Below are 57,671 nucleotides of genomic sequence, written 5' to 3' on the forward strand. Positions count from 1 at the left end.
GCTACTAATGATGTTAAATGCTCAGGAACGGCTCCTTTGACAAGGACATTTCCACCAGTTATCGCTGCAGCGACCATAAATGTACCTGCTTCAATGCGGTCAGGAATGATTGTGTGGTGTGCACCTGTTAATTTTTCCACACCTTCAATACGGATTGTTCCTGTACCAGCTCCACGGATTTTTCCACCCATGGCATTGATATAATTAGCCAGATCCACAATTTCAGGTTCTTTCGCTACATTTTCAAGGACAGTTGTTCCGTCAGCAAGAGCTGCTGCCATAATAATGTTTTCTGTTGCGCCAACGCTTGGGAAGTCTAAATATACTTTTGCTCCCTTTAGTCTTCCATTAACTTCTGCTTCAATAAAGCCGTTACCAACTTTAATAGAAGCTCCCATTGCTTCAAAACCTTTTAAGTGTTGGTCAATTGGACGTGAGCCAATTGCACAGCCACCTGGTAATGCAACACGTGCATGACCATTACGAGCTAATAAAGCTCCCATAACTAAAACAGATGCGCGCATTTTTCTTACATATTCAAATGGTGCTTCTGTTTTTAGCTCTTTTGATGCATCTACAATCACTTGATTATTTTCAAAATGTACATCCGCGCCTAGATGGCGAAGAACTTCATTAATTGTATACACATCGGAGAGCGTAGGTACATCACTGATTATACTTTTTTCTTCACTTGCTAATAAAGATGCAGCGATAACTGGTAGAACGGCATTTTTTGCTCCTTCAACTTTTACAGTGCCGTTTAACCTACGACCGCCGCGGACGATGATTTTTTCCAAATTATTCCCCTCCGCGTCCCAATTTCTCTATATTAATATTCAGACGTAATGATTGGTGTTCCTATAACGACCGTAGTTTTATCGCCCATTCCGTCAGATCTTAATGCAATTTGAATGTTCATCTTATCTTCTTTTGTTGGAATATAATCTTCCCAAAGTGAGGTCTTAGCTGATACCGAAAGAAAATCTTGTTCCGTGAGCTCTTCAATCGGTTTTGCGTTGAATACTGTTAGTAATTCAACCATTGTCTCATTCAAAACTTCTTCCATCTTATCACCTACTATGCCTTCGATACAAGCATATATTGTAGGATTTTCATGGAAAATGTCGAATGATCTTTGAGTAAAGAATTTATCCATATCATTCCAATTGCGATTAGTACCTACACCTAAGACCTCATAAAGGATATACGATTGTTCTTGATCATTTGTGTGGGTGGCGAGAAACTGGAGTTTTTCCGTTATATTTTTTTCTTTATTTTCATAAACACCGATCGCTTTAAACACGTCGTCTTCATGTTTATACGTCCAAGTATATTGACGATATTGCTTCGTCATTTGTTTCAATTCTTGTATAGATTTATTTTCGACAAACTTTTTTGAATATAAAGACCATTTTGAAATCTCTACATCTTCGTTTTCCATTCGTTCTGCAATTGTTGATAATTTTGACTGATTCTCTAGCGCTACTATATGATTGGCTACCAAACTGAAGATAATTGATAACGTTAGAACCATAATTCCTATCCCTTTATTTCTCATATACGGTCACTTCCTCTCCTTAGTAACATTGTTACCGGATTATCAGTGTCCATACGTGGAAAAACTCGTCAATATTAGACAAGATGGAAATCATTCTTTGTTATCCCAAACATACATGTACATCTACGCATATGTAACCATACATTCCCTATTTTAAAAAGTGGTAAACCCCTTGTTAGAATAGTGTTGGAAGTTGTTGTGACCATAATAAATAATCCAGGAAAAAATTACTTACAATAGATCCAATAGCGATAGTTAACAATATGAGAAGTACTCTTGCTTGAATCACTTTGCCCGCTTTTATCCATTTATCAATATTTAGTGCTTGTAAGGCCCACCACGTTACACTGATGAAGGCTAGGTGCACGATCATACTGATTAAGGCCAGTTGTCCATAATCGGGCATACTTCACCCCTCCACTTATCCTCATAATCCTCTGAGAATAATGCTTATTTTAAAGACACACAGCAATCTCAATCTTACCTGATTTAAGCCAAAAAACAACCTCATATTTTCCTATTTGAGAATGAAAATATTTCCGTGTCTTTTTGACTTAGTTTCTTCGGTATATACCCTTGACTATTATATAGGGAAATTCCTGTTACATGATTGATTTTTGTTTTTAACAAAAATTTAATGAATGGTGCCTTTGTTTTTTACAAAGGACACACAATATTTATTTTACTACGGGAAGATACCCACTATATTCCTCATTTATGAAATAATTGTTACAGATTTTCATTTGTGATTTGTGTGGTATACTTTCAAGGTGAAATTTGTTCGTTTTATTGCGCTCCATTCCACTATAGAGTCAAAATAGTATTCATGAGCAACAACTTTTACGAGAACAACCTATGAAAAAGGGGGAGTTAGATGCAACTTAATTTTGATCATCAATATGATGCAATATTGGAATATGCAAAACAATTACCTTCTTTTGATAATATTTACGCAGCGCAAGCATTTTATTATGAATTTCGTCAAGAACATCTTCACCTATTAATGGAAATTGCGAGTGAATACCAAGTCACACTAGATTATTCAAAGAACAGTCTTTTTGCATTGGAACATTTGTATTTTTCATTATTCCAGAATAATAGTTTCTTTGATTTACAGGTGACGATTGAAGAGTTCGAGACAAGCATGGGTATCTATATGTGTGATGTATTAGTTAAACAGCATCCTAACAAAGCAGAATGGCTTGTAGAGGCTTATGCTTATGGTGATGATAAATATGTTATGGGAATCCGTTACGGCCGTTATAATCAATATTTTCAGAACTTATTTCATCAGTTTTATTTAATGAATAAAGATGCAGGGAAGCAGGAATTATTAAGACGTTATGAGCGGATGAAAAAACGATGTATATAAAAAGGATGGTGCTAAGGGCACCATCCTTTTTTGTTATCTCGTTACATCTAAACGGTTGATTGCACGTTTAAGTGCTAATTCAGCTCGTTTGAAATCGATATCTTCTGTTTTTTGATTAAGACGCTCTTCAGCACGTTTCTTAGCTGCTTGTGCACGGTTTACATCAATTGACTCCACAGTTTCAGCTGCTTGAGCTAAAATTGTTACCTTATCAGGTCGGACTTCGATAAAACCGCCAGTTACTGCAACTAATTCAGTGCTGCTCCCTTTCTTGAGGCGAACTGCTCCAATTTGAAGTGGAGCAACCATTGGAATATGTCCTGGTAAAATACCAAGTTCACCACTTTGAGCTTTTACACTCACCATCTCTACGTCTGCATCGTAAACTGGGCCATCGGGAGTAACGACATTAACTAATACTGTCTTCATACTCATACCCTCCTAGGTCCCAAGATTAGGCTTCTACACCCATTTGTTTTGCACTTTCAATAACTTCTTCAATACGTCCAACTAGACGGAACGCATCCTCTGGTAGGTGGTCATACTTACCTTCAAGAATCTCTTTGAATCCACGAACTGTTTCTTTAACAGGAACATAAGAACCAGCTTGGCCAGTAAACTGTTCAGCAACGTGGAAGTTTTGAGATAAGAAGAATTGAACACGACGAGCACGTGCAACTGTTAATTTATCTTCTTCAGAAAGCTCATCCATACCTAGGATTGCAATGATATCTTGAAGCTCTTTATAACGTTGTAAAGTTTGTTGTACTTGACGAGCTACAGCGTAGTGCTCATCTCCAACGATTTCAGGTGACAATGCACGTGAAGTTGAAGCAAGAGGATCCACCGCAGGGTAAATACCCATTTCAGATAATTTACGCTCTAAGTTTGTTGTTGCATCTAAGTGAGCGAAAGTCGTTGCAGGAGCCGGATCCGTATAGTCATCGGCTGGAACGTAAATTGCTTGGATAGATGTAACAGAACCTACGTTAGTAGATGTGATACGCTCTTGTAATTGACCCATTTCAGTTGCAAGAGTTGGTTGGTAACCAACGGCAGATGGCATACGACCAAGTAGGGCGGAAACCTCTGAACCTGCTTGTGTGAAACGGAAGATGTTATCCATGAAGAAAAGAACGTCTTGTCCTTGATCATCACGGAAGAATTCAGCCATTGTAAGACCAGTTAGTGCAACACGCATACGCGCACCAGGCGGCTCATTCATCTGACCGAATACCATCGCAGTTTTCTTAATAACACCAGAGTCAGTCATCTCGTGGTAAAGGTCATTTCCTTCACGAGTACGCTCACCTACACCGGCGAATACTGAGATACCGCCGTGCTCTTGTGCGATGTTATTGATTAATTCCTGGATTAATACAGTTTTACCTACACCGGCACCACCGAATAGACCGATTTTACCACCCTTGATATAAGGAGCAAGTAAGTCTACTACTTTAATTCCAGTTTCAAGAATTTCAACCTCTGTTGATAGTTGATCAAATTTAGGAGCTGCTCTATGAATAGGATCACGACGAGCATCTGCTGCAATCGGTTGATCTAAGTCAATATTTTCACCTAATACGTTAAATACACGACCTAATGTTACATCACCAACAGGAACCGAAATAGGTGCACCTGTGTCAGTAACCTCTACTCCACGAACAAGTCCATCAGTTGTAGACATCGCAACTGTACGAACTGTATCATCACCTAAATGCAGGGCAACTTCTAAAGTAAGGTCGATCGCGACTTCATTTTCATTCGCTTCTGTTTTAATTGTAAGGGCATTATAAATGTCTGGAAGTTGACCGCTCTCGAACTTTACGTCAACAACCGGACCCAAAATTTGAGTAATGCGTCCTTTATTCATCGTTTTCCCTCCTATCATGAAATGCGTAAGGCGCCGCTAATCGGCGACAAGCATAAGGCGAATAGGAATAGAAGGTGTTCTTTACCTTCAATTCCTATTTGACTTATAGCTCGAGACAGTCAAAAACGCGACGTCCTGTCGCACTGACTGCACTCGCACATCCTGTGCTTCGCCGATGGCGCCTGGAGCTAGACACAGACACTATTTTTCAAGCATCTGATTATACGTTACTATTCCAATGCTGCCGCTCCACCAACGATCTCTGTGATTTCCTGAGTGATCGCAGCTTGACGCGCACGGTTGTATGTCAAAGTAAGTCCATTAATAAGTTCTTTTGCATTATCAGTTGCATTTTTCATTGCTGTCATACGAGCTGCGTGCTCAGAAGCCTTACTATCAAGTAGTGCTCCGTAGATGAGACTTTCAGCATATTGTGGTAACAGCACTTCAAGGATTTCTTCTTGGTTTGGTTCAAATTCATAAGAAGTTAAACCTTTGCTTGAAGAAATACCGGAAAGAGGAAGAAGCTTCTTCTCTGTAACATCTTGTTGAATCGCACTAACGAAGTGGTTGTAGTACAAATATAGCTCATCATAAGATCCGTCTGCAAACATGTTTACTGCACCACTTGCAATGTCCTTAATGCTAGCAAAAGATGTTTCGTCACCGATACCAGTAATTTCTGAAATCACGTTCATTCCACGCTTTTTAAAGAAATCACGGCCCATTTTACCGATTGCAATGATCACAAATTCATCATTCGACTTGTGACGTTTTTGAATTGTTTGGTATACAGCACGTAAAACACTACTGTTAAATGCTCCTGCTAATCCACGATCTGACGTGATGACCAAGTATCCCGTTTTCTTAACAGGTCTGCTCTCTAACATAGGATGACTTACGTCTGTGCTACCGTTCGCGATGCTTGCAACAACCTCCTGGATTTTTTCCATATAAGGTCCAAATGCTTTCGCATTATTTTCTGCACGGTTAAGCTTTGCAGCTGAAACCATCTCCATCGCTTTTGTAATCTGACTTGTCTTCTTAGTAGAAGTGATTCTTGATTTTATGTCGCGTAATGATGCCAAAGGTTCTCACCACCTTTATATATACTATCGCAAGGAATAAAATTTTCATGGATGATAGTATAAGAAAAACTAAGGCTTTCGCCATTAGCTTGGCGACAAGCCAAGTTTTTCTAAAAAATCATCTATAACATGCTGAGTGAAAGCTCAGAGAGCCTTCACTCATATAAATTATTGTTCAGAAGGAGCAAAAGTCTTTTTGAATCCTTCGATCGCTGCAATTATTGCTTCATCTTTCGGAAGTCCGCCAGTTGTACGGATTTCTTCTAAGACATCTTTATGATTTTGTTCTGTATAAGCATGGAACTCATCTTCAAAACGATTGATATCTTCTACAGGGATATCATCTAAGAATCCACGAGTTAATGCATAAAGAATCATAACTTGCTTTTCAACTTTTAATGGTTTGTTTAAACCTTGTTTAAGTACTTCAACAGTACGTGCACCACGGTTTAGTTTTGCTTGTGTTGCTTTATCAAGGTCAGAACCGAATTGAGCAAATGCTTCAAGCTCACGGTATGAAGCAAGGTCAAGACGTAATGTACCCGCAACCTTTTTCATTGCTTTGATTTGTGCTGAACCACCAACACGAGATACAGATAAACCTGCGTTGATCGCTGGACGTACACCAGAGAAGAAGAGGTCAGACTGAAGGAAGATTTGTCCATCAGTAATTGAGATAACGTTTGTCGGGATATAAGCCGAAACGTCACCTGCTTGTGTCTCGATAAATGGTAATGCAGTTAGAGAACCTGCACCTTTTGCATCACTTAATTTTGCAGCACGCTCAAGTAAGCGAGAATGCAAGTAGAAAACGTCACCAGGGTATGCTTCACGGCCTGGAGGACGACGAAGTAATAATGAAAGCTCACGGTATGCCGAAGCTTGTTTTGTTAAATCATCATATACGACAAGAACGTGCTTGCCATTGTACATGAACTCTTCACCCATTGTTACCCCAGCATAAGGAGCCAAGAATAACATTGGAGCTGGTTGTGATGCAGAAGCTGTTACAACGATTGTGTAATCTAATGCACCGTGTTTACGTAATGTTTCAACAACACCACGAACTGTTGATTCTTTTTGACCAATTGCCACATAGATACAAACCATATCTTGATCTTTTTGGTTCAAGATTGTATCAATTGCAACAGATGTTTTACCTGTTTGACGGTCACCGATGATTAACTCACGTTGACCACGTCCGATTGGTACAAGAGCGTCAATCGCTTTAATACCTGTTTGAAGTGGTTCATGAACTGATTTACGATCCATAACACCAGGTGCCTGAGCTTCAATTGGACGAGTTTTTGTTGTTTCAATTGGACCTAAACCATCAACTGGTTGTCCTAATGAGTTAACAACACGACCGATTAATGCTTCACCTACAGGAACCTCCATGATACGTCCTGTACGACGAACTTCATCACCTTCACGGATATCTGTGAAAGGTCCTAAAATAATAATACCAACGTTATTTTCCTCAAGGTTCTGAGCCATACCCATAACGCCGTTTGCGAATTCTACAAGCTCACCAGCCATGACATTGTCGAGGCCATGAGCACGAGCGATACCATCCCCAACTTGGATAACAGTACCAACATCGCTTACTTTTATATCAGACTGATAGTTTTCGATTTGCTTTTTTATAAGCGCACTAATTTCTTCAGCTTTGATGCTCATGAGTTTCACCCCTATCTACGATCTGTTTGCGACTAATTGTCGCTCTATACGTTCAAGCTTACCGCTAATACTACCATCATAAATGCGATTACCAATACGAAGTTTTACGCCTCCGATTAGCTTGGAATCAACAACGTTTTGCAAACGAAGTGAAGTCTTGCCAATCTTTTTCGCGAATGAAACGGAAATGGCAGATAATTCACTATCTGAAAGTGGGCGAACGGAATAAACAATCGCATCCTCTGTTCCACGGGCTTCATTTGCACTTTGTACAAAGTAATCAACGATTTCAGTTACAACATCCACGCGATGACGATCAACTAAAAGGTACAATGTATTCACTACCTGCTGTGACAGGCCTGAGAATGCTTCCTTGATTATTGATTTCTTTGCTTCATTTGTAACTTTTGGATGGTTAAATACATTTATAAGTTCTTGATTCGTTGTAAAAACTTCTTTTACAACAAGTAATTCATTTTCGATTTGATCGATTACATTTTGTTCCTTTGCAAGTTGAAAAAGAGCTACTGCATAACGTTTTGCAACGATTCCTTTGCTCATCGACCTTCGCCTACCTCATTAATGTAGTCATTGATCAATTTCTCTTGCTCTTGTTCATTCAACTCTTTTTCGATTACTTTAGAAGCAATTAATACGGATAATGATGCAACCTGCTCGCGTAATGCTGCAACAGCCTGATCTTTTTCCTGCTCGATTTCTTTTAATGCTGAATCTTTCAAGCGACCAGCTTCAGAACGAGCTGCCTGGATGATATCTTCTTTCTGTTGCTCACCAAGCTTTTTCGCATTTTCTACAAGAGCCTGAGCTTCTTGACGCGCTTGTTTTAATAATTCGCGCTGTTCTTCTACCAGCTTTTGTGCTTCTTTATTTCTTTCTTCAGAACTATTAATTTCATTAGCAATATGTTCCTCACGTTGCTTCATCATGTTCATAACTGGTCCAAATGCATACTTACCTAGCAATGCAAGAAGAATTAAGAACATGATAAGTTGGAATACGATATCACCTGTGTTAAGGCCGCCTGTTGCCGCACCTACAGCAAGATCAAAAGTTAACATAGCTCGGTTTCACTCCCTTCAAGAGTTCCATGATGGGTAAGTAGTTCACGGCTTCCGATGAACTTCGTATTTCTGCGTCAGCTCCTTCGTCAGCATCCTCACGTACACACAATAAGGTTCTTAGGCTGTGCGAAACGCCTAAGTCACCACATCCTGTGGTAGTCGGTGCTTCCTCAGTCGCTTCCTTGAACTACTCGTTCCTCGAAACCCTATTATTCTTTACATAGTAATAAAGCAAACCATTTTCATCAATTTGTGTAAATATCTTTGCATAAAGCAATGGCGAAGGTTCGGTTTGAATGATCTTCGCCATATGAAAACATGTTTATTTTATCGAATTATGATCCCATTACGATGAATGCGATAACTACCGCGATGATTGGAATCGCCTCAACTAATGCTACCCCGATGAACATAGTAGTTTGTAATTTACCTTGCGCTTCAGGTTGACGCGCAATTCCCTCTACTGTACGAGATACGATAAGACCGTTACCAATACCAGCACCTAGTGCCGCTAAACCAATTGCAATTGCAGCTGCTAATAAACCCATTGTTAAATTTCCTCCTTTAAATGTATGAAAAATAGTATTCCTTTTGTTTTAGTTCAAGTGAACTGAACATATATTGATTAATGGTCATGGCTCACTTTGTGTGCCATATACACCATCGTTAACATAGTGAAGATAAATGCTTGGATTGCACCAACAAAGATACTAAATCCTTGCCATGCCAACATTGGAATTGCTGCGACAATCGAACCGAGAATTCCGCTTCCAAAACTTTCAGCATAACCGCTTGTTCCAAGGCTAACAAGCAAGCCCAGAAGAATTTCACCTGCAAAAATATTCCCGTAAAGACGAAGACCAAGCGTTAATGTGTTCGCAAATTCTTCAATTATCTTAAGTGGAAACATGAATGGCATCGGCTTGAAAAAGTCCTTACCATATTCAGATGCACCCTTCATCTTGATTCCATAGTAGTGTGTTAACGCTACTACTAAAATAGCAAGTGTTAATGTAATTGCAGGATCTGCAGTTGGTGATTTCCACCATAAATCATGTCCAACAACGATGGCAAAAGGTAATCCCAGCATGTTTGACACAAACACATACATTAGGAGTGTTATACCCAGCGTTAAAAAACGTCCGCCTGTTTGCCAGTCCATTGTGCTGCCGATAATGTTTTTGACAAAATCAACAACCCATTCAATGAAATTCTGCATACCTGTCGGCTTCATCGCTAATTTACGTGTTGCAGCAAAGGCGATGATAAAAACGATTAAACTAGCAATCGTAATCATTAATACATTTGATAAATTAAAAGTAAGACCTAAAAATTCCCTCACAGGAGCTCCGTGACCCAATAGATTCACCTCTCTTCCTAAACTAAGCGCGTGAATGTTGAATAACAAAATCTATCATAATAACGATGTACATCGTCATTAATCCAATAATGACACTAATTAAATCAAAATACTCTGGAAACTTTAGTGCGAAAAATACTGCTACACCGGCGGCTGCCATTCTGGACGTTGTTCCCAATGAGCCCGCCTTCCGCCCTTCATCTAATGCGCGTCCAAATTGTTTGTGCTTTCTTACCATGATCCACAGGTTGTACAAAGTTATGCATGTCCCAAGAAGTAAACCTAGAAATACTGACTGATACTTCGTGAACCCCCACCCTAAAACATAAAGGGCAAGTAGAAAAAATATGTATTTACGGTATCTTTGAAACATCAGTTGCATATCAGACATGAAATAGTTAATCTCCTGAGAAATAGTGGTGGACTAATTTCAGCATGGCGTAAACTCCAGCAGCTAGTCCTAGCAGAAGGCCTAAGATCAAAAACAGAGGCTCTGTTTTTAAATAATTGTCAATCCATTTCCCAGTAAATACACCTATTAAAATAGAGCCAACTAATTGGGAAAGGATAGCTGACATGAGGCCCATCGCATGAAGTGGATGGCGTTTTTTTTGTCGCATTTTATAAATCCTCTATCTTGATTTATTAACGGATTTAGGGGGTAAAACATGGGATTTGAATGATATTGTAAACCTTATCATTATACCCTCGTATAGCATACAATAGGGAAAATATGATGTCAATTGGTTTAAAGTTAAAATGTTCACAATCCAATCAAATCCTCACAATTCGTTCACATTTAAACGCTTACTGGTACTTGACTTGTTTTATTGGATTAATTATTCACCTAGTAAAATATCTGTTTCCAAGTAATTTTCCTGTCCATTTTTCTTCGCAAATATAATGGCTTTATAATCTCCTTTAGGCACCTTCATTTCTTCTGCATTTATCTCTCCTCCGATCAACCCTCTAGGCGCCTTTTGCAACCAATCTAAATACCCGACAAACGTCAGTGAATCCGGATCATACAACGCAATCCCGGCTTCATCTGCCCCACCTGGTAAGTACATTTGATATTTAAACACATTAGGTTTATCACCGTAAGTGAACTCAAACCCCATAATTCTAGGATAGTTGGGCTCATCAATGACATACGCATATGGAATTCCGACTGTTTTTCCATCTTGTTGGATTGATAACCACCCTTCATAAATTCCCTGTTTCATTTGACTCGGTGTAAGATCAACGCCCACTTCTACCTGTTTCTTTTCTCCCGGCTCCATCTCAATTTTTCCAGGAAGTATCCATCTGATGCCAGGCTTATTTTTTGGCGTTTGAAATGTGATTGTTTTCTTCATGTTTGATTGATTATCGATGGTTACTTTTTCTGTTTTTTTCGTTCTTGGATGGTTTGTATCAAACTGTCCGAATGATAGAGCACCCGGATAGATGAGCACTTCTGCTTCAATTGCTTGTTTTACATTAATTCTCCCTGCACCTTGCTGATTTGGGGCTAATTTTTTCCCCTTTTCATCTAATAGGGTAACGGCATTGTTCATAAGTGAAGCTTTTATTTGTTCAGGTGTCCACTTTGGATGTGCTTGTTTTATAAGTGCGCATGCTCCTGCAACATGTGGTGCCGCCATGCTCGTTCCATGTAAGGATAAATAACCGTCAGGCACTGTGCTATCAATCGCCACCCCTGGTGCAACAATATCAGGCTTTATCGCCCATGTCGTTGTGACGGGACCTCTTGAACTAAAATCCGCCAGCTTATCTTCTTCTTTTTTATAAATAGTTCGGATAGACGGATTTTGTTCAATTTGCTTTTTTATTACCAAACCATCTTTCTTGGAAATGGAAGCAGCTGCTATATCTAAAGGAACTTCAAGTGAGCCCGCAAAGTTTCCTTTTACATTATTAAAAATAATAACTGCTTTTGCACCGCGTTTTTTGGCGTTTAACACTTTTTCGATAAATGGAATCTTGCCTCGTTCAATAAGGGCTATTTTTCCTTTAATTGAGTCTTTCAAGTCAACTTCACGGCCAAGACCGACATACTCGATTCCATCTAATGATTTTAGATCCCATGGCTTTGCCCCCTGTAATGTATGGATCGGAATTTCTTTCTCCACTCCAGCCACAGATAGGTATGGCAGATATATCGGCGGAGATGATGCTCCTACTGTGATAGCCTTGGAGGATGTACCCGGAGATCCGACTGTCCAAAGATCAGGACCTGAATTTCCACTAGAGGTAACAGCCACAATCCCAGCTTCAACTGCTCGGTCAAGCGCCAGGCTTGTTGGCCAATCCGGACCGTTCACATTATTTCCTAGTGATAAATTAATAATGTCCACTTTATCTTTAATCGCCCGGTCAATTGCTGCGATTACTTGATCTGACGTGCCCATACCACCTGGACCTAATGCCCGGTACGCAATAATTTCCGCTTCTGGAGCCATTCCTCTTAGCTTGCCGTTTGCCGCAATTATGCCTGCCACATGTGTTCCATGGATGGTACCTTCCCCTTTTACATTTGAGGTTTCCATTGGATCTCCATCACCGTCAATCACATCGTAGCCTCCGGCATAATTCCGGTGTAAATCCGGATGCTCATAATCAATGCCCGTGTCAATGACAGCCACCTTTACTCCTTTGCCTGTTAAGCGATGATCACCCGTGTCAAATAAACCCCTTACTTCTTCACCTCCAATGAACGGAACACTTTCATTAATTTGTGATGCATAGGAAATGATCGGACTCGCATGCAGCACAGCTTTATTTTCTTTTATTTTGTTTAGTTCATTTACTGGGCCTTCTATTGAAAAACCGTAAAACACATGTTGATAGGTTTGATGAATGACAACTTTCGGTTCCTTAGATAATAATTCATTTATCTTTTCCAACTCTTGTTTTTTAACAATCACCATGTATTTTTGATTTTGTTGTTCATCCACTTCCGGAAGTGGCGGTCGATTCGGAAACGTAATAGCTAATACAGGCTGACTAAAAATGAAACTAAAAAATAGAAGAATACAGACAGAGATTTTATTTCCCATCATGTTCCACCTCCATTTTTAGTTTGTTCCTTCTTAGCTGCAAACATGCAAAAAGAGGATCGCTCCATAAATGAGCGATCCTCTTTTACTATTATTTTGTTCCGTACAATCTGTCACCAGCGTCACCTAATCCAGGGACAATATAGCCGTGATCATTTAGTTTTTCATCAAGTGCTGCGATGTAAATATCCACATCCGGATGTGCTTCTTTAACTACATCAACACCTTCTGGAGCGGCAATTAAACACATAAATTTAATATTTTTTGCTCCGCGTTTTTTCAAGCTGTTAATCGCCTCAACTGCTGATCCCCCAGTTGCTAACATTGGATCTACTACAATTAATTCACGCTCTTCTATATCAGAAGGAAGTTTTACATAGTACTCAACCGGTTGTAATGTTTCCGGATCACGATACAACCCAACATGTCCAACTTTAGCAGCTGGGATTAATTTTAAAATTCCATCTACCATTCCAAGTCCTGCACGAAGAATCGGGATGATCCCCAGTTTTTTACCAGAAAGAACTTTCGATTTTGCTGTTGTAACCGGAGTTTCAACATCTACTTCTGTTAATGGTAAATCTCTTGTAATTTCAAACGCCATTAAACTTGCTACTTCATCAACAAGTTCACGAAATTCTTTTGTTCCTGTTTTGCTATCACGAATATATGTAAGTTTATGCTGAATTAATGGATGATCAAACACGTATACTTTCCCCATCAAATCATCTCCTTTTCTTTGACACTTCAATAGATTTTACAGAAAAACAAACACAGTTTCAAGTTTACGGTGAGGTATTTCGCAGGAAATTATATAAAAAAAGATCAGACCTATCATTTTAGATTGGCCTGATCTTCTTACTTTTTATAAATTGCGGTATAAAGGGAATTTGCTTGTTAAGTCCTCAACGCGTTGTTTTGCTTCAGCAAGTTTTGCTTCGTCTTCATGGTTTTTAAGAGCGAAGGCAATGATGCTTCCGATTTCGTCCATTTCACCAAGACCGAAGCCGCGGCTAGTTACAGCTGCTGTTCCGATACGGATACCACTTGTTACGAATGGGCTTTCTGTTTCAAATGGGATTGTATTTTTATTTACTGTAATACCGATCTCATCTAATACGTGCTCAGCTACTTTACCAGTTAACTGAAGAGAACGAACATCTACTAATAATAAGTGGTTGTCTGTTCCACCGGAAACAAGTGTTAAGCCTTCAGATTGAAGCTTTTCAGCTAGACGTCTTGCATTATCAATGATGTTTTGTGCATATGTTTTGAAGTTGTCTTGTAATGCTTCACCAAAAGATACAGCTTTTGCTGCGATTACGTGCATAAGTGGTCCACCTTGGATACCAGGGAAGATCGACTTGTCGATTTTCTTACCGAATTCTTCTTTACAAAGAATCATCCCGCCACGTGGACCGCGAAGTGTTTTGTGAGTTGTTGTTGTCACGAAATCTGCATATGGTACTGGATTTTCATGAAGTCCCGCTGCAACTAAGCCTGCGATGTGAGCCATATCAACCATGAAATAAGCTCCTACTTCATCAGCGATTTCACGGAATTTTTTGAAGTCGATTGCTCTTGGATATGCACTTGCGCCTGCTACGATTAATTTCGGTTTGTGTGCTAATGCTTTTTCACGTACATCTTCATAATTAATGCGGTGAGTTTCTTCGTCAACACCGTATTCTACGAAGTTGTATTGCACACCACTGAAGTTAACAGGGCTACCGTGTGTTAAGTGACCACCATGAGATAAGTTCATTCCAAGAACTGTGTCACCTTGCTCAAGGATTGTGAAGTAAACTCCCATGTTCGCCTGTGCACCTGAGTGAGGCTGAACGTTCACATACTCAGCACCGAAAATTTCTTTTGCACGGTCTCTTGCAATGTCTTCTACAACATCAACATGCTCACAACCACCATAGTAGCGACGACCAGGATAACCTTCAGCATATTTGTTTGTTAATACAGAACCTTGAGCTTCCATAACTGCTTCACTAACAAAGTTTTCTGAAGCAATAAGCTCAATTTTTGATTCTTGACGAGTACGTTCTAACTGAATGGCTTCAAATACTTTCACATCTTGTTCTGGTAAATGTTTCATCGTTCGTATCTCCCTTCATATTAACCACATTTTATCTTCGTTTATTTCCATCTTTATTTTACACGCTAAACAGATAGAATGTAAAAGATTTTCTGAAATAATTATGTTTTTTTTAACGTTTTGTGTCGTTTGTCTATTAAAAACCGAATGATGGTGTGAGTTTTAGTTGTTAATATTCGTTTTGGTATGTTGTTCCTTTTTAAATATATACAACCTATTGTCGTTACTTTTTCTAACAATGTCAACTGTAAAGATAGAATATTTTGAGAGTTTTTTAGTTGAGGTCCAAAATTAATATCCCAAGTTAAGAAATTCTTATTCAAGCTGCTCGTGGGAGAGCACTTATTTGCTATTTCCGGGATTTATTCGCGATTTTGGAGTTATATTTGCTATTTGTCATTTTTCGACAAATTCCACAAATTACTTTCCCTTCTCAATAAAAAAAGAGCCAACCTAAGTTGACCCCACTCACTTTACCGACATGATTGATTTTCTTTCGTTTGCTCATATACAGCTCTTACGCCGCCGATTAATTTCGGGCGGGTTTTCGCCATGGTTACATGGGCAGAGCCAATTTGTTTTACTTTGCTTCTTAATGGAACAGCGACATGCTTTAAGTGCATGCCTATAAATGTATCGCCAATGTCAATGCCTGCGTCAGCTTTGATAAACTCAACGACGGTTGGGTTATTCATATGCTGGTAGGCATAGGTTGCCATGGCTCCTCCGGCTTTTCTAACCGGAATAACGGAGACCTCTTCAAAACCTTTTGCTTTGGCTACTTTTCTTTCAATGACAAGAGCGCGATTCAGGTGCTCGCAGCATTGAAAAGCTAGTTCCACTCCTGTTTGCTTCTGAAATTGATTCAATGTTTCAAAAATCATTTCTGCTACTTCTTCTGTTCCAGCTGTACCGATCTTTTCACCGATGACCTCGCTTGTACTACAGCCAACTACGAGAATGTCCCCTTCTTGAAGATCGCTTTGAGCCTTAAGATCTGATAAAAGACAAGAGAGATCCTGCATCCAGTCTTGAAGTTTTGTCATGATTTTAACATCCTTTTAGTTGTGTTCTTCTTCATACTTCGAAATTTTTCCAACACGTGTTGCGTGACGGCCGCCTTGGTATTCTGTTGTTAACCAGATTTTTGCAATATCTCTTGCAAGTCCGGGACCGATAACACGTTCACCCATTGATAAAATATTTGTATCATTGTGTTCACGTGTTGCTTGGGCACTAAATGTATCATGGACAAGTGCACAGCGTATGCCTTTTACTTTGTTGGCAGCAATGCTCATGCCGATGCCTGTTCCGCAAATTAAAATTCCTCGATCAAATTCGCCATTTGCTACCTTTTCCGCTACAGGTAGGGCATAGTCCGGATAATCGACAGATGTTTCACATTCACAGCCCATATCAACGTACTCAATGTTTAACTCTTCTAATAAATGAATGATTTCTTTTCTTATATTAACTCCACCGTGGTCTGATGCGATCGCTACTTTCATAATATCCTCCTAAAGGTTTTACCTTTATTCTATCGCTTAAATGACAAAACGATCAATTGTTTTCCTTAATTCTTCTGAACTTTCAGCCAGCTTCTTGCCTAATTCGTTCATACTTTGGATATGATCTGATTGTTCTGTGATCGCTGAAGCAACTTCATGTGCTCCTGCTGATGTTTGTTCAGCAATAGCCGCCACTTCTTCTGATTGTGCTCCAGTTTTTTGAAGTGAATTCATTTGCTGGTGAATGAGGTCGCTAATTTGTTTAACCGCTTCAGCAACATCTAGAATCGATTGACCTGATTGATCAAGTAATTCGGCAGATACTTGTCCGTTTTTCGCTTGATTTTTTGCTGTTTCTACTTGATCAGCTATTTGAGTAACCACATTTTGAACTTCTTGTTGAATATTTCCGATAAGCCCTGTGATGCCTTGTACAGCTTTTGCACTTTCATCAGCAAGCTTCCTAACCTCATCTGCAACGACCGCAAAGCCCTTACCATGTTCCCCAGCCCGCGCTGCTTCAATCGAAGCATTTAAGGCAAGAAGATTTGTTTGGTTGGCAATATCTCCTACCAGAGAAACGATACTTGAAACCTCATTGGCATGCTGCTCTAGGCGACGTACAGCTGTCATGGATTTTTCGTTTTCAATCGCTAATGTTTGGATTCCCTCAATCAATCCTTCATAAACTTCTTTACTTTCATTTAATGATGTCACCATTTCTTTTGACATTTGTTCAGATGAAGCTGCTTTTCCTTCTACTTGTGAAGCGAATTCAATGATGTCTTCAACTGAAGTAGCAGTTTCTTGAATGGCTACTGCGGATTGATCTGCTCCACGCGAGATTTCCTGGACGGTGATTAAAATTTCATCCGCCTGCTTTGATGCGTTGCTTGATGAATTGGTTATTTGACTAACTTGATCATTTGTTGTTTGAAAATTAGCCTCGATACTGTGCACCATATTACGCATATTATGAAGCATTTCGTTAAACGCAATGCTTAATCCTCTAATTTCATCATCACTATTTGTAACAGGAACATCTTCTTTAATATCGCCTTTTGCTGCTTTATATGCGGCTGTTTCAAGTTTTTTTAGAGCTCTTGTAATAAATCCTGATCCAAAATAGGCCAAAACCCCTGACCAAAAGATCCCCATCAACAGTGTAATAAGAGTAAAGATAGCGGGTGATACGATATGATCAACAAATCCCACTATAAAAGATAAGAATATAGCACTTGTTGAGTACGTAATCACAGCAAGTATTGTGACTAATAAAACAAGCTTCATGCGCAAGCTAAACTTGTACTTTTTGTCTTCCATGACGATTTCTCCTCCAAAGGGTTGAGTCATTTCTCTAGTTTTAAAATAAGCTTTTCAATTAATTTTTCTAAATCGGTTAAGGTTTGGCGATACATTGGCAGCGGACCACCGAATGGATCTGAGATATCTTGTGTGACTCCTTCTTCATGATCTGAAACATATTCTGTAAGTGTATAGGTTTTTCGACCTACATGAGGATAAAGGTCAATGACCGATTGCTTGTGCTGATTTGTCATCGTTAAAATAATCGTTGCCCAATCAGCGAGCTCCGCTGTTAAACCAGAGGACTGATGATTACTTGAAATTCCTTTTTCCCTCAAGGCTTCAACAGCATTCGAAGAGGCCTGATACCCATCAACAGCAAAAACCCCCGCCGACTTCACCTGAATATGATCAGAGCTTTTCCCATGCTTCAATAACGCCTCCGCCATCGGACTTCTACACGTATTTCCCGTACAAACAAATAGTACGTTCGTCATATAAAAACACTCCTTTTTTCTATTATAATCAAAAATTGTGTCAGAAAGTAGTTTTATGAAATGTGAAAATGACAAATATGTGTGAAGGGTCTAAAGAAGCGTTGTTGTAAAGGTTTTGTGAACATTTCTGTTATTTGTTGATGAATGTCTATGAATCACATATGATGATAGTTAATAAATCGTAACGTTTCTTATTTAAAGCGAGGGATAAAGATGAACAAGCCTATAAAAGTCTATCTATTAAGCGGATTTTTAGGAAGTGGAAAAACAACCGTCTTAAAAAGAATGATAAAGGAATTCAAAAACAGGAATATGAAGCTGGGAATTATTCTTAACGAACTTGGTGATACGAATGTGGAGCAGTACTTATTTGAAGATGAAAGAGCCTATGAATTGTTAAATGGATGTATTTGCTGTTCCATTCAGGATGATCTAAAGACAACACTTAATCAGTTTGTCCAAAGTCCTGTTGATGTGCTTTTAATTGAAGGAACCGGTGTTGCCAATCCACAGGAAATTATTGATGCCCTTTCAAGCCCCGATTATATCGATCACTTTTCCCTTACGTCTTTGATTAGCCTTGTGGATGCCAGTCATTTTCTTGATTATCATAGTATTTTTTCAAGCTCGAAGGAAATTCGTCAGTTACTTAAAGAGCAAATTTCCCATGCTTCATTACTTATTGTTAATAAAACAGATCTTGTTTCATCTAAAAAGCTGGAAAAAGTAATGAAAAAGATAAACGAAATGGCTAGTGATCAGGCAAAAATTACTTTGTCGGAGTATGGGGAGGTTTCGTTCGACGAATTGCTGGAAGCCAGAGTCAAAACGATCGATTTATTCAGTTCGAACAGTTCGAATCATCTGCCACACCACACGATAAAAGCAATTAAAATAGAGGACATTCCTTCTATTGATAGAAAGGCGTTTGTCTCTTGGTTAAAAGAATTACCTAATGACGTTATTCGCGGAAAAGGTTTTGTGCGTTTTCATGATGACCCTTTCCTTTATTCATTTCAATTCGCATCTAAGAAGGTTTATTTTGAGAAAGTGGATGGCTCAACAACAGAAACGCCCATTATTATTTTAATTGGAAACCACCTGGATCCGAGTACAATTCGTTCTTCTTTTGACTATGCATTTTACGTATAAATGAAAGAAGAGACTGCCCCCAAACAGTCTCTTCTAAATCTATTAAAATGGCAAAAGGAGTTTAATTCCGAATGCCAGTAGAATACTGCCACCTAATGCTTCACTATAAGACCCTAGCCAATTTTGAACCCGCTTTCCAACTAACAGTCCCAGCCATGTCAGCACCATACTAACTAGTCCAAAGATCGCAACAGTCAGGAATGTTTTCGCTCCATAGATTCCTAAGCTTAATCCGACTGAAAAACTATCTAAACTGACACTTAATGCAAACACAATGAGACCGAAGCCTACCGGTGTAATAAATGGATCTTCATCTTTTTTAAAAGAGGCTACTACCATTTGAATGCCTAATAAAATGAGAAGTGTTCCACCTAATAGTGTTGCAATTGTTCCAAAGGTGTCACTTAACAACCTACCGATTAACATTCCCACTAATGGCATCCAGATGTGGAAAACGCCAATTGTGATTCCTATGTAAAAAATCTGTCTAATTCTTAACCTAATTAAGCCCATTCCAAGGCCAACCGAAAATGCGTCCATTCCTAGAGCTAGTGCCATAATTAGTAATGTTAGCAGTTCTCCCACCATTGATTCTATACTCATGTTCCCCCTCCTCGGACACGCCTAATTCACTTTATGCGTGTCCGAAGACGAATAGAACATTGATTATTTTTCTACGATCACCTGGTTACCCGCCGCCTTTAAAAGCCTATTCATAATTGCTGTGCCAACTCCAACCTGGGAAAAACTTTCACTTACGATAAGATCTACATCTTCCTGATCAAACTGTCTAAGCACGTCATACAACTTAGCTGCAACCGTTTGAAGGTTCGAACGATTTCCACATGAAACTACTTTTGTTGCACGATAATCATTTAAGGCTTCTTCTGTTGTAAGAACGCCAACCTTTTTGCCCTCTTTTTCATACTGATCAATCTGTTGTTGAATAAAGCGTTGACTACCTTCCACAATGATGACAGGCGCATTCGGCGCATAATGGGTATACTTCATTCCCGGTGATTTAGGTGCATGACCTTCCTCAACTAATGCCCGATCTACATGAACCTCTCCAACAATCCCCTCCATTTGTTCCTTTGTCACTCCACCCGGACGAAGAATCGTTGGGATCTTTGTTGTACAATCGATAACGGTTGATTCCACCCCGACTCCTGTTGAGCCTCCATCGATAATGCCACTGATACGCCCATGAAGGTCATGGTACACATGTGAAGCCTGTGTTGGACTTGGTTTTCCAGAGCGATTTGCACTAGGTGCCGCTACTGGTACATTCGCTTCTTTTAAAAGGGCGAGGGCAATCGGATGATCCGGCATTCGAACACCAACAGTATCAAGCCCAGCTGTCACTAAGTCTGATAGCTGTTCACCTTTTTTCTTTAAAACAAGTGTTAAAGGACCCGGCCAAAAATGATTGATTAATGCTATTGCATACTCTGGGATATCTTCAACAAATTCATCAAGCTGCTCTTGTGAAGCAATGTGGACAATCAGTGGATTATCACTTGGGCGTCCCTTTGCCTCAAAGATTTTACGTACAGCTTCATCTGAAAAAGCATTTGCTCCCAGGCCATAAACCGTTTCTGTTGGAAACGCGACAACTTCATTATCTTTTAGTTTAGCCGCTGCCTGTGTAATATGTGGATAACTGGTGGATAAGTTGGTAAGATCATCCACAGTCCAAAGTGTTGTTTTCATACCTTCAAAACTCCTTATATTCCGTTCAATTCAACTAATATACTAGATGGTTAACTCTTGAAAGTATAAAAGAAGAAGCTACAGAAAACAAGCCTTATCCACATTTTGTGGATAAGGCTTTTATTTTTGTGGATAACTTTGTTAATAAGTGAAACTTCTAACAATGGTGATTTACGGAAGCTTTGCGGGGAGGTTGCCACTTAAGTTTGGGATATGTGAATTTTATGATGATTTAATCATTACTTTTGCATTCGGATCCTCTAGTGAATCTTTCATGTGGTCAATTGTCAGCATTTCAGCAGGTACTAAATCCGAGTTTAGCTTTTGAAAACCCATCAAAGATAAAAACTGTACAGACGCTTCTTTATTCGTAACTAAAAATAAATTTGTAATTCCCCGTTTGTCAGCCAACGTTTGAATGCTTTGAAATAGTGTCACGATATGTGCCTGTTTAAGCTTGTCCGACACCACAAGGGAACGCAACAGCCCTGTGTTTTTCACAGGTTCCACTCCAATGCATGCAACAATTTCTTTCTCTCCATTCTCCATTAACACGAAATAATCTATTAAATCAGCAATTCCTTCTGAACTGATCCCCGCTTTTTCCACAAACAATGTTAATCGTTCAATATCTTGATTTTCTGCTATTTTTAATTGATAAAACATGTTTTCACCTCATTTTGTTTTTCCTATTTCAACTCTATGAGGTGAATGGTAGATTTATGCTCTAAATTTCTCGAAAATCCGGTGCGAACTAGTTTAATGGTATTTGTGATGAGGGTTTATTCACGATTTTTCTGCTTTATTGATGGTTTTTGGGAATTTATTTACTATTCTTCTAATATATTTTCGATTCTCAAGATTTATTTCCTATTTGTCAATTTCCGACAAACATCGACTTGATGAGATTCCTCAAAACAATAAAAGGCGAGGGCATCCCCTCACCTTTTTAAGAAAACAATCCTTCAAACCATTCAACTAAGAAGAATTTCACTTCTACTTCTTCCTTCTCTTCTTCTTCGTCCACTACTAGAGATGTTAGTTTTTCATTTGTTTTTTCTTGATCATTTGTTGTTTTTGTTTCTTCTGCTTGGACAGCTTCCCCGTTTGAAAAGTCTAAGAAGCAAAGCGGCGGGAATAGGACACACCACCAGTTGGCACCTTTTGCTTCGCCAAGACTGATTAAGATCGCATTATATTCACCAGCAGGATAGATATAGCTGCCATAAAGCTTTGTTGGAAAGTTAACATTTTGATCAAATTCAACAGAATAGGATTGTTGTATGTCTTCTTGTTCTAGCACATCTTCAACAATGGCTTCAATTTCTGGTAGTCTTGATTGAATCAGTTCTTCCGCTGCTTCAACTGACGTTAATTTTTCTACCCATGTTGTGATTTCTTTATTAACTTCATCACGTACTTTTCGTTTTAATGCTTGGTCTTCATCAGAATCACTGTTTGCTAGAATTCGTAAGCGGATGGCTTCATCTGGTATAACAACCGGTTCCTGTGAGCTTGCTGTTGTTGTGACAGGCTCCTTGTAAACACTAGTGATTGCTCCTACGAATAAGATAAATATATATATGAGTACTAATTGATTTTGTTTTTTCATGTCTCTCACGCTCCCTTGGTAGACAGTATGGACAGCGTGAGAGATTCTTAAACTATATTTTTTAAAAAATAGTTTGGTAGATTAGAAAGTTTCCTCAATTTAGTATGGTGCTCGTTGACTTCCGCTCCAGGTAAAGACCTAGTTATTAATCTAAATAATACAAAAAAGAGCAGGAAATCCCCACTCTTATTTTGCAGCAAAAACCATTCGATCCTTACCATTTATATCATAAACAACTTCTACCTTCGCATCAGGTAAAGCTTGTTCTAAGAGAACTTTCACATCTTCCCCTTGACCTGCACCGATTTCAAAAGCGATGAGTGCTTTTTCATTAAGTAAATCCTTCATATCACGGATCAGTCTCCGATAAAAATCCAGACCATCTTCTCCACCTGCGAGTGCCCGCATTGGTTCATGATCTTTTACCACTGGTGAAAGTGTTTCGATTTCCCAGTCTGGAATATATGGTGGATTTGACACTAAGATATCGATTTTCTGTGTAACAGGTTCAAGGAGATCACCATGCAGCCATTGTACGCTTGCCCCTAAGTTCTCAGCATTCTCTTTTGCCACTGCGATTGATTCCGCGGCAATATCAACAGCCGACACTTTAAACCTGGAGTTTTCTAACGCCAATGTAATCGCGATTGCCCCGCTTCCTGTTCCAATATCGACCACATGCAATGTATTAGCACCTGGAAAATGGAAAGATGCTCTGTCTAAAATTCCTTCCACAAGCTCCTCTGTTTCCGGCCTTGGAATGAGCACTTCCTTATTCACATTAAACCGTCTTCCATAAAACTCTTCGTATCCAATCAAATATTGGACAGGCTGACCTTCTGCATGTTTTTTCACATCGGATGAAAATGCCTCGATTTGCTCATCTGAGAGGACCAATCTCAAATTAGACAACATTATTGCTCTCTCCATCTGTAAATGATGGCGCAGCAACAATTCTCCAGCATTTTCATCTCTGCCTGCTTCCTTTAAAAAAGAAGAAGCCCAGTTGAGGGCTTCGTATACAAATTTCATTTGGTTTTAGTCTTCCGCTGCTTGAAGGCGGCTTGATTGGTCCTCAACAATTAGTGCATCCACTACTTCATCAAGCTTACCTTCTAAAATTTGATCAAGCTTTTGAATCGTTAACCCGATTCGGTGATCTGTAACACGGTTTTGCGGGAAGTTATATGTTCTGATACGCTCTGAACGGTCACCTGTACCAACCGCAAGCTTACGGTTTTGATCGTATTCAGCTTGTGCTTCTTGTTGGAATTTATCATAGACACGTGCGCGAAGAACCTTCATCGCTTTTTCTTTGTTTTTGATTTGGGACTTTTCATCCTGACACGATACTACTGTATTAGTCGGTAAATGTGTTAAACGAACAGCTGACATGGTTGTATTAACACTTTGTCCCCCCGGACCGCTTGAAGCAAATGTATCAACACGAATATCTTTTTCATGGATTTCTACTTCTACTTCTTCTGCTTCAGGTAAAACAGCTACTGTTGCGGTTGATGTATGGATACGGCCGCCGGATTCTGTTTCCGGAACACGTTGTACGCGGTGGGCGCCATTTTCAAACTTTAATTTTGAGTATGCACCTTTCCCGTTGATCATAAAGATGATTTCTTTATAACCGCCAGTACCTGTTGCGTTTGCTTCCATAACTTCTGTTTTCCAGCCTTGCATTTCAGCAAAACGGCTGTACATACGATATAAATCAGACGCAAACAACGCAGCTTCATCTCCGCCTGCTGCACCGCGAATCTCCATAATAACGTTTTTGTCATCGTTCGGGTCTTTTGGTACGAGTAAAATCTTAAGACGAGCTATTAATTCTTCTTCACGTTCTTCTAACTCGGAAAGCTCTTCCTTTGCCATTTCACGCATTTCAGCATCAAGCTTCTCTTCAAGCATTGATTTTGTATCTGAAATTTGTTCGCGGACTTCTTTATATTCACGGTAAGCTTCCACGGTTTCTTGAAGGTCTGATTGTTCTTTTGAATATTCACGCAGCTTTTTTGAATCGCTAATGATATCCGGATCCATTAAAAGCTGATTTAACTTTTCATAACGGTCTTCTACCGATTGTAAACGATCTAACATACATGTTCACCTCAATTTTCATGCATAACGTTATAATTATAGTATAGGTCAGATGAAGCGTCAAAAGCAAATTGATCAAACATTGTTGCTATGTAATTAGTATCAGCTGGTTGATTGCCGCTCCAGGATGCTCGCTTTCCGTGGGGCGGGCGGTGAGCCTCCTCGGCGTAAACGCCTGCGGGATCTCACCTACCCACAGTTCCCGCAGGAGTCTCGCACCTTTCGCACCAATCAGCCTAAATAGTTTTCTTTAAAGAACAACAATCTTATTAAAAAAATCATATAATATATTTTAAAGAAAAAAACTCCATTATTACCGAAAGAGGGATCTCACTTATGAAACTCAACAAAATCCATCATGTCGCTATCATAAGCTCTAACTATGAAATGTCCAAAAAATTTTATACTGAGGTACTTGGTCTTAAGATTCTTTCTGAGGTTTATCGAGAGAAGCGTCAGTCGTACAAGCTTGATTTAATGGTCAATGATCTTTACCAAATTGAACTTTTTTCATTTCCTAATCCTCCCGGCCGTCCAACACAGCCTGAAGCTGCCGGATTGCGACATCTTGCTTTTGAGGTAGACAATATTTATGAAGCTGTTCAAGAGCTGACTGAAAAAGGAATAGTTGTCGAAGAAATTCGAGTTGATCCGATTACAGATAAAAAGTTTACTTTTTTTCAAGATCCGGACGGCTTGCCATTGGAATTGTATGAAGCCTGATTCGTCGACAAACTTATTACATAATATGTAAAACTCCCACTTTCTTTGCCGAATTCGTTCTTGTTTTGTCTAACGTGAAGGGAACTGGCACAAAACGTAGAAATTCTAGTTTTGTACGTAAAATCAAGGGAGGAATGCAAATGAGTACAGCTGCTGTTGCTAAGTCACTTGGTGTTTCCAGAAGAACGTTAATGAGATGGGTCGATCAGTTAGATTTACAACTCACAAAAAATGAACTTGGACACTATCAATTTTCGGATGAAGATATAGAGAAAATAAAGCAAATGCAGGAAAATCCAGAATCAGCTTCACCACAACCGAAAGAGCAAACTCGAAAAGGGATTGTCATGTCTGTATCAGTCGATGAGGATAAAACAGTAGAGCTAACAAATCGAATTGAGGAATTAGAGCGAAAACTTCAAACAAAAGCAGATGATGTTGTCTCCTATCAACTTCTTCAACATCGAAAAGAAATGGAAGAGTTAATCGGAACGATCAACAAGCTTGAACATAGAATTGAAGAGCTAGAAAGTGCACAAAATAGACCAGAATTCTCTAAGGATCCTGCACTTGTTTTTGATCATGGACAAGCATCCAAAAAACCTCGCAGAAAAGGTCTCATCAGCTCCATTTTAGGCTTTTAGGGGCATCTTAACGCCCCTCACTGTTTTTTTCCTTTATATTTACATCAATTCGATATCTCGGTAATGCCGTAATCATATTATCATGAACTTCTTTTTCTTTTTTCTTCATTTCGTCTGCATTAAGCTTTTCTGTTGTAAAGACATTTACATGGATGGTATCACCATTAATTATCACTCGTCCTAATGATAATGTCTTATCATTCCGAATTGCTTCTTCTAATTTATTCTGATCATTCCCTTGGTCTGGTCTTGATTCTGTTAAATCTAAAAAATTAGGTCCCGGATTTTCCGTAAATTGTTCATCCTCATCAGACCCAATTTCATCATAATCACCATACCCTGTTTTCATTAATCTCGTGCCGTTTTTATCCTCTTCCTGTGGCTCATACCCGTCACGAGCTTGAAGTTGGCAACCTGATAAACATAGGGAAACAACCATTAAAATAAGTACTTTTTTCATATTCAAACACCTCCTATATGTAGGTTGTCCGAATTGATTTTTTTCATGATTTTTTATTAATGTTAAAAGAAACCCTACTCAATATTAGAGTAGGGTTGTTCAGGTTGGATTATCCTTTAAGAGCTGATTTATTTTTTCTAAGGATGAATAATAGTACACCGCCTAGAGCAATAACCAGTGCTCCAATGATTAAAAGATTAAACATATTTGTCGCTGTGTCAGGTAATGGCAACAGACTATTTTGTGACTGGTCTTTTCTGTCTGGTGATTCTTTATTTTCTCCATTATCCGGTTTTTGATCTATATTACCTGGGTCTTGGTCTCCAGTATCTGGATCTTGATCTCCACCATCTGGTTTTTGATCTCCATCTCCTGGGTCTTGATCTCCGTCACCTGGATCTTGATCTCCATCTCCTGGGTCTTGGTCTCCATCACCTGGATCTTGGTCTCCGTCACCTGGATCTTGATCTCCGTCACCTGGATCTTGATCTCCATCTCCTGGGTCTTGGTCTCCATCACCTGGATCTTGGTCTCCGTCACCTGGATCTTGATCTCCGTCACCTGGATCTTGATCTCCGTCACCTGGATCTTGGTCTCCATCACCAGGCTCTGGGCCGTCACCTGGCTCTGTTGCTTTTCCTTTCGTGAATGTCCATATGTCAGAAGCTGTTTTCCCTGTAAACTTATCCTCTGCTACTGCATACCAGGAGTAAGTGTTGTTTTCAGTTAATCCAGTCCATTCTACTTGTGCTGTTTCACCGCTTGAGATATTTTCTTTTTCTCCAATTTCTTTGTCTGTTTTAACGGTAACACTAAAGTAATCTGTTGCTACGCGTTTTTCCTTAACTTCTAGGTCAAGATCCATGATTAACTCATCTTTACCTGGATACTCTTCAGGCTCATAGAAGTTATAATCATCTAAGTAAGGAGAATACGTGTTAACAAACACACGGTTGTTATCCTGATCAAAGTGAAGCAATTTCATATATCCTTGCCCGCCTTCAGGACCACCTTGATAATCTCCAAGCATTTGATAGACTTCACGGTCCGGCTGGCCATCACCATCGTCATCGATTTCACTGATAAGTGTTTCAGAGTCATGATAGTGACCACTCAACACAGCAATCACATTTTCATTTGGTTCAACTACTGCTTTGTAAATTTTGTCTCCAATCGGACTTCTATTTCCGGAAACTAATAGGTATTCGTGGAAACTGAGGATGGCTGTTCGATCTGGATATTGTGCTAATACATCATTGATCCAAATTAAATCCTCGTCTTGTACACCCCAACCCATGTAAACCATGATGAAATCATTACCGTTTGCTGAAATCAGATCATAATGTCCCCGGTTATTTTTATAGCTGCCGCCATAATAATCTTTGTCTTTAAAACGATCTTCACCAAATCGCTTATAATATTCTGTGTAATCATTTGATAACTGGTCTACATCGTGATTTCCGGCTAATACACCGTATGGAACATTATTCTGATCTAGTACACCCATATATTCATCAGCATAGATCCATTCTTGTTCTTGACCAAAGTTATCAACTAAATCGCCTGTGTGGAAGACATATTCGATTTTTAGTTCTTCCTGTTTTTCGGCTATCCAATTTGTTTGTCTTTCGAAAATATAAGGATAGCTTTCTGAATAATATTGTGTGTCAGACATCCAAACAAATGTGTAGTCGTATTCTTCAGGATTGCTTGGGATTTCGTCCTGTATCAACACATTGATCTTGGAGTCTTTCACATATGTTGCGACTTCAACTGTGCTCTTTAATTCAAAATCCTCTACACCGGCAATTTTATACGTAAGTAATGTCCAATCATTTTCTTCATGGTTCCAAGCGTACATAGACACTTTTCTACCTTCTAGTGATTGACCGTTCCATGAAAGCTCAACTGTATCCGTCTCACTAACTGATGAATCAAGCTCGACATCAAAGCGATGATATGGGAATTGTTCACTTGAATCAGTGATTAAATATTCGCCATCTTTTTCAGATACTAAAGTGAGATCCTCCTGAGTAAGAGCTTCTTCACCTTCCGGATTCATCGTTTGAGGCGGCTCTGTATCTGTTGCGTTTTTGAATGCCTTTACGCTTTCTGTGTTGGCCGCATCATACTTATAGCCTTCATAGAAGGTTACATCAAGATCATCACCTGTTGGATCTGTTACTTTCACCTTAAGTGTTGGATCTCCATTAACAGGCTCTGAACTGTTATCAGCAGGTGAAATCAATTCAGGCTTATTAGGATTTTCATTTGTTACTGAGAATTGAACAACCTTTTCAGCCTTATTTCCAACTTTGTCTTCTGCCACTATCGTGACAGTGTGTGCACCTGGTTCAAGTTGTGAAGAAGCTGTTTGATAAGGAACTTCAATTTGCTTTCCATCCAGCATCACCTTCACTGATTGAACTCCTGCAATTTCATCAGTAACTGTTGGATCAATTGTAAATTCACCTTTATATTCTTTTCCTTCTACTACTTTTGTTTCAACTGTTGGTGCCGTATTATCGACTAATACAGAAGTTGAAACTGTATCATTCGAGTCTTTAGCTTCAATTGTGTGCTCACCATCATCAACAGTCGTTGTGTCCCAATTATAGGTTTGTGCTGTTGCATGTTCTTCTGTAATCGTAAAGGTAAAGTCTTCGAACGGACGGAATGTACCGTCATCACCCATGTCATATACCTTTGAAGGATCATTTTTATTTGGATCTGTAATCACAGTACCATCTGCTAAAATGAGACGAACATTTCGCAGGCTGTAATCATCGCGATTTTCTTCATCCTCTTCTAATTGGAATGGTGATGCTTTATTTCCTGCACGAACGGTTAAGACATTTTCTCCCACTTGCAAACGGTCTGGATCAACTGGAATCGTAAATGTTTTCCAATGTGATAACCAATCCTTGTCCATTAGGAAAAGAATATCTTCACCCATTGTGACAGCATTTTGGAAATACGTATTAAGACCATTTACCTCCAGAGCAAGATAAGCCTCATTCTCTAAAGAATGGTACGTATTTTCTTTAAGCTCTTCACCATCAACCGTGATGGCAACATTCGTTGCTGCTTCATCTTTTGAAGTTGCCTTGATAATTTCCTTACCGGACACCACATCATTGTCTTTCATATTTAATCGCAGATCAGAGTTATCAACATCACTATTTATTGTAATTTTAAACGTATCACTGCGAACCTCGTTTACTCCATCAGATACTGCAAAGAAATATTCAACATATTCTTTTCCAATTAAATCTGAAGCATAAATCATATTTGTATATAAATGAGACTCTGAATCAAGCGCTAATAGCGTTTCATTAAACACATCTTGATCGTTTGTACGATAGAATAGACGAACTGATTTTACTTCCTTATTATCAGAAGCTGAAGCAGCAATCTGAATATCTTCCGTTTGCTCTACTTCTGTCACAGCTGTTTTATTTTCAATCGTTGGAGCAATTGTATCTTTTTCAATATGAACCGGCTGTTTTGGTACTTGGAAGCCTTCTACTGAACCAGGAGTTGCATTTTCTACTCCAGCACTTACTTTAATTGCTTGTTTTGATCCGTCTTCTGGATACTTATAAAGAATACCTTTATCCGGAACCGTATCATCAACATTCGCTACATCATTATAGTAAGAAACTGTTATTTCCTCTTTTGTATTTGTCGCTACGACAAGTCCTCTTGCACTTCCATTTGCCATTCCATCACTATGAATTTTTACAATGTTTTTGTTTTCAACAAGGTTTGTACCAAAGTGTGCGTTAAAATCCGCAATAGTTTGCTCTCCATTTTGACCATTAATAATCCAGAAAACGAGTGTTTCTTGAGCAGGAATGACAACATCATCTGGAATGGATGGCCATACAACATCACTTGCCGGATCTGTACCGTAGCGATATTGAAGCTTATAATCTTTAAAGCTAAGATCTTGATCTGTATTGTTGTAAACCTCAATAAATTCGTATCCATCTGCAGATCCAACATTTGCAGTGTCAGGAACAATTTCTGTTACAAGAAAGGCAGGAATTTTTGTGTAATCTACATCTTCTTTATTTACTTTAATTTCGTATTCTTCCGTTTTAACCGTATTTATTCCATCAGAAGCTTCAATATAATAGGTAATGTTTGTGTCCACGTTTGTACCAATGATTTCAGCTGTGTAGCTTGCAGAATCACTGCTAGCATTCATTGCTAAAGAAGTGAAGTTTTGTTCACCTTCTTTTTTATAGTACAAAGTAGCAAAAGGAACAGCCATATTGTCAATTACATCAGCTTGAACCGTAATCGGTGAAAAAGCATCACTTTCTGTAATTGGTGTATGTGTAATTACCGGTGCTTCAGAATCCTCCGGAACTTCTTCTAACTCGACTGGTTTTGTTGGGACTTGAGTTTGTTCTACCGTTCCTGGGGTTGGAGTAGCAAGTGTTTCAAGCTTTGCCATTTCCGAGCCTGAACTTGGGAATAGATACTGAATAACAGCACCTGTATTATCATTTTCTGTTCCTAAATAGCTTGCAGATATGATCTCTGTATTTGTATTGTCTTTGATCACGATGGCACGATTTCCACCATTTGCAAAGCCCGGGAATACATCTTTAAATTCAATAATATTTTCGCTGGATAGATTTAATCCAAAGTTTTGATTAAATTCTTCCAAAGCACGATCTCCATTATTGAACCAGAATACAAGGGATTGCTGTGGTTCAATCGTTGTAGCAGGAACTTGGAAAGCCACTTCTTTTCCACTATCTGTGTATTTATAAACAAAAGAATAGTTTGTGAGAGAAAGTGATTGGTTCGTATTATTATAGAGTTCAAAATACTCGTAATAATCTGTTCCGCCACCTGCTGAGTTCGGTGAAAGTTCTGTAATAAGTAATGGACGATCACTATATGTTTCTTCAGGCACTTCTATCTTTACTTGATATTCTTCTGTTTTAGAAGAATTGATTCCATCTGTTGCTTCAATATAATACATTAAGTCAGACTGTACACTTGCTGCTGGAATTTCCGCTGAAAAACTTGTGCCATCTTCACTATCAGCATTCATTTTTATGATTTGAAAATCCGCTTCATCTTTAAGTTTATAATAAAGAGTTGCAGAAGATACGGATTCATTATCTGTTATCGCAGCATTTACTTTTACAGTGTTAAGCGCTTGCGCCTCTGTTACAGCTGTATGAGTAATGACCGGGGCTTCAGAGTCTAAAGGAACCTCTTCTATTTCAACCGGCTGTGCTGGTACTTGAACTTCCTCGATCGTTCCAGGTGTTGGCTCTGCTAACACCTGGAGCTTGTCCATAATAGGTTGACCAGGTGCATACTTGTACTGCACAACTTTTCCTTCATTATCTGTTTCATCTGGTAAATATGCCGCAGCTACAATGCCATTTCCTTCTTTATCCTTGATGACAGCAGCACGGTTGCCACCATTTGCAAATCCGGGAAACACGTCTTTATATTCAACAACCTGATCTTTTGTTAATTCCAATCCATAATGATTGTTGAAATCCTCAAGAGTTAGTCCGTTGTTATTAAACCAAAAAACAAGTGTTTTCTGCGGTTCAATTGTTGTAGCAGGCACTTTGAATTCTACTTCTTTTCCACTATCGGTATAATGATAAATAAAAGCATAGTCTGCTAATGGTAATGTTTGATTTGTGTTATTATACACTTCAAAATACTCAAAGTTGTCTGTTCCCTTTGAATTTGGTGAGATTTCTGTGATGAGTAAAGGAGAGTTCAGGTTAAAATCTTCTTCAACAATTTCAGTCTTGTCGGCTTCTTGTTCCTCTGTTTCTGCAGGTTGTAGATCTTCTTTTTGTTCTGTAGATGTTTCTTCTTGTGGAGTTGTCTCTTGTTGGTTAGTAGTGGCAGGATCTTCTTGAAGTTCTTCTTCATTTTGAGAAGCGGGTTCTTCAGTAGATTCCTCTGTTTTTGGCTGTTGTTCTGCTTCTTGGACAGCCTTCTCTTCTTCTTCGTTTCCTTCTTTACTTACAGTTGTCTCTTCTTGTTGGGACTCGTTGGTTTCTTTATCAGTTTCTTGTTCTGCTGTTGTTTCAGCTTGTTCCGATACATTTGTATTCGTATCCTCAACAGGCTTCTCAGCTTGAATGGCTTTTACAGGAATGACTGAAACAAAATTGGATAGCACGATGGCTGCCATACAAATAAATAAAAATAATTTCTTCAGCCTTTTCCTAACGATTCGTTTCCCCATGGCTTCCTCCCTCTAATATGTAGTCGTCATTGTCAATACTAATCGAAATTTGTAAAACTAATTTTAACGTAATGTAAAGGTTTCTAAATATTTCGATAAAGTACAGTTAATTTTGTAAACGCTTATTTACAATTTTATTAAAGAGAGGAAAATAAACTTTAAGGATATGTATAAATACCAAGGTATTATTCAATTTTTAAGGATTCTCTATTCGACTTTATCTATTTACACTATTTTTACATAACTCTTACAAATTTACAGAAGATGCGACATTTTTTGAAAAACAAAAAAACCTATGCCTTCTCATTTAAGGCATAGGTTTTTTCACGAATTAGCTGCACTATTCTCTTTTTTAAAAGTTTTTACAGGTGCACCAGGCACTTCATGGTGATGTCTGCATCTAGGCTCGTACGATTCAGATGCACCAACTAAAATAATAGGATCATCATATGATGCCGGCTGTCCATTGATTAATCTTTGGGTACGGCTTGCCGGTGATCCGCATACAGAGCATACAGCCTGAAGCTTTGTTACAAGCTCTGCAAGTGACATAAGCTTTGGAACAATACTAAATGGCTCACCGCGGAAATCCTGATCTAAACCTGCCGCAATAACACGGTATCCTTGATTCGCTAATAACGTTAACACATCAGCAATGTTATCATCAAAAAACTGTACTTCATCAACAGCAATGACATCAGTCTTTTCCGTAATAAAGTCAAAAATATCCTCAGATTTAGAGATCGGTTTACAAATGATCGCCGTTCCATTATGAGATACGACACTTTCTTCACTATACCGATTATCGATAACAGGCTTAAAAACTTTTACCTCCTGCTTGGCAAATGTTGCTCGTCTTACTCTTCGAATGAGCTCTTCAGATTTACCTGAAAACATGCTTCCGCAGATGATTTCAAGCCAACCACTTTGCTTCATAACATACATGAAACGGCCTCTCCCTTCTTAGAAAAGCGCAAGGCGCCCGCTATCGGCGACAAGCATAAGGCGAATAGGAATAGAAGGCGTTCTTTGCCTTCAATTCCTATTTGACTTATGACCTCGAGGCAGTCTCAAGAACGCGACGTCCTGTCGCATTGACTGCACTTGCACGTCCTGTGCTTCGCAGATGGCGCCTGGAGCTAGACACTAAAACTAAGTACAAATTTTTATCCTTTGAATCAATTGATCAAATCCAAGTATCAATATTTATCTATATTACATGCCCAAAGACATGATTATTCCGCTTAAAAATCCCTACCAATATATGTAGGATAACCAAGCTCCCACCCGAAAAATGCAAAAGTAGGCGTGAAAAAACAGGCAAGAGCCAGTTGTCTTGCCTGTTGAGAAAATCCTTATTGTTGTTTAAGGCCGTATTTTTTGTTGAATTTATCTACACGTCCACCTGCATCTGCAAATTTTTGACGTCCAGTGTAGAATGGATGGCACTCAGAACAAACCTCAACTTTGATTTCGTTTAAAACAGAACCAGTTTCGAATTCGTTACCACAAGCGCATTTCACCATAACCTTATTAAAGTTTGGATGAATTCCTGTTTTCATTCTTTTCATCTCCTTCCGCCCTGAATCATTTCGAGACAGAGTTATATATCTAGGTTGGTCAACTCGTCCAATTGACGAACTAATATCCTAGAAAAGCACATGATGAAATTATAACAAGTGCCAGATCTAAAATCAAGCTGAAGTTAAATATTACTAGAAAAGCGGAAGTGCCTTGATCAGCCCCGACAGGCATAAGACGCTCAGGAATAGAAGACGTTCTTTGTCTTCAATTCCTGAGTGGCTTATGACCCCGAGGCAGTCTAAAACCGCGACATCCTGTCGCAAAGACTGCACTTGCACGTCCTATGCTTCGGGGTTAGGCACTGGAGCTAGACACCAACACTAAGTTAGATATGATATCATTTTCCCACTATTTAACAACACAAAAGTGTCCTATCGATTCCGTAAACTTTTCATTTCCGCATCTAAGTTGCTAAAGAATTCTTCGTTTGATTTCGTTTGGCGAAGCTTACGAAGGAATTTTTCAACGAAATCCGGTGAGTCTGTCATAGACTTACGAATTGCCCACAGTTTTTCCAGATGGTCTTTTGGAATAAGAAGCTCTTCTTTACGTGTTCCAGAACGGCGAATGTCAATGGCAGGGAAAATTCGCTTCTCTGCTAGTGAGCGGTCAAGATGCAGTTCCATGTTACCTGTACCTTTAAACTCTTCGTAAATGACATCATCCATACGTGAACCTGTATCAACTAATGCTGTTGCAAGAATCGTTAAGCTTCCACCTTCTTCAATATTACGCGCCGCACCGAAGAAGCGCTTAGGACGATGGAATGCAGCTGGGTCAATACCACCTGATAGTGTACGACCACTCGGTGGTATAACAAGGTTATAGGCACGAGCTAAACGTGTGATGCTATCCATTAAGATGATAACATCTTTCTTATGTTCAACTAATCTCATGGCTCTTTCAAGGACAAGCTCTGCAACCTTAATGTGGTTCTCAGGAACTTCATCGAATGTTGAGCTGACAACGTCCCCGGCAACAGAACGTTCAATATCTGTTACTTCCTCAGGTCTTTCATCAATCAATAAGACGATGAGCTCTGCTTCTGGGTTGTTTGTCGTAATGCTGTTGGCAATTTCCTTTAACAGCATGGTTTTACCTGCCTTAGGAGGTGCCACAATAAGACCACGTTGTCCAAAGCCGACAGGGGCAATGAGGTCCATAATTCTTGTAGATAAATAGTTTGGTTTTGTTTCTAGAAAAATTTGTCTATCTGGATATAGAGGTGTTAGTGCTGGGAAGTGAACACGTTCCTTAGCTGTTTCGGGATCTTCCCCATTTACAGCTTCTACATGTAATAAACCGTAATAACGTTCGTTTTCTTTTGGAGGACGAACCTTACCTGAAACTTTATCACCATTACGTAGATCGAAACGTCTAATTTGGGAAGCTGAAATATAAATATCCTCTGAGCTAGGTGAATAATTAATTGGTCTTAAGAAACCAAATCCTTCAGATTGGATAATTTCTAAGACACCTTCCATAAATAATAAATCCTCTTGCTCTGCATTTGCTTTTAAGATTGCAAAAATTAGTTCCTTTTTCGTTAGCTTGCTATAGTAGGAAACCTTGTATTGGCGGGCAAGCTCATATAATTCTTTCAGTTTCATATGTTCTAATGAAGAAATTGAAACCTGACTCATAAAAACACCACTCTTTTTCAATTTTCAATATTTTCTTTAACTTTCACCTATCAATGTTCAAACTCAATTCAAATTGAGAACTTGTCTAATAGTAAATACTATTTATTGCACTAATGAAGAGAAAAACTAGTTACGTTTTGGATAGAGAAGGAAATGAAGGTGAGCTTGAAGTAGTTTTTGTAGTATTCATTCAATGCAGCACTCTTTATTTTAACCCTATTTCAAAGATTTAATCAATGATTTTTGGAAAATATGCTTATCGTTAGAGGCAAAAATTGAAGAAACCATAAGAGAAATCAAGGATAATCCTTGATTTCTCTTGTTTTAAGAATTTTGCAGCTGTTCAATCTCTTTTTCCGTCATTTTTTCACGCCAGATGGTTGCACCCAGTCCTGTTAGTTTTTCTTCTAGTTGACTATATCCGCGATCAATGTGTTCTAAACCTGTGATCTCTGTGATTCCATCTGCCATTAAACCTGCACATACTAACGCTGCACCGGCACGTAAGTCACTTGCCTTCACTTTAGCTCCTTGAAGCTTCGTTGGCCCGGATACGATAGCTGAGCGTCCTTCTACCTTTATTGTTGCGCCCATTCTTCTTAGCTCATCGATATGTTTAAAGCGGGCAGAATAAATCGTATCTGTCACAACACTTGTTCCTGTTGCTTTTGTTAAAAACGATGTGAATGGCTGCTGAAGGTCCGTTGGAAAGCCCGGATAGACAAGTGTTTTGATATCAACGGCTTTTAATTCCTTTTGACCGCCAACAATGAGGATCTGGTCATTGCTTGTTTCGATATGCATACCCATTTCTCTAAGTTTGGCGATCAATGATTCGAGGTGCAATGGAATAACATTATCGATCATCACTTCTCTTCCCATCGCAGCACCGATAATCATATATGTCCCCGCTTCAATTCGATCAGGGATGATTGAATGACGACAACCGTGCAGCTTCTCGACACCATCAATGCGAATCACATCCGTACCCGCACCTTTTATTTTTGCTCCCATGCTTGAAAGCAGAGTAGCTACATCGATAATCTCAGGTTCCTTTGCTGCGTTCTCAATGATCGTTCTTCCCTTTGCCAAAACAGCAGCAAGCATAATATTAATCGTTGCTCCCACACTTACTACATCTAAATATATACGTGCTCCTTTAAGCTCATCTGCCCGTAGGTAGATAGCTCCTTGCTCATTTGTAATTTGTGCACCAAGTGCTTCAAACCCTTTAATATGTTGATCAATCGGACGTGGGCCTAAATGACAGCCGCCAGGAAGGCCAATGACAGCCTTTTTGAATCGGCCAAGCATAGCTCCCATTAAATAATAGGAAGCCCTAAGCTTTTTCACTTTTCCATTTGGTAAAGGCATTGAAATCATGGACGAAGGATCCACAATCATTTCATTGTTTTTCAGTTCGACCTTACCGCCAATTTCTTCTAACAAGTCCCCTAAAATATTGACATCAGATATGTTTGGCAGTCCCTCAATTGTCACAGGAGATTCAGCGAGTATTGTCGCTGGAATGAGTGCCACTGCACTATTTTTTGCTCCACTAATTGAAACTGTACCGTTAAGTAAATCGCCGCCGGCAACTTTTAATTTTTCCATGTTAGTCTCCCTTCTAGGAAGTTGACTTTCCGGAAAGAACATCAAGGGCGAAGTTATTGCAAGCAAATCACTTATGTATACGTTCACACGTCACGTCCATCATGTTTTCCGAATGAAACATTTTGTCAACATTAGTTCCGAATTTAGGATCAAGCTGTTTATTTATTTTATTGCCTTTAATTCATCTGTAAATACATAAGATTTATACTTATGTGTTAATTTCAGTAAAATGAATCATACCATCCTCCTATTATTAAACCATCTATTAGGCTGGACAACAATGTTTTAGGATAGATAATCTTTTAAAAAAAGAGTTAAATTACATGCTATGAGTTTTAGAAGATTCAAAAAGCCATTATTTGCGGATTTATATATGAAGATTCAGCAGGACTAAAATTGAAAACGGACAAGCACAGGCGAGTCCGTTCAACTATTATTCTATCAAGATTAGTCATCCAGGTAAAGGATTAGAAGGATTTAACGACAGATGTTAGCGCTTTCTTAATTTTCAGAATATAACCGCCTTTCTATTAAAGGCGGCTATATCATTAATTTCTTTTAGGATTAAGCTTTATTAGAAGAACCAAATTCACGCATTTTTCCGATAACAGTTTCTTTAATCGCGTCACGAGCTGGTCCTAAGTATTTACGTGGATCATACTCATCTGGTTTAGCAGCTAACACTTCACGAACTGTTTTTGCAGAAGCAATTTGGTTCTCAGTGTTAACATTGATTTTAGCTGTTCCGAAAGAAATAGCTTTTTGGATATCAGTTGTCGGGATACCAGTACCACCGTGAAGTACTAATGGCATGTTTGTAAGACCAGCAATTTCTTCCATTTCTTTGTATCCTAAGTTAGGCTCACCTTTGTATGGTCCGTGAACAGAACCAAGAGCTGGTGCTAGGCAATCAATACCAGTGCGTTTAACAAGTTCAGCACATTCTTGTGGATCAGCGTAGATTACGCCTTCTGCAACAACGTCATCTTCTTGTCCGCCAACAGTTCCAAGTTCAGCTTCAACTGATACACCTTTTGAATGAGCATATTCTACAACTTTAGAAGTTGTTGCAACATTCTCTTCAAATGGGTCATGTGAAGCATCAATCATAACAGATGTAAATCCAGCATCGATTGCTTCTTTACATTTGTCATAGCTTGAACCATGATCAAGGTGAATTGCTACTGGTACAGTGATGTTGTAGTCTTCAAGAAGACCTTCCACCATTTTTACAACTGTTTTGAATCCACCGATGTAACGTCCAGCACCTTCTGATACACCAAGAATAACTGGTGAATTCTCTTCTTGAGCTGCTTGAAGAATTGCTTGAGTGAACTCAAGGTTGTTGATGTTAAATTGACCTACCGCATATCCTTCGTCTTTTGCTTTGTTAAGCATTTCTGTCATTGAAACTAAAGGCATGTCGAAAATCCTCCTAATAGACCTTATTTTCTTATAGAGGTTGTTCAAAAATCCACCAAATGATAAGCTGCGTATCTCTGCGTTGCTCGTATTCTCCGGTCCTCACGCATAAAAAACATACGCTCCGGTCCTCGAATCCTTCGCGCCTTGACCTTCTTGCTTCTAATTTGTCGTATTTTTGAACAAACATTTAAACAGAAAAGTATATCATACCTAGCATGACCAAATAATTCCTTTATATGTAAACTTCGCATGATCACTTTTCACATCTTATAGCATACCAATATCTTCACAAAACGGCAACAATTCGACATATATTTGGGTAATATAATGTTACAGGGTTTGACAAAAGCAGACCCCTTTCACTTACAATAAACCTTTTATCTATATGGGTTCCCGAGTGTTTTCTTTTATTAGTTTGCTTTAAGTGGTAAATATTTCTTCACCGCATCTCGGATCTCGTCGATATCAAACGGCTTGGCAAAATGCGTAAGTGCGCCCAGATCCTTTGCTTCCTGAATCATATCAAGCTCACCATAAGCTGTCATGATAATCACACGGATATCCTGATCCACTACCTTCATTCGTTTTAAAATTTCAATACCGTCCATTCCAGGTATTTTCATATCAAGCAACACTAAATCCGGAGAGTGGTTTTCTACGATCTCCAGCGCTTGAAACCCATTAGCAGCTTGAAATGTTTGATACCCTTCTTTATGAAAAACCTCATTTAATAAAATACGAATTCCATACTGATCATCAACGATTAATATTTTTTCTTTTAGCATCCTGCATACACCTCTTATATTTTATAGTCAATCTATCCTTATTAAAAAGGAAAACTTTCCGCTCATGTATCACTTCATCAATCTTAACGAAGGGTCAATTACTCACCCACCTGCGCTAATCTACATAATTAATTCGTCTCAAACATTTATTTCCCTTCATGATTTCCTGTTCTTTTATCGACAATTTCTGACCGTTTTGTCATATTATACACTTTTTACCCGTATTTAAGTTACTATAAAAGCTATATTTCGATAACGCCTGACTTTCTTCTCTATCTTTTTATCGATATAATATACGATACTGGAGAAAGGAGTTTGTCTCTTATGATGAAAATATTTACAACTCAATTAACAGGACATTTCAACCGGATCTTAGACCAAGAGGAATTTTCTATAGAGGATAGTGCAAGGCTATTGGCACAGGCGTTGATGGGGGAAGGAACATTATATATTTATGGACACAATGAGTTACAAGCAATAGTGTCAGAAGCAAAGAACAGCAGTGAGCCCCTGCTTCGAACTGAGGCGCTTATTGATGAAAATGGCAAATTGAAAGAACTGTCTCAGGCAGATCGAGTCCTCCTCTTTTCATACCTTTCAACAGATTCTGATACCATTGCACTTGCAAAACAGTTAGCAGAAATGGGAATTCCAACTGTCGGAGTATCAGCCATTGCAAAAGGAGAAGCGGCAGGCTTAGAGGCTGTAACAGATTTTCATATTGATACGAAATTACGTCAACCTTTAATCCCTGGTGATGATGGTCAAAGATACGGCTATCCAGCACTGATGACAGCTTTATATGTGTATTACTCTCTAAAGTTTACAATCAATGAGATTTTAAGTGAATATAACGAGGAGTAAATAAGAAAACCCTGTTCTAAATTTAGGACAGGGTTTTTCTTATTTACTCCTGTATTTACTTGGATGATAAGTATTTTACATAAATTGCTTGGGAAGTATTGACTGTTTTGCAGCCTTCTAAATCTTCTTCATGCAGCAATCCTAGTTGGATTGCTGATCTTATTTTCTCTTCATCCGGCTTTTTTTCAATAAGATCGAGTAAATTTAACTCTTCAAGTTTTTTTACAGTCTGTTGTTGTTTAAATTTCACTGAATTTCTTATTTGTCTTTGCAGTTTGTATTCCCGCAGGACCATTTCTCCTTTAGCGTTTTTCCCCACGGACAAATCAAAATATTCATTAAAAGCTCTCTTCAATTCATCAATTTCTGTTTCTACTTCTTTTTTCTTATGTTGAAGTTCAAGAAAATGAGCAAGCATTTCTCTTGTGATGACCGTTTCAATTGCCAACCATATCCCCTCATTTCACAGATGATAGTTCATCATATTGTGCAATGAGGGAATATATTCATAAAAGGAACAAATGTTTCTATTTTGTTCTTTTCAGCAAATAGTTCTGAGATCTATTTTTTCCAGATGATCAAAAGCCCAAGCGCTGATCAGCCTCGGGCAAATAAGACGCAAATGAATAGAAGACTTCCTTTGTCTTTAATTCATTTTTGGCTAGGCGCTGACAGTCGAGAACGCGACGTCAATCTCCACGACTGCACTTGCACGTCTGTGCTTTGGAGTTAGATGTCGCGTACTTTTCCACTGTTCAAAGAACTTTATATTTTCCTAAGCAACAAAAAAAGCTTGAAGAGACTCACATTCTCTACAAGCTTTTTTACTATTACTCTTGTTCTAGGTTATGTTTTCTTCTTACATAAAAGTAAGCTCCGGCACCCAAAAGTAAAACGATTCCTCCAAATAATAGTATATTAAAAGAATTCGTTGCCGTATTTGGTAGCTTTTCACCTGCTTTATCGCTATTTTTCACCGGCTTTGCTTCAAGATCTTCTCTCGATCCTTCACCATTTAATAGATCATTTGATGTATTGTCATCACCTGCACCAGGTTTTATCGGTGTATCTTCTTCACCTTCACCTGGTTGAGCTGGTAAGTCACCTTCATCTTCACCTGTGCCTGGTTGGGCTGGTGTTTCTTCATCTTCTTCACCTGTGTCAGGATCAGAAGCTTTATTAAATCTTACATTATCAACAAACATTCTTCCTGCAAAGTCACTGTTATCATCTGCGAAAATAAGTAACATGTTACGTAATGCTGTATCAGCCTTCACGTTTTCAAGATTTGTTACGTCTATTTTCACTTCATAATGATAAAGGCCATCTGCTGTTTTTTCTGTTGAATCTAATGCTGTTAAATCAATATCAAATGTTTCTGCAGATTGTTGCCAGAAACCTAGTGATTCTGGTTGGAAAACTAAGTTAATTGAAATACCACCTTCTGTTGCACGTGTAGGATCAAGATATAAATCAAATGCAACATACTCATTATCACCGCGTTTTAAATCTTCTAACCAGAAGTCTATACGTGGTGCTGATGCCCAGTTGTCAGTTGGTTTTACATCAGGATAACCAAATTCCCATGATAATGCTTTTGAACCATTTGCTTCTTCAATCGTTAATGCTGTTTTTACTCCTGAGTCTCCACTCCATTTCCAGCCTTGACGCGTGTCATCTTCAAAAGTAGATGGAAGTGTTGCTGCTCCTTCTGGATCATTGATTACTTCAATCTCAACTTCTTTTCCTGTTACTGTTATATTATCTAAAGAGATAATATCTGTATTTTCCGCTCCAACAAATAATATCAAATTCTCTAATTTATTATTGTCTGGACTTTCTGCAATCGTTGCTAATGATGGAGCATCTTCTTTTGTTATCGTTAATACCGCTTTATATTGATCTCCAAATTTCACAAAATCCTCTTCATTTACTTGGATCGCACGCGTAGGATTTGCCCACCCAGCTGAAGGCCCTTGTGGAATGGCAGCAACAGAAACAGTTGTTGGTTTGTCAACAATCACTTCCATTGATAATTCCTGCGCACCTAAAACATCAACTGATTCACTCCAATTGTCTGCAGACAGACGTACATTTGCCCAATAGTTGTCTGCAGTAACATCACTACTTTCACTTAGTCCTGAAATTTGCAGAGTTCCATCAACATTCTTTAACGTCACATCCTTTACGGGACTGTCTCCATTTACGCCAAAGCCTTGCGTGGATTCATTAAAATCAAATAGAACTTTAGAATATTTTGTACGATCGATTGGCTCATATGAGACCCCTTTGATACGTGCACGAACATATTCACCTGATAAGCTTAATTCTTTTGGTGCCCAAACCTGATCAGCACCTGGATCTAGATCAGTCGCCTCTGTTTTCCCTAATTGAAACGGAGTAAAGGCTGCAGATGTTTCATTTTTATTTGTTAAGGACCAGTTAGCCCAGCTAATATTATTTTCATTTAAGAAGTTGATCCATTGGTTTGCTTCTTCTAAATACGGACCATTGTTTCCATTTGCTTCACTTGTTCCCCATTCTGTTGCAAAAACAGCTTGTCCTTTTTCTAGCGCATATCTTGCATTACTCATCACATTTTCACGATTTGAGCTGTCTGATGCAGCTGGATGTGATCCCGTGTAGAAGTGAACCGTGTACATTGTATTAGGATCGTCAATTGGATTATCAGCAGCTAAATCTGCACGCTGGCTCCAGTTCGGGCTCCCAACAATGACAATGTTTTGATTTCTATTATCACGAAGCATTTTAATAATTGGTTCAGCATATGACTTTACCTTTGCCCAGCCTTCTGCATTATTTGTTAATCCCGGTCCATCATTACTATTGCTGCTTGGCTCGTTAGCTAATTCATAAATAATATGTGGATCGTTAGGATAAAGACTTGAAATTTCTTTAAAGAAATTCAATGCCCCTTTATAAACATCAGCATTTGGATCTCCCGGAGCATGTACATGCCAGTCGACAATTACATACATATCATTTGCCTTTGCTAATTCAATCCCATCAATTACACGTTGCTTCATCACTTTTGGATCTGAAGCATATCCGCCTTCACCAACATACATCGCAAGACGAATAAGATTTGAACCCCAGTCATTTGAAAGAGCTGAAAACACATTTTCATTTAAAATCTCTGGAAACCATTGTAAACCATGAGTGCTCATGCCACGAAGTTGAATCGGTTGACCATTTTTATCAACAAGTGTTTTTTGTCCATTTACAACCTTAAGGCTTAATGCCCCCGCTTGAGACGGTCTTTTCCCTGGTCCAACAAGCAAGCTGCTGTAATCAGCTTCTGCTGCTGAAGCAAAATTCGGTAATAATGATGTTAATAATCCAAGAACCATTATTAGTGCCATAAACCTTTTTGCCATTCTGCGCTTCAAAATAAATCCTCCTTGTTTGATGTGAAATCTTTATGGAAATCGGTTTCTAAAATAAAAAACAAGATTCAGAAACCTTTTTTCCCCCACAGTAAAAACGCCCTTTGTAAAAGCTAACACAAAATTCAGTATACTATAGACACTTTTTTAATAGAAAGCGATTCAGTTGAAGTATTCTAACAATTCATTCTAAACTCTAAACCTCTTTACCAGCTCCTGAAGTGCTAATGCCTTTTGACTTAAGTCTTCTGATGACAAAGTAACTTTTGTCATAATCGCATTTTGTTCTTCAACTGATGCAGCCACTTCTTCTGTATTTCCTGCAGAAAAAACAGATATGTTTGCGATTTCCTCGATTAAATCAACCATACTTTGCGTACTAGCATTTACTTGCTCCACAATAGCTGATACTTCTTGTGATTGTGATGCAACATCCGCTACCATTTCAACAATATTCTCAAAGGAATTACCCGTTTTATTGACCATTATAATCCCTTCATTAACAGCGTTGATTCCATCTGTCATTGATTTTAGTGCATGATCAACTTCTGCTTGCATTTCATAGATTACTTTTTTAATTTCCTCAGCAGCTTGACCTGATTGCTCCGCAAGCTTTCTGACCTCATCGGCTACAACTGCAAATCCTTTCCCATGCTCGCCTGCTCTTGCAGCTTCAATAGCTGCATTTAGAGCTAATAAATTGGTTTGATCAGCCACATTTGTTATTAAAGAAAGGATCTTGCCGATTTGGCTTGATTTGTTGCCTAATGAATTCATGACAGAAGAGGTGTGTTGAACTTTATATTGCACTTCATTCATTTGTATAACTGTTTGCGAAACAATTCCTTGACCAGTTGTTGCTTTTTCGTTTGTTGCTAATGTTAGGTCTGAAACAGATTGTATCGAACGTGCCGCTTGTGTCATTCCTTTTGAAATCTCTTGTATCACGCTATTTGCCTCTGAAGCACGCGTTACTTGGTTTTCTGCACCGCCTGCCACCTCTTTAATAGCAGTAGAAATAGAAGCATTTCCTGTTTGTGTTTGTTCCGCACTGACTGAGAGATCTTCCGACGTTGTTGCCACTTGCTCAGAGTTTTTCATCACTTCTACAATCAATTGCTTTAGATTGTCTGTCATGGTGTTAAAATCCGTTGCTAGTTTACCGATCTCGTCCCTATTTTTTATAGAAATTGGCTCTAACATTAAATTTCCTTGCGCTACCTGTTTCACACTCATTGACATCGCTGACAGTGGTCGAGATATGCTTCTTGATAGAAGGAGCCCCATAATGATTGAGATGACTAATGCAACCACAATTAAAATAGCTATAGTGGATAATACAGTTGTTGTTACATGATGTCTTTCTTCCGCAGCTTCCTTTGCCTTTACTTGATTTAACTCGACTAGCTGTGTTAGATAACCTTCAACTGTTTCAATCTGTTGTCGGGATTGTTTAATAATTTGACTCGCTTCATTGTCTTGATTGGCTCTGGATAGGGTAAGAATTTCCTCGTGAACTACAAGATATTTATCCCACTCTGCCTGAAATCCGCTATAAATGGTTTCTTCTTCTTCAGTTGAGATCGTTTTCTCAAACTGTTCGAACAACTCGTCTAATCTACTAAAAATCGTATCAAAGCGTCCATCAAATTGATTCAATTCTCCGATTGTTTCGGCACTAGCATAAAACAGTTGAAATGCTGCAACCTGTTCAACGAGATACCTCATTTCCCCTAGCCTCTCTACCGATGGAAGCCACACATCCTCTACTTCACTTGATTTCTTATTCATCGTGTTTAATCCATTAAGAGTAGAAACGCTAAGAACGGCAATTAAAATAAAAATGATAGCAAATGCAGAAAAAATTTTCCTTCCAACAGTTAGCTTTAAAGGTAATTTAACGACATTTTGATGATTACTTTTATTTCTCTGCTTCTTAACGTATTTATGTAAGAGCTTCTGCATATAGATCCCCCATCCCACTGCCATATTGTCTAATTATCTATTTTTTCTTTTCCCCATTGATGATAAAAATCCCCTTTCGGAATCGAAACCGGTTTCCAAAAGGGGTAACTTTCTTAATAAAACATATCAAACCAACCATTTTTAATTGTTTGCTTGTACCAATAGTAACTATCTTTCTTTGTTCTTTCTAATGTATTGAAATCAACATGAATAATTCCAAAGCGCTTATCATAGCCTTCTGCCCATTCAAAGTTATCAAGAAGTGACCAAGTAAGATAGCCCTTAATATTTACACCACTATCTATTGCCCGTTTTAATGATGTTAAATGTTGTTTCAAGTAATCAATACGTCTTTGATCTTTTACTCGGCCATTTTCAACTCCATCATTGTAGCAGGCACCGTTTTCAGTGATATAAATTGGCACTGAACCGTATTGATCATTGATTTTTGTTAGAACCTTATAGAAGCCTTCAGGGTAGATATTCCAATCAAAGTCTGTTTTTTCATAGCCGATATCAACTTTTTCAGCGTCTAGTAAACCATCATTTTCTTTGTATCTAGTTACACTGCCTGTGTAGTAGTTGATTCCAACAAAGTCAATTTCCTGGTTAATGATAGCCATGTCTCCATCTTGAATTGGAACTGTTACACCTTTTTTCTCAAACCATTCCACCATAAATTGTGGATAGCTACCTTTGAATACCGGATCAAAGAACCACTCAACAAACCAACCTGTCGCTCTATTACAAGCATCAATGTCTTCTTGTTTGCTGCTAAACGGTTCATTCCATTCTGTATTTGGGGCATAACCAATTTCGCCCTCGCAGCCTCCGTCTCTAAAGCGAGATACAGCTTTACCATGTGCAAGTAATAAGTGATGTGAAATCGTTGTTGCTAATTGTAAATTTTGGTACCCTGGTGCATGAGCTCCGATATAGTTTGATAGAAATGATACACACCATGGTTCATTAATTGTTATCCACTTTTTAATTTTTCCGTTAAACTCTTTAAACATAAGCTCAGCATAATCAGCAAATGCATCCACTGTTTCACGACTATCCCAGCCACCCTTATCTTGGAGAGCCTGTGGCAGATCCCAGTGATATAGCGTACACATTGGCTCGATTCCGTTTGCTATGAGTGCATCTACAAAATCACGATAGAACTGAAGACCTTTTTCATTGATTTCTCCAGTTCCATTTGGAAAAATACGTGGCCATGATACAGAAAAACGATAAATATCAATGCCGAGTTCTTTCATTAATGCAATATCCTCTTCATAGCGGTGATAGCTGTCACACGCTACATCTCCGTTATCGCCATTTAGTACTTTACCAGGAGTCTTGGCAAAAGTATCCCAAATGGAAGGACCTCTTCCATCTTCATTAGCTGCTCCTTCGATTTGGTATGCAGCTGTAGCTGCTCCCCATCTCATTTCTTTTGGAAATTGTATAATTGCCATTGTTGTTGTCCCTCCACCAAATTCTGTTCTTATGATAGCATTATGACTCTCTTACAACTAAATCAGAATCGATAAAAACTGGCTTTAACTCTGATTTTCCATTGATTAAATCATTTAGCATGTAAGCAGCTAGTTTCCCTAGCTGTTTTTTATCCTGTCTTACCGTTGATAACCTGGGACTGCTATGTCGGCATGCGTCAATATCATCGCAGCCAATCACAGATATATCTTCGGGGACCCTTAGTCCCTTTTCTCTAATCGCATCAATTGCACCAAAAGCCATCATATCCGATGCGGCAAAAATAGCTCGTGGATACGGCTTAGTTTCTAATATTTTTTTCATTGCTTGGTATCCACTTTCTTCATGGAAATCGCCATATTGAAACCATTCTTGATGAATCTCCATACCAAGCTGATCCATTGTTTCTCTTAAACCTTTTTCGCGAAACATCGTGATCGCAGAATCTTCTTGACCACCAATATACCCAATGTCTCTAATTCCTCGCAAATAAAAGTGCTGAATCACCTTTCTAGATAAATTCACATTATCACTCATCACGAAGCTAGCTTTTGGTCCACTAAGCTCAAGGTCAACTCCCATACAAGGTATATCTTCACGTACAAGCTCAAAAATGGCATCTTCTATTTCTTCACCAGCAATGATGACACAGCCATCTACATGGAAATGGCGACATCTGGCCAAATAACTCCCATTATCTTTATAGAATTGTTCATTTGAGAACATGATAATGTCATAGCCTAACATGCCAATTGCCTTTTTAAACGAAGTGACAACTTCATTGAAGTAAGGATGTGTAAAATCAACATTTACTTTACCAGCATAAATTAACCCAATTAAATTAGATTTCTTGGTGGCAAGTGCTTTTGCAGAAAAAGTAGGCTGATACCCTGTTTCCTGGATAATATCCAGCACCTTTTTCTTCGTTTTTTCACTAATGCCACCATAGTTATTAATAATTTTTGAAACAGTTCCTGGAGATACTCCAGCCATCTTTGCGATATCTTTAATCGTTAAATTCATAGCGGTCCCTCAATTGCCTTTCACCTTCGTAATAGATTGCTTATTTACTGTTTAGATTACTATTATTTAAAGCAATTTACAATTTGATAATGGCCAAAAAAGGAAGGTAAAAAATTAGAATTTTATTTAACCGCACCATCTGTAATACTAGAAATAAATAACTTGTTAAACAGTAGGAAAATTATTAATAATGGTACTGTTGCCCAGAATACTCCAGATAAAATCATACCGAAGTCAATGTTGAACGTGTTACTTAACGTCGCCAAGGCCACTTGAATGGTATACATTTCCGGATCTCTTAAAATCGTAAATTGCCATAAGAATTCTCCCCAGACAGCTGTGAAAACGATAATACCTAATGTTGCAAATGCAGGTAAAATGATCGGTAACACAATGCTGCGGTAAATTCTAAAATTCGAACACCCGTCAAGTTTTGCTGCTTCAATTAATTCATCTGGTACCGAATTGCTTACATACTGTCTCATTAAGAAGATTCCTAATGGATTTAAGAAAAATAGAATCGCAACACCTTGTAATGTATCTAGCAAACCTGCTTTAGAGATTAAATAGTATTGCGGAATTAGCCCTAATTGCGGCGGGATGACCATTGTTAACAGAATCGAAACAAACAGTGCATTTTTCCCCGGAAATTTAAATTTTGCAAAAGCAAATCCTGCTAGTGAGCTAATGATTAATACAATAATTGTCACGGATGTACAAAGAATGACAGTATTGATCATTGCTTGGAAGAAATCAATAGCACCCAATACTTTCTGAAAATTTTCCACTAACAAGTTACCCGGAGTAATCGTTGGCGGGATGGAGTTGTAAGCTGAACTTGGGCGTGTTGCCATTACAAACATCCAATAGAATGGAAACAATGAAAAAAGTGATGCTAGAGTAAGAAAGGTATAGATTAATATTCTACCTTTTGAAAACTTTTTTGTTCCTGCTACGTCACCCATTATTTAGCTCCCTCCTTTTTTCTACCGGCTCCGGATGTTACTAATGTATTAATCGCAGAGAAGATGATGATGATAAACAATAAGATAATCGCTGTTGCTGATGCTGTACCAAATGATTGTAATTTAAAGGCATCACGATACAGATACATAACAACTGTCATAGCTTCGTCTCTTGTAAAGGCTGATGCGCCTAAGAATACGGTTGGCTCTGCAAATAATTGCAATGCACCAACTGTTGAGAAGAAAACAGTTAAAATGATAAACGGCTTTAACAGTGGCATTGTGATATAAATCATTTGTTGAAACTTGTTTGCTCCATCAATCGTTGCTGCTTCATATAGGTCATTTGAAATACTTTGAAGACCAGCTAGATAAATAATCGTGTTGTAACCAACCCATCTCCAAAATACCATAATAGAGATCGCAATTTTAGTACCCCATTCAGATGTTGCCCAGTTAACTGGATCAAATCCAAACACGCCTAGTACATAATTGGCTAAGGAGGTTTCGTGATTACTAAATAACACACTAAAAATGAGGGCTACTGCAACCATTGACGTAATATATGGCATGAAGATCGTAACTCTGAAGAAATTTCTAAAGCGGAGAAACGATAGATTTAATAGAAACGCAAGGATAATCCCAATAACTAATTGAGGGGCAGTACCCATTAATCCTATAACAATTGTGTTATATAATGATTTCCAAAACAGTGGATCAGCTAATACAACCTTGAAATTATTTAGCCCAGCAAACTCCATTGGACTTAATCCATTCCATTTTTGAAAAGCAAGATACAAACTGAATAACGCTGGATATAAACCAATAACAGCAAAGATGATAAAGAAAGGTGAAACATAAAGATAGCCAGAAATCATGTCTTTCTTTTCTTCTGATAGAAACCTTTTCTTTTTGACTACTTTTTCGTTTGCAGAAACCATTTTCACTCCCCGTTTCTTTCAAAAACTAGATATGGTGCAACAATGCGCACCATATCCACCTTTATTCATTTTTAGAATTAACGACTTACTAGATCTTGTGCACGTTTAACAGCAGCTTTCCATTCTTTCTCTGGATCCGCACCGTCTTGAACGTTTTTAAGAGCATTTTGAACTTCTTGGTGTACTGGGAAGTATTTTTCACCTTTGTAAACGGCACCTTCGATATCTTGTGCTGCTTGAGCAAATACTTCAGATGTTACTTGACCACCAAAGAACTCATCTTGGTTAGAAGCGAACTCTTCCATTTCATACACAGCTGGTGCAGAAGGGAATAACCCACTGCTTTGGAATGATTTCAATTGATTTTCAGGTGATACTAACCATTCAACGAAGTCATATGCAGCTTGTGCATTTTCAGTTTCACTTGGGATTGCGATGTAAGATCCACCCCAGTTTGAAGCAAATTCAGTTGGCAATGTTGCTACTCTGAATTTACCAGAAGCATCTGGAGCATTACCTTCCATCCAGCCTTTTAACCAACCAGCACCTAATTCAGCAGCAAATTCACCAGTGTTAACTGCATTTGACCATTCAGGAGACCACATATCAAACTTACCAACGATTCCAGCTTTGTCTAATTCAACTGCATAATCGTATGCTTTTTTAACTGCACTACCTTCTTCGTCAAGGATTAATTCGCCTTCAGGATTTAAGTATGTGTCAACTGCAGGATCAAGAAGTGCTCTGTAAGCCATTTCAATACTGTCTACGAAAGGTTTACCAGTTTTCTCTTTCACTTGTAATCCAGCTTCTTTAAATGCTTCAGGTGAATTGATTAAAGCTTCTACTTCAGCAGGCTCAGTTGGTAGGCCAGCTGCTTCGAATACATCTGTACGATAGTATAATGCTTTAGGACCAATATCAGTTGGAAGACCGAATAAGAAATCTCCATCTGCATTTTCACCAGCATTCCATTTCCACTCTAGGTATTGATCTTGAACATCTTTTGCACCAAGATCATATAAGTTTTCAAAACGATCTTGAGCTGCTTTGAAACGATCAAATTGGTCTACTTCTAACATCGTGATATCAGGAGCACCACTACCAGCAGATAAAGCTGTGAATAATGCATCATGATGTTCAGCTGTTTCAGAAGATTTAAACTTTATTGTTACATTTGGATTTTGCTCTTGGTATTCTTTTACTAGTTCTTCATAGCCTGTCGCACCGAAAGCCCAGAAGTTTAATTCTACTTTTTCATCTCCACTTCCGCCTGCTGAAGTAGATTCTTTTTTATCCCCACCACTACATGCAGCTAATGAAAATGCTAAAACTAAAGACAAACCAGTTGCTAACCACTTTTTCTTGCTTTTCATTTAATTTCCCCCTTGTATTTTGTTTATAACAGTCTCCTCTACGAAACCGATTTCGTTATTAACGAAAATAAAAAAGTAGTTTTCATGATTGGAAACCGCTTTCAGTTATGATTATATAACCATAACTTAGGAAAATCAACCCTTTTTCTTTAAAAATTTGACATTTTTTATAAACCGGTTTCCTAAAAGCCTGAATTTTTATATAAGATTAAGTAAAGCTTAAATACGTTAATTAGCCCCACACTAGCAATGGTGGTCTTGAATTAAGCGAGATATCTTACTCCATTCCAAATTAACTTGTAATCTTGAGGACTGGACCTTTGACCTAGAAAAAGATGCCCACACTGATTACTAGATTTTTAGTGTCTTACATAGTCGAGTAGAGGGAAAATAGATATATTATTTTCGTCCCTTTCACAACACCGTACGGATTACGTATACAGCGTTTCAATTTATATCACAGTGTATACTTTTAGATAATGTTCTAAAGCAGAGCCCCCCCCCCCTCTGCTTTAGTCTTTTTTTGAGATTGCTCTTTGGACAACTTTTGATAATCCTATAAATCGGGGCAACCTTTTCTACAATAGGTTAATCCTTTCAATTCTTCATCCGGAATCCCTAGTTGTATAAGCGATTTAATTTGTTTCTTTGCTACTTTCCATTGTTTCTAAATAATGACCCTAATTCTGGAGTGAAGCTTACTGTCTATTCGTTCAGTCAGCTTCTTCATGTTTGCCAATCTGAAATAGATTCCAAATATAACTTATTTTAGTTTCAATATTCGGTAGTCTAGGGAAACACTCCAGTTTCGTTTTGTCAGTTGTCGAAGCTTCCTTTGTAACTTCTTTACGTGGGCGCGATTTCACTTGATATCTCTTGTTATTAATGTCGTAATAATACCCAAATCCTAAAAATCTAATTCTTTTGAACGTGAGATTCGACTCTTCTCAACGTTAACTATGGCAATGTCGACTCCCCAATCATTCCCGTCATTTAGAAATTTCAGGCTTTTTATAATCGCCGTCTCACAACTTTCTTTTTGGTCTGAAACCGTAACTGAATTCGCTGAACTGTTCATCGAATATCGGACTGAAAACTTGATGAATGGCTTGTTGAATGACTCTATCTACTACTGTTGGTATTCCTAATTAGCGCACCTTTCCAGAGTTAGGTCACTCTCCTCAGGGACGGACTTCCACAAATTTGGGATTTATATTCGTTTCCTTCAACCTGTCGTTTCACCGAAATGACGTCTCTGTCAGAAAAGAAAATAAGAGTTGACTTATCACTCTATGTGACTGCCCGTCACACAAAAAGCAACTCCCAGGGGAATTGCTTTTTATTTGGATGAAATTAGATCCGCGACGAGGATATAGCGCTCTGGTGATGCGCCGATAAAGTCAAACGGATAGCATGTAGAAACAGTTAGTGTTGCTCTAGGTTTCGGAACAATGACTGTTCGGTCGTCCTTGTCAACAATACGTACCTTCTTCACTTTATACGTAAATTCTCCTGCGGATGTTTTAACAACTAATAGATCACCTTTTCCAACTTCACCAAGCTTACGAAACACTGTATCGCGATGCCCTGATAGGACGGAATTATCTTTTTCACCAGGCAGAACACTACCTGCGAAATGACCAACTCCTTTTTCCAGTTCTTCTTCAGCTGTTCCGTGATAGATTGGAAGCTTTGCCTCTAATTTTGGAATAATGAGCTCTCCAATATTTTCTCCCTTTTCAGGAGGTACAGGGTAAAGAGGTTTCTGCTCTTGCTCTTTATTTTGTTCCTCCTCATTAGTTTCATTCAAATCTGACTTTATTTTATTATTCTCAGCATTCACTTGACCTGTTTTAAAAAGAAGATATCCTTTTAAAAAAGTATAAGCATTTGTACTTCCAAACCACAATCCAAACAAAACGATCGAAACAGATATAGAAAGAAGAAGCAAACGTTTTGGGCGTTTGCTCAGCTTGCTTTTTCTACTTCTTGTCCTTCTCATTTAAGAAATTCCTTTAGCTTTTAAGCGTCGGAACATAGCAAAACCAACTAAAACAAGTGCAAGTCCAACTATAGCATTTCCAGCATGGTCGGAAGCTGTCTTTGGAAGCTTGCCTCCTTTGACTGTTTTAACAGATGGTTTCACCGGTTCTGGTCCTTTAGATACGTTTTGATTCTCTGTTACAATTTCCTCTGCTTGCTTAATGTCTTTTCCTGTTTCCTTAATTAATTCGGAGCCAAACATGTCGGCTGTTAACAGTATATCAGCAAGAAACTCGCCTTGTTTGTTATATAATTCAATTAACAGATCATAACCGTTTGTTGTATCCATTGTCATCAAAGTTTCAAATGACACGGCTTGTTTTTCACCGTCTTTAACAAGATAATACTTTGTTTCAATTTGGAAAAGATCAAGCATGTCACTAAAAATATCAAAAAGCTCTGCGATTTGTTCAGCTGATAGTTCTTCAGCAGATTCAAAATCTTCAAACGCCACCATTCTATCGCTAAGCTCGATCAGTTTTTCTAAAAAAGCAGGATCTTCAAAATCGAGCGTTTCAAGATGAGCAAACAGTTTCTCAACTTCCTCATCCGTCAGACCAATCTCTGTAAAAAGTCCATAAATTTCGTCTAAATACTCGTCACCGTTTACATAAAAGTCAACAGCCAACTCTAGATCTTCAATATATTCATAATTTTCAATAGAATCTTCATTTTCATTTAAAAACTTTTCAAGATCCTCTTTTGAGTCAAAACCATAATCGTCAAGAAGAATCTGAAGGTTTTCTTCATCAATCGGAGTTCCTTCCATGCCATTTAAATAAAAATCAACATATTCAAGAAGTTCCTCTTCAAATATAATATAGGTTCCATCTAATACATCCTGCCCTTCTTCAATATCACCATATTCGACAAGAAGCTCATTTAACTCATCACGAGTCAGTTCAAATCTCTCTAGTACAGGTTGAATAGATTCTTCCGTAAGAGGGGTTCCAAGCTCATCAATAGACTCAAAATCTATTAAATACCAATCTTTGCTTTCAATATAAATGATATATTCTTGCTTGTCCCAACCAATATCCTTTAAGAACTTTTCAAATTCAGGTTCGTTTGACTCAATAGCAAAAGTTGAAACAGGCAAAAGTCCAAGTCCAAGTAAAACCCCCAAAAGAACCGATAGTAAACGTTTCATTCCCTTTCCCCCTAAGATTATTTATATAATATCTAGAATATTATAATTCTAAAGGTCTTATTTAGATAGAGGATTTTATGTCGATTTTTAGAAAAATTTTAATAATTTGTAAATCAACAAGAAGTCATTAGAAAAACACGACTTACCGCCAAGAATGGCGGGAGCCGATGTCTTTCTTATACTTTAATCATTTAAAGTTAAATATTATTAAATATGTAAAAAATAAAGGGTGGAACATATTAATCAATCTAATATGTCCCACCCTTTTCCTTCTTGTTCAATATACACGCCAGTTCGCTGTACAGAAAAAATCTCTAGTCATTCTTCAATTTTCTTAGAACTATAATCAGTTTTTAACCAACCTATCGGACTCAGGTTAACTTTATTTGCCCCTGCATAGTTTTCAAGTGTTGCCACAACACTATTTAATGGAAGCACATTATACGTATAAGGTAACTCCTCGTTAAATGGATATTCGAAGGTGAAGGGATCAGAAGGCGGATTCTCTTTACTCATATTTTCACTTCCAACAATATGTGATGACCATGCCCAATTTCCAATCGTTGATTTGTCATACCATGTAAATCCTTTATTGAATAGATTTTCACCATTATTGTCCCAGCTGCTACCTGTATAAGTCCCATATTTATTTGTTATGTGGGAATTAACTATTAAATTTCTGTTATAAGCGCTTTGAAATAGCTCAGCCCATTGTTCATCCATGTTTGTAGTATCTAATCCTTGAATTTCAGCACCTGTAATTGGCTCGTTAATCCCATAGAATACACAGGTATCTGCTGCAATAGAAGCTCCATTTCTTGCATTAAGTGCTCGTGACAGAGTATCAGTCCCGTATTCAGCAATAGCACTTACATTCTCCAATACATCATAGTGAGTTGAGTTATCAAGGTAACAGTTGTACATATGACCAGTACCTTGGCGGATCATGGGTATTCTCTGCCCAATATTGGTATAACGGTTATATGCTAGTGTTAACCGAATTCTTTGGTTGCCATCCTTTATCTCTGTACCACTGCCACTCACATAATTCACATAGTCTTTATCTCCAGAACCATTTAAGTGCACCTTGCTGTGGTAGGCGGCATACGCCATGATCTGTTCTTTGGTCGCACCGCCATTGCGCATTTTATAGTAGACACTATCAGAATTGAGCTCATTTGCGGCATATTTTCCTTCCATAAACTGAATCGATTGATAAATATCACTATCTTCTGGTGGATTTTCATTTGCAGGTAATCCGAACTCAGACCAAGAGATGGTAATATTTGAACCACCATTCTCAGTGTCAATCAATCCATCTGCTGCAATAGTGAATTTACAATGGTCAATCCAAACATTATTCGCCCCATTTATTTTAATAAATGTCCAGCCAACTTCCTTATGTTTTCCAGTGTCATCCCATTGCCACATTCCATCAAAATTTAAATTCCTTATCACAATATCATTCGTTGATCTTTGAAGTTTAAATTCTGCACTTCTAATTGTTTTACCTTTTTTTGAAAAAATCGTTAACCCATTGACATTATTTATGTCTAGTTGAGAAACACCTGATGCAGCTAACTTGGGATTTGTAAATCCGTTCATAGGATCCCGATAATTTCTTATAAACCGGTATTTTTTAGCTTCTTCTGAACTTAAATTTAATGCTTTCCATCCCAGGTTTAGATTTTTCGCTACTTCAATTACTTTCACACTTCCATTTTCAGCATCCAAAATTGCCTGCAAAAACTCTCTTTCAGTTTTAACCTGCCGATAATAAGTAGTATCAATGTAATGGCTTCGGTCATTTACCCCAAATGATGCGTAACCAGTTACTGAAAGATAACTATTGTCGTAGTCTTTCACATTTTTTGTTGTATTTGGTATAGAATCAATTTCTGCTGCATGTCCTAAGGTATTTACCCCAAATAGTAACGATGATGTAATAAATGATATTACCACCATCCAGATTATTCCACTCTTAAATTTCAAAATATTACCTCCCTCACCTCATATAGTTTTTATATATGCTTTCTACATATAATCAATCGTCATCTCTTTCCCTCATAACATCACCTCCTTAAAATGACTAAAAAGACTTCAGGTGGTAAGATTACCGACCATTATGAAAGCGCTATTATTTTATAAAATAATGAGAATACTTTTAAAAGGAATGATATACAAGATGCTTTTCAAGATATATAATCAGTTTCTTAGAAATAAGTAAAAAGACTTACTCTGAATAGAATAGAAAA

Annotated in this window: 50 protein-coding genes (1 of these 50 cut by a window edge); 5 read left to right on the forward strand and 45 right to left on the reverse strand. The window is 38.3% G+C overall.

All coding sequences use genetic code 11. The features are described from left to right. The 3 genes from murA to BK577_RS05355 all read right to left on the reverse strand — a co-directional run. On the reverse strand, positions 1-797 hold the 5' portion of the coding sequence (gene murA / locus BK577_RS05345) for a UDP-N-acetylglucosamine 1-carboxyvinyltransferase (protein ID WP_078431988.1). It extends 511 nt beyond the left edge of the window; only the first 797 of its 1,308 coding nucleotides appear in the window; it begins with the start codon at positions 795-797; its stop codon lies beyond the left edge, outside the window. Positions 798-829: 32 nt separating this feature from the next. Then, positions 830-1,558 carry a YwmB family TATA-box binding protein gene (locus BK577_RS05350; RefSeq protein ID WP_078431989.1) on the reverse strand — a complete coding sequence of 243 codons (729 nt, stop codon included), beginning with the start codon at positions 1,556-1,558 and terminating at the stop codon, positions 830-832. Positions 1,559-1,733: 175 nt separating this feature from the next. Beyond that, positions 1,734-1,964: a DUF1146 family protein gene (locus tag BK577_RS05355; RefSeq protein WP_078431990.1), complete on the reverse strand. Its 231-nt coding sequence runs from the start codon at positions 1,962-1,964 to the stop codon at positions 1,734-1,736. A 468-nt stretch (positions 1,965-2,432) separates the two neighbouring features. Here BK577_RS05355 and BK577_RS05360 point away from each other — a divergent pair, with 468 nt between their 5' ends. After that, entirely contained in the window at positions 2,433-2,930 is a 498-nt protein-coding gene (locus tag BK577_RS05360) for a hypothetical protein (RefSeq protein WP_078431991.1), read from the forward strand. A 33-nt stretch (positions 2,931-2,963) separates the two neighbouring features. On the opposite strand, the gene BK577_RS05365 is transcribed toward BK577_RS05360, so the two are convergent. The 17 genes from BK577_RS05365 to BK577_RS05445 all read right to left on the reverse strand — a co-directional run bounded on the left by BK577_RS05365 (position 2,964) and on the right by BK577_RS05445 (position 18,492). Continuing rightward, the gene (locus BK577_RS05365) at positions 2,964-3,359 is read right to left on the reverse strand and encodes a F0F1 ATP synthase subunit epsilon (protein WP_078431992.1); all 396 of its coding nucleotides are present in this window, start codon (positions 3,357-3,359) and stop codon (positions 2,964-2,966) included. 25 nt (positions 3,360-3,384) lie between these two features. Continuing rightward, a complete protein-coding gene (gene atpD / locus BK577_RS05370; protein ID WP_026563115.1) occupies positions 3,385-4,803 on the reverse strand; it encodes a F0F1 ATP synthase subunit beta in 1,419 nt (472 codons plus the stop codon). A gap of 230 nt (positions 4,804-5,033) precedes the next feature. Then, complete coding sequence (locus BK577_RS05375) at positions 5,034-5,891, reverse strand: F0F1 ATP synthase subunit gamma (protein ID WP_026563114.1); 858 nt, start codon at positions 5,889-5,891, stop codon at positions 5,034-5,036. A 168-nt stretch (positions 5,892-6,059) separates the two neighbouring features. Further along, the gene (atpA, locus tag BK577_RS05380; RefSeq protein ID WP_078431993.1) at positions 6,060-7,571 is read right to left on the reverse strand and encodes a F0F1 ATP synthase subunit alpha; all 1,512 of its coding nucleotides are present in this window, start codon (positions 7,569-7,571) and stop codon (positions 6,060-6,062) included. 15 nt (positions 7,572-7,586) lie between these two features. Continuing rightward, a complete protein-coding gene (locus BK577_RS05385) occupies positions 7,587-8,132 on the reverse strand; it encodes a F0F1 ATP synthase subunit delta (protein WP_078431994.1) in 546 nt (181 codons plus the stop codon). Beyond that, positions 8,129-8,650, reverse strand: coding sequence for a F0F1 ATP synthase subunit B (atpF, locus tag BK577_RS05390; protein WP_078431995.1), 522 nt, complete (start codon positions 8,648-8,650; stop codon positions 8,129-8,131). Before atpF ends, BK577_RS05385 begins: the two co-directional genes overlap by 4 nt. 338 nt (positions 8,651-8,988) lie before the next feature. Next, positions 8,989-9,201: a F0F1 ATP synthase subunit C gene (gene atpE / locus BK577_RS05395; RefSeq protein ID WP_026563110.1), complete on the reverse strand. Its 213-nt coding sequence runs from the start codon at positions 9,199-9,201 to the stop codon at positions 8,989-8,991. Between the two features lie 77 nt (positions 9,202-9,278). Continuing rightward, positions 9,279-10,013 carry a F0F1 ATP synthase subunit A gene (gene atpB, locus BK577_RS05400; RefSeq protein WP_026563109.1) on the reverse strand — a complete coding sequence of 245 codons (735 nt, stop codon included), beginning with the start codon at positions 10,011-10,013 and terminating at the stop codon, positions 9,279-9,281. 22 nt (positions 10,014-10,035) lie between these two features. Next, a complete protein-coding gene (locus BK577_RS05405; RefSeq protein WP_026563108.1) occupies positions 10,036-10,404 on the reverse strand; it encodes an ATP synthase subunit I in 369 nt (122 codons plus the stop codon). 7 nt (positions 10,405-10,411) lie between these two features. Continuing rightward, positions 10,412-10,633: an AtpZ/AtpI family protein gene (locus BK577_RS05410; protein WP_026563107.1), complete on the reverse strand. Its 222-nt coding sequence runs from the start codon at positions 10,631-10,633 to the stop codon at positions 10,412-10,414. Positions 10,634-10,852: 219 nt separating this feature from the next. Further along, complete coding sequence (locus BK577_RS05415) at positions 10,853-13,075, reverse strand: S8 family serine peptidase (protein WP_078431996.1); 2,223 nt, start codon at positions 13,073-13,075, stop codon at positions 10,853-10,855. A gap of 91 nt (positions 13,076-13,166) precedes the next feature. Beyond that, complete coding sequence (gene upp, locus BK577_RS05420; protein WP_026563105.1) at positions 13,167-13,796, reverse strand: uracil phosphoribosyltransferase; 630 nt, start codon at positions 13,794-13,796, stop codon at positions 13,167-13,169. 144 nt (positions 13,797-13,940) lie between these two features. After that, complete coding sequence (gene glyA / locus BK577_RS05425) at positions 13,941-15,182, reverse strand: serine hydroxymethyltransferase (protein WP_078431997.1); 1,242 nt, start codon at positions 15,180-15,182, stop codon at positions 13,941-13,943. A gap of 473 nt (positions 15,183-15,655) precedes the next feature. After that, positions 15,656-16,228 carry a TIGR01440 family protein gene (locus BK577_RS05430; protein ID WP_078431998.1) on the reverse strand — a complete coding sequence of 191 codons (573 nt, stop codon included), beginning with the start codon at positions 16,226-16,228 and terminating at the stop codon, positions 15,656-15,658. Between the two features lie 15 nt (positions 16,229-16,243). Further along, the gene (rpiB, locus tag BK577_RS05435) at positions 16,244-16,690 is read right to left on the reverse strand and encodes a ribose 5-phosphate isomerase B (RefSeq protein WP_026563102.1); all 447 of its coding nucleotides are present in this window, start codon (positions 16,688-16,690) and stop codon (positions 16,244-16,246) included. Positions 16,691-16,726: 36 nt separating this feature from the next. After that, complete coding sequence (locus BK577_RS05440) at positions 16,727-18,013, reverse strand: methyl-accepting chemotaxis protein (protein ID WP_078431999.1); 1,287 nt, start codon at positions 18,011-18,013, stop codon at positions 16,727-16,729. A 26-nt stretch (positions 18,014-18,039) separates the two neighbouring features. Then, positions 18,040-18,492, reverse strand: a complete 453-nt coding sequence (locus BK577_RS05445; protein WP_078432000.1) for a low molecular weight protein arginine phosphatase — start codon at positions 18,490-18,492, stop codon at positions 18,040-18,042. Positions 18,493-18,705: 213 nt separating this feature from the next. Between BK577_RS05445 and BK577_RS05450 the strand changes: the two genes are divergently transcribed. Then, positions 18,706-19,644 carry a CobW family GTP-binding protein gene (locus tag BK577_RS05450; protein ID WP_078432001.1) on the forward strand — a complete coding sequence of 313 codons (939 nt, stop codon included), beginning with the start codon at positions 18,706-18,708 and terminating at the stop codon, positions 19,642-19,644. Between the two features lie 42 nt (positions 19,645-19,686). Here the strand turns inward: BK577_RS05450 and BK577_RS05455 are convergent, their stop codons facing one another. The 6 genes from BK577_RS05455 to prfA all read right to left on the reverse strand — a co-directional run bounded on the left by BK577_RS05455 (position 19,687) and on the right by prfA (position 25,078). Then, positions 19,687-20,247, reverse strand: a complete 561-nt coding sequence (locus BK577_RS05455) for a manganese efflux pump MntP (RefSeq protein ID WP_078432002.1) — start codon at positions 20,245-20,247, stop codon at positions 19,687-19,689. A gap of 63 nt (positions 20,248-20,310) precedes the next feature. Next, positions 20,311-21,357 carry an L-threonylcarbamoyladenylate synthase gene (locus tag BK577_RS05460; protein ID WP_078432003.1) on the reverse strand — a complete coding sequence of 349 codons (1,047 nt, stop codon included), beginning with the start codon at positions 21,355-21,357 and terminating at the stop codon, positions 20,311-20,313. Positions 21,358-21,579: 222 nt separating this feature from the next. After that, entirely contained in the window at positions 21,580-22,023 is a 444-nt protein-coding gene (locus BK577_RS05465) for a GNAT family N-acetyltransferase (RefSeq protein WP_078432004.1), read from the reverse strand. A gap of 283 nt (positions 22,024-22,306) precedes the next feature. Further along, on the reverse strand, positions 22,307-22,969 hold the full coding sequence (gene spoIIR, locus BK577_RS05470; protein ID WP_078432005.1) for a stage II sporulation protein R: 663 nt from the start codon (positions 22,967-22,969) through the stop codon (positions 22,307-22,309). Between the two features lie 186 nt (positions 22,970-23,155). Next, positions 23,156-24,001, reverse strand: a complete 846-nt coding sequence (gene prmC / locus BK577_RS05475; protein WP_078432006.1) for a peptide chain release factor N(5)-glutamine methyltransferase — start codon at positions 23,999-24,001, stop codon at positions 23,156-23,158. 6 nt (positions 24,002-24,007) lie between these two features. Further along, the gene (prfA, locus tag BK577_RS05480) at positions 24,008-25,078 is read right to left on the reverse strand and encodes a peptide chain release factor 1 (RefSeq protein WP_078432007.1); all 1,071 of its coding nucleotides are present in this window, start codon (positions 25,076-25,078) and stop codon (positions 24,008-24,010) included. 336 nt (positions 25,079-25,414) lie between these two features. On the opposite strand from prfA, the gene gloA2 reads away from it, so the two are divergent. Continuing rightward, a complete protein-coding gene (gloA2, locus tag BK577_RS05485; protein WP_078432008.1) occupies positions 25,415-25,801 on the forward strand; it encodes an SMU1112c/YaeR family gloxylase I-like metalloprotein in 387 nt (128 codons plus the stop codon). 140 nt (positions 25,802-25,941) lie between these two features. After that, positions 25,942-26,445: a MerR family transcriptional regulator gene (locus BK577_RS05490; protein ID WP_078432009.1), complete on the forward strand. Its 504-nt coding sequence runs from the start codon at positions 25,942-25,944 to the stop codon at positions 26,443-26,445. 7 nt (positions 26,446-26,452) lie between these two features. On the opposite strand, the gene BK577_RS05495 is transcribed toward BK577_RS05490, so the two are convergent. The 8 genes from BK577_RS05495 to BK577_RS05530 all read right to left on the reverse strand — a co-directional run bounded on the left by BK577_RS05495 (position 26,453) and on the right by BK577_RS05530 (position 40,200). After that, entirely contained in the window at positions 26,453-26,905 is a 453-nt protein-coding gene (locus tag BK577_RS05495; RefSeq protein ID WP_078432010.1) for a hypothetical protein, read from the reverse strand. A 109-nt stretch (positions 26,906-27,014) separates the two neighbouring features. After that, the gene (locus BK577_RS05500; RefSeq protein WP_078432011.1) at positions 27,015-33,149 is read right to left on the reverse strand and encodes a lamin tail domain-containing protein; all 6,135 of its coding nucleotides are present in this window, start codon (positions 33,147-33,149) and stop codon (positions 27,015-27,017) included. 324 nt (positions 33,150-33,473) lie between these two features. Then, positions 33,474-34,094, reverse strand: coding sequence for a thymidine kinase (locus BK577_RS05505; protein ID WP_026563088.1), 621 nt, complete (start codon positions 34,092-34,094; stop codon positions 33,474-33,476). A gap of 410 nt (positions 34,095-34,504) precedes the next feature. Then, on the reverse strand, positions 34,505-34,711 hold the full coding sequence (gene rpmE, locus BK577_RS05510; protein WP_078432012.1) for a 50S ribosomal protein L31: 207 nt from the start codon (positions 34,709-34,711) through the stop codon (positions 34,505-34,507). Between the two features lie 393 nt (positions 34,712-35,104). Next, positions 35,105-36,376: a transcription termination factor Rho gene (gene rho, locus BK577_RS05515; protein ID WP_078432013.1), complete on the reverse strand. Its 1,272-nt coding sequence runs from the start codon at positions 36,374-36,376 to the stop codon at positions 35,105-35,107. 324 nt (positions 36,377-36,700) lie between these two features. Beyond that, entirely contained in the window at positions 36,701-37,990 is a 1,290-nt protein-coding gene (locus BK577_RS05520) for a UDP-N-acetylglucosamine 1-carboxyvinyltransferase (protein WP_026563085.1), read from the reverse strand. A gap of 564 nt (positions 37,991-38,554) precedes the next feature. Continuing rightward, positions 38,555-39,412, reverse strand: coding sequence for a class II fructose-bisphosphate aldolase (locus BK577_RS05525; RefSeq protein ID WP_078432014.1), 858 nt, complete (start codon positions 39,410-39,412; stop codon positions 38,555-38,557). Between the two features lie 413 nt (positions 39,413-39,825). Beyond that, a complete protein-coding gene (locus tag BK577_RS05530) occupies positions 39,826-40,200 on the reverse strand; it encodes a response regulator (RefSeq protein ID WP_078432015.1) in 375 nt (124 codons plus the stop codon). Between the two features lie 324 nt (positions 40,201-40,524). Here BK577_RS05530 and BK577_RS05535 point away from each other — a divergent pair, with 324 nt between their 5' ends. After that, the gene (locus BK577_RS05535) at positions 40,525-41,064 is read left to right on the forward strand and encodes a DUF2529 domain-containing protein (RefSeq protein ID WP_078432016.1); all 540 of its coding nucleotides are present in this window, start codon (positions 40,525-40,527) and stop codon (positions 41,062-41,064) included. A gap of 55 nt (positions 41,065-41,119) precedes the next feature. Here BK577_RS05535 and BK577_RS05540 read toward each other — a convergent pair whose 3' ends face one another. From BK577_RS05540 to BK577_RS05595, 11 genes are all read right to left on the reverse strand, one after another. Then, positions 41,120-41,512, reverse strand: a complete 393-nt coding sequence (locus tag BK577_RS05540; protein WP_245823436.1) for a hypothetical protein — start codon at positions 41,510-41,512, stop codon at positions 41,120-41,122. 382 nt (positions 41,513-41,894) lie between these two features. Continuing rightward, positions 41,895-44,474, reverse strand: a complete 2,580-nt coding sequence (locus tag BK577_RS05545) for a carbohydrate-binding domain-containing protein (protein ID WP_078432017.1) — start codon at positions 44,472-44,474, stop codon at positions 41,895-41,897. Between the two features lie 186 nt (positions 44,475-44,660). Then, on the reverse strand, positions 44,661-46,436 hold the full coding sequence (locus BK577_RS05550; RefSeq protein ID WP_169908116.1) for a methyl-accepting chemotaxis protein: 1,776 nt from the start codon (positions 46,434-46,436) through the stop codon (positions 44,661-44,663). 113 nt (positions 46,437-46,549) lie between these two features. Continuing rightward, complete coding sequence (locus BK577_RS05555) at positions 46,550-47,899, reverse strand: GH1 family beta-glucosidase (protein ID WP_078432019.1); 1,350 nt, start codon at positions 47,897-47,899, stop codon at positions 46,550-46,552. Positions 47,900-47,939: 40 nt separating this feature from the next. After that, positions 47,940-48,941: a LacI family DNA-binding transcriptional regulator gene (locus BK577_RS05560; RefSeq protein WP_078432020.1), complete on the reverse strand. Its 1,002-nt coding sequence runs from the start codon at positions 48,939-48,941 to the stop codon at positions 47,940-47,942. A 122-nt stretch (positions 48,942-49,063) separates the two neighbouring features. After that, positions 49,064-49,906: a carbohydrate ABC transporter permease gene (locus BK577_RS05565; protein ID WP_078432021.1), complete on the reverse strand. Its 843-nt coding sequence runs from the start codon at positions 49,904-49,906 to the stop codon at positions 49,064-49,066. Then, a complete protein-coding gene (locus BK577_RS05570) occupies positions 49,906-50,847 on the reverse strand; it encodes a carbohydrate ABC transporter permease (protein ID WP_034333667.1) in 942 nt (313 codons plus the stop codon). Before BK577_RS05570 ends, BK577_RS05565 begins: the two co-directional genes overlap by 1 nt. Before the next feature lie 77 nt (positions 50,848-50,924). Next, complete coding sequence (locus BK577_RS05575) at positions 50,925-52,223, reverse strand: ABC transporter substrate-binding protein (RefSeq protein ID WP_078432022.1); 1,299 nt, start codon at positions 52,221-52,223, stop codon at positions 50,925-50,927. A gap of 1,339 nt (positions 52,224-53,562) precedes the next feature. Continuing rightward, entirely contained in the window at positions 53,563-54,225 is a 663-nt protein-coding gene (locus BK577_RS05585; RefSeq protein WP_078432023.1) for a class D sortase, read from the reverse strand. Beyond that, positions 54,226-55,416: a processed acidic surface protein gene (locus tag BK577_RS05590; protein ID WP_078432024.1), complete on the reverse strand. Its 1,191-nt coding sequence runs from the start codon at positions 55,414-55,416 to the stop codon at positions 54,226-54,228. Positions 55,417-55,734: 318 nt separating this feature from the next. Next, positions 55,735-57,408, reverse strand: a complete 1,674-nt coding sequence (locus BK577_RS05595; RefSeq protein WP_169908118.1) for a hypothetical protein — start codon at positions 57,406-57,408, stop codon at positions 55,735-55,737. Positions 57,409-57,671: the final 263 nt, after the last annotated feature.

The organism is Metabacillus halosaccharovorans (assembly GCF_002019635.1).
GTDB classification, from domain to species: domain Bacteria; phylum Bacillota; class Bacilli; order Bacillales; family Bacillaceae; genus Metabacillus; species Metabacillus halosaccharovorans.

Coding starts and splice junctions, on each gene's coding strand:
- BK577_RS05350 (WP_078431989.1), bottom strand. CDS start 1,558: ATGAGAAATAAAGGGATAGGAATTATGGTTCTAACGTTATCAATTATC.
- BK577_RS05355 (WP_078431990.1), bottom strand. CDS start 1,964: ATGCCCGATTATGGACAACTGGCCTTAATCAGTATGATCGTGCACCTA.
- BK577_RS05360 (WP_078431991.1), top strand. CDS start 2,433: ATGCAACTTAATTTTGATCATCAATATGATGCAATATTGGAATATGCA.
- BK577_RS05365 (WP_078431992.1), bottom strand. CDS start 3,359: ATGAAGACAGTATTAGTTAATGTCGTTACTCCCGATGGCCCAGTTTAC.
- atpD (WP_026563115.1), bottom strand. CDS start 4,803: ATGAATAAAGGACGCATTACTCAAATTTTGGGTCCGGTTGTTGACGTA.
- atpA (WP_078431993.1), bottom strand. CDS start 7,571: ATGAGCATCAAAGCTGAAGAAATTAGTGCGCTTATAAAAAAGCAAATC.
- BK577_RS05385 (WP_078431994.1), bottom strand. CDS start 8,132: ATGAGCAAAGGAATCGTTGCAAAACGTTATGCAGTAGCTCTTTTTCAA.
- atpF (WP_078431995.1), bottom strand. CDS start 8,650: ATGTTAACTTTTGATCTTGCTGTAGGTGCGGCAACAGGCGGCCTTAAC.
- atpE (WP_026563110.1), bottom strand. CDS start 9,201: ATGGGTTTATTAGCAGCTGCAATTGCAATTGGTTTAGCGGCACTAGGT.
- BK577_RS05405 (WP_026563108.1), bottom strand. CDS start 10,404: ATGTCTGATATGCAACTGATGTTTCAAAGATACCGTAAATACATATTT.
- BK577_RS05410 (WP_026563107.1), bottom strand. CDS start 10,633: ATGCGACAAAAAAAACGCCATCCACTTCATGCGATGGGCCTCATGTCA.
- BK577_RS05415 (WP_078431996.1), bottom strand. CDS start 13,075: ATGGGAAATAAAATCTCTGTCTGTATTCTTCTATTTTTTAGTTTCATT.
- upp (WP_026563105.1), bottom strand. CDS start 13,796: ATGGGGAAAGTATACGTGTTTGATCATCCATTAATTCAGCATAAACTT.
- glyA (WP_078431997.1), bottom strand. CDS start 15,182: ATGAAACATTTACCAGAACAAGATGTGAAAGTATTTGAAGCCATTCAG.
- BK577_RS05430 (WP_078431998.1), bottom strand. CDS start 16,228: ATGACAAAACTTCAAGACTGGATGCAGGATCTCTCTTGTCTTTTATCA.
- rpiB (WP_026563102.1), bottom strand. CDS start 16,690: ATGAAAGTAGCGATCGCATCAGACCACGGTGGAGTTAATATAAGAAAA.
- BK577_RS05440 (WP_078431999.1), bottom strand. CDS start 18,013: ATGGAAGACAAAAAGTACAAGTTTAGCTTGCGCATGAAGCTTGTTTTA.
- BK577_RS05445 (WP_078432000.1), bottom strand. CDS start 18,492: ATGACGAACGTACTATTTGTTTGTACGGGAAATACGTGTAGAAGTCCG.
- BK577_RS05450 (WP_078432001.1), top strand. CDS start 18,706: ATGAACAAGCCTATAAAAGTCTATCTATTAAGCGGATTTTTAGGAAGT.
- BK577_RS05455 (WP_078432002.1), bottom strand. CDS start 20,247: ATGAGTATAGAATCAATGGTGGGAGAACTGCTAACATTACTAATTATG.
- BK577_RS05460 (WP_078432003.1), bottom strand. CDS start 21,357: ATGAAAACAACACTTTGGACTGTGGATGATCTTACCAACTTATCCACC.
- BK577_RS05465 (WP_078432004.1), bottom strand. CDS start 22,023: ATGTTTTATCAATTAAAAATAGCAGAAAATCAAGATATTGAACGATTA.
- spoIIR (WP_078432005.1), bottom strand. CDS start 22,969: ATGAAAAAACAAAATCAATTAGTACTCATATATATATTTATCTTATTC.
- prmC (WP_078432006.1), bottom strand. CDS start 24,001: ATGAAATTTGTATACGAAGCCCTCAACTGGGCTTCTTCTTTTTTAAAG.
- prfA (WP_078432007.1), bottom strand. CDS start 25,078: ATGTTAGATCGTTTACAATCGGTAGAAGACCGTTATGAAAAGTTAAAT.
- gloA2 (WP_078432008.1), top strand. CDS start 25,415: ATGAAACTCAACAAAATCCATCATGTCGCTATCATAAGCTCTAACTAT.
- BK577_RS05490 (WP_078432009.1), top strand. CDS start 25,942: ATGAGTACAGCTGCTGTTGCTAAGTCACTTGGTGTTTCCAGAAGAACG.
- BK577_RS05495 (WP_078432010.1), bottom strand. CDS start 26,905: ATGAAAAAAGTACTTATTTTAATGGTTGTTTCCCTATGTTTATCAGGT.
- BK577_RS05500 (WP_078432011.1), bottom strand. CDS start 33,149: ATGGGGAAACGAATCGTTAGGAAAAGGCTGAAGAAATTATTTTTATTT.
- BK577_RS05505 (WP_026563088.1), bottom strand. CDS start 34,094: ATGTATGTTATGAAGCAAAGTGGTTGGCTTGAAATCATCTGCGGAAGC.
- rpmE (WP_078432012.1), bottom strand. CDS start 34,711: ATGAAAACAGGAATTCATCCAAACTTTAATAAGGTTATGGTGAAATGC.
- rho (WP_078432013.1), bottom strand. CDS start 36,376: ATGAGTCAGGTTTCAATTTCTTCATTAGAACATATGAAACTGAAAGAA.
- BK577_RS05520 (WP_026563085.1), bottom strand. CDS start 37,990: ATGGAAAAATTAAAAGTTGCCGGCGGCGATTTACTTAACGGTACAGTT.
- BK577_RS05525 (WP_078432014.1), bottom strand. CDS start 39,412: ATGCCTTTAGTTTCAATGACAGAAATGCTTAACAAAGCAAAAGACGAA.
- BK577_RS05530 (WP_078432015.1), bottom strand. CDS start 40,200: ATGCTAAAAGAAAAAATATTAATCGTTGATGATCAGTATGGAATTCGT.
- BK577_RS05535 (WP_078432016.1), top strand. CDS start 40,525: ATGATGAAAATATTTACAACTCAATTAACAGGACATTTCAACCGGATC.
- BK577_RS05550 (WP_169908116.1), bottom strand. CDS start 46,436: ATGCAGAAGCTCTTACATAAATACGTTAAGAAGCAGAGAAATAAAAGT.
- BK577_RS05555 (WP_078432019.1), bottom strand. CDS start 47,899: ATGGCAATTATACAATTTCCAAAAGAAATGAGATGGGGAGCAGCTACA.
- BK577_RS05560 (WP_078432020.1), bottom strand. CDS start 48,941: ATGAATTTAACGATTAAAGATATCGCAAAGATGGCTGGAGTATCTCCA.
- BK577_RS05565 (WP_078432021.1), bottom strand. CDS start 49,906: ATGGGTGACGTAGCAGGAACAAAAAAGTTTTCAAAAGGTAGAATATTA.
- BK577_RS05570 (WP_034333667.1), bottom strand. CDS start 50,847: ATGGTTTCTGCAAACGAAAAAGTAGTCAAAAAGAAAAGGTTTCTATCA.
- BK577_RS05575 (WP_078432022.1), bottom strand. CDS start 52,223: ATGAAAAGCAAGAAAAAGTGGTTAGCAACTGGTTTGTCTTTAGTTTTA.
- BK577_RS05585 (WP_078432023.1), bottom strand. CDS start 54,225: ATGAGAAGGACAAGAAGTAGAAAAAGCAAGCTGAGCAAACGCCCAAAA.
- BK577_RS05590 (WP_078432024.1), bottom strand. CDS start 55,416: ATGAAACGTTTACTATCGGTTCTTTTGGGGGTTTTACTTGGACTTGGA.